The organism is Niabella sp., assembly GCF_030150205.1.
GTDB lineage: Bacteria > Bacteroidota > Bacteroidia > Chitinophagales > Chitinophagaceae > Niabella.
On the sequence record NZ_JASLGT010000001.1, the window covers coordinates 1 to 57671 of the forward strand.

Annotated in this window: 41 protein-coding genes, 1 tRNA gene and 2 riboswitches (1 of these 44 running past the window's edge); of the genes, 11 read left to right on the forward strand and 31 right to left on the reverse strand. The window is 47.9% G+C overall.

What is annotated here, in order from left to right:
• Nucleotides 1-762 precede the first annotated feature (762 nt).
• Entirely contained in the window at nt 763-1605 is an 843-nt protein-coding gene (locus Q1V85_RS00005) for a glycoside hydrolase family 16 protein (protein ID WP_300596130.1), read from the reverse strand.
• Between the two features lie 119 nt (nt 1606-1724).
• On the reverse strand, nt 1725-1934 hold the full coding sequence (locus Q1V85_RS00010) for a DUF2945 domain-containing protein (protein WP_300596132.1): 210 nt from the start codon (nt 1932-1934) through the stop codon (nt 1725-1727).
• 246 nt (nt 1935-2180) lie between these two features.
• Between Q1V85_RS00010 and Q1V85_RS00015 the strand changes: the two genes are divergently transcribed.
• Entirely contained in the window at nt 2181-3137 is a 957-nt protein-coding gene (locus Q1V85_RS00015) for a Dyp-type peroxidase (RefSeq protein WP_300596134.1), read from the forward strand.
• A 195-nt stretch (nt 3138-3332) separates the two neighbouring features.
• Here Q1V85_RS00015 and Q1V85_RS00020 read toward each other — a convergent pair whose 3' ends face one another.
• The 19 genes from Q1V85_RS00020 to Q1V85_RS00110 form a co-directional block, all read right to left on the reverse strand.
• Complete coding sequence (locus tag Q1V85_RS00020; RefSeq protein ID WP_300596136.1) at nt 3333-4916, reverse strand: sulfatase-like hydrolase/transferase; 1584 nt, start codon at nt 4914-4916, stop codon at nt 3333-3335.
• Nucleotides 4916-6742, reverse strand: a complete 1827-nt coding sequence (locus Q1V85_RS00025) for a RagB/SusD family nutrient uptake outer membrane protein (protein ID WP_300596138.1) — start codon at nt 6740-6742, stop codon at nt 4916-4918. Before Q1V85_RS00025 ends, Q1V85_RS00020 begins: the two co-directional genes overlap by 1 nt.
• Nucleotides 6743-6753: 11 nt before the next feature.
• Nucleotides 6754-10155 (reverse strand): TonB-dependent receptor, encoded by a 3402-nt coding sequence (locus tag Q1V85_RS00030; RefSeq protein ID WP_300596140.1) that lies wholly within the window; start codon nt 10153-10155, stop codon nt 6754-6756.
• A 172-nt stretch (nt 10156-10327) separates the two neighbouring features.
• Nucleotides 10328-11356 (reverse strand): FecR domain-containing protein, encoded by a 1029-nt coding sequence (locus tag Q1V85_RS00035; RefSeq protein WP_300596142.1) that lies wholly within the window; start codon nt 11354-11356, stop codon nt 10328-10330.
• 163 nt (nt 11357-11519) lie between these two features.
• The gene (locus Q1V85_RS00040; RefSeq protein ID WP_300596144.1) at nt 11520-12113 is read right to left on the reverse strand and encodes a sigma-70 family RNA polymerase sigma factor; all 594 of its coding nucleotides are present in this window, start codon (nt 12111-12113) and stop codon (nt 11520-11522) included.
• Between the two features lie 69 nt (nt 12114-12182).
• Nucleotides 12183-12785 carry a GNAT family N-acetyltransferase gene (locus tag Q1V85_RS00045; protein ID WP_300596146.1) on the reverse strand — a complete coding sequence of 201 codons (603 nt, stop codon included), beginning with the start codon at nt 12783-12785 and terminating at the stop codon, nt 12183-12185.
• 42 nt (nt 12786-12827) lie between these two features.
• Complete coding sequence (locus Q1V85_RS00050; RefSeq protein ID WP_300596148.1) at nt 12828-14084, reverse strand: MFS transporter; 1257 nt, start codon at nt 14082-14084, stop codon at nt 12828-12830.
• A 131-nt stretch (nt 14085-14215) separates the two neighbouring features.
• Nucleotides 14216-15307 carry a zinc-binding dehydrogenase gene (locus Q1V85_RS00055; protein ID WP_300596150.1) on the reverse strand — a complete coding sequence of 364 codons (1092 nt, stop codon included), beginning with the start codon at nt 15305-15307 and terminating at the stop codon, nt 14216-14218.
• Between the two features lie 42 nt (nt 15308-15349).
• The gene (locus tag Q1V85_RS00060) at nt 15350-16432 is read right to left on the reverse strand and encodes a hypothetical protein (RefSeq protein ID WP_300596152.1); all 1083 of its coding nucleotides are present in this window, start codon (nt 16430-16432) and stop codon (nt 15350-15352) included.
• Nucleotides 16433-16456: 24 nt separating this feature from the next.
• Nucleotides 16457-16858 carry a hypothetical protein gene (locus tag Q1V85_RS00065; RefSeq protein WP_300596154.1) on the reverse strand — a complete coding sequence of 134 codons (402 nt, stop codon included), beginning with the start codon at nt 16856-16858 and terminating at the stop codon, nt 16457-16459.
• A 97-nt stretch (nt 16859-16955) separates the two neighbouring features.
• Nucleotides 16956-18641: a LamG-like jellyroll fold domain-containing protein gene (locus tag Q1V85_RS00070; RefSeq protein ID WP_300596156.1), complete on the reverse strand. Its 1686-nt coding sequence runs from the start codon at nt 18639-18641 to the stop codon at nt 16956-16958.
• A 25-nt stretch (nt 18642-18666) separates the two neighbouring features.
• Nucleotides 18667-20256: a DUF5008 domain-containing protein gene (locus Q1V85_RS00075; RefSeq protein WP_300596158.1), complete on the reverse strand. Its 1590-nt coding sequence runs from the start codon at nt 20254-20256 to the stop codon at nt 18667-18669.
• 48 nt (nt 20257-20304) lie between these two features.
• Nucleotides 20305-20991, reverse strand: coding sequence for a hypothetical protein (locus Q1V85_RS00080; RefSeq protein WP_300596160.1), 687 nt, complete (start codon nt 20989-20991; stop codon nt 20305-20307).
• Nucleotides 20992-21040: 49 nt separating this feature from the next.
• A complete protein-coding gene (locus Q1V85_RS00085) occupies nt 21041-22531 on the reverse strand; it encodes a RagB/SusD family nutrient uptake outer membrane protein (RefSeq protein WP_300596162.1) in 1491 nt (496 codons plus the stop codon).
• A gap of 32 nt (nt 22532-22563) precedes the next feature.
• Nucleotides 22564-25737 carry a SusC/RagA family TonB-linked outer membrane protein gene (locus Q1V85_RS00090; protein WP_300596164.1) on the reverse strand — a complete coding sequence of 1058 codons (3174 nt, stop codon included), beginning with the start codon at nt 25735-25737 and terminating at the stop codon, nt 22564-22566.
• 21 nt (nt 25738-25758) lie between these two features.
• Nucleotides 25759-26817, reverse strand: coding sequence for a DUF5007 domain-containing protein (locus Q1V85_RS00095; protein ID WP_300596165.1), 1059 nt, complete (start codon nt 26815-26817; stop codon nt 25759-25761).
• 5 nt (nt 26818-26822) lie between these two features.
• A complete protein-coding gene (locus tag Q1V85_RS00100; RefSeq protein WP_300596167.1) occupies nt 26823-27866 on the reverse strand; it encodes a fasciclin domain-containing protein in 1044 nt (347 codons plus the stop codon).
• Between the two features lie 18 nt (nt 27867-27884).
• Entirely contained in the window at nt 27885-29387 is a 1503-nt protein-coding gene (locus Q1V85_RS00105; RefSeq protein WP_300596169.1) for a RagB/SusD family nutrient uptake outer membrane protein, read from the reverse strand.
• 15 nt (nt 29388-29402) lie between these two features.
• On the reverse strand, nt 29403-32174 hold the full coding sequence (locus Q1V85_RS00110) for a SusC/RagA family TonB-linked outer membrane protein (RefSeq protein WP_300596171.1): 2772 nt from the start codon (nt 32172-32174) through the stop codon (nt 29403-29405).
• Between the two features lie 417 nt (nt 32175-32591).
• Between Q1V85_RS00110 and Q1V85_RS00115 the strand changes: the two genes are divergently transcribed.
• Together Q1V85_RS00115 and Q1V85_RS00120 are read left to right on the forward strand one after the other, a co-directional pair.
• Nucleotides 32592-33212 carry an XRE family transcriptional regulator gene (locus tag Q1V85_RS00115; protein WP_300596173.1) on the forward strand — a complete coding sequence of 207 codons (621 nt, stop codon included), beginning with the start codon at nt 32592-32594 and terminating at the stop codon, nt 33210-33212.
• Nucleotides 33213-33415: 203 nt separating this feature from the next.
• Nucleotides 33416-34543 carry a TIGR03364 family FAD-dependent oxidoreductase gene (locus Q1V85_RS00120; RefSeq protein WP_300596175.1) on the forward strand — a complete coding sequence of 376 codons (1128 nt, stop codon included), beginning with the start codon at nt 33416-33418 and terminating at the stop codon, nt 34541-34543.
• Nucleotides 34544-34789: 246 nt separating this feature from the next.
• Here the strand turns inward: Q1V85_RS00120 and Q1V85_RS00125 are convergent, their stop codons facing one another.
• Entirely contained in the window at nt 34790-35275 is a 486-nt protein-coding gene (locus tag Q1V85_RS00125; RefSeq protein ID WP_300596177.1) for a YkgJ family cysteine cluster protein, read from the reverse strand.
• A 357-nt stretch (nt 35276-35632) separates the two neighbouring features.
• On the opposite strand from Q1V85_RS00125, the gene gcvP reads away from it, so the two are divergent.
• The gene (gene gcvP, locus Q1V85_RS00130) at nt 35633-38557 is read left to right on the forward strand and encodes an aminomethyl-transferring glycine dehydrogenase (RefSeq protein WP_300596179.1); all 2925 of its coding nucleotides are present in this window, start codon (nt 35633-35635) and stop codon (nt 38555-38557) included.
• A 599-nt stretch (nt 38558-39156) separates the two neighbouring features.
• Here gcvP and infC read toward each other — a convergent pair.
• Both infC and era read right to left on the reverse strand, forming a co-directional pair.
• Nucleotides 39157-39786 carry a translation initiation factor IF-3 gene (gene infC, locus Q1V85_RS00135; protein ID WP_300596181.1) on the reverse strand — a complete coding sequence of 210 codons (630 nt, stop codon included), beginning with the start codon at nt 39784-39786 and terminating at the stop codon, nt 39157-39159.
• Between the two features lie 164 nt (nt 39787-39950).
• Nucleotides 39951-40823, reverse strand: a complete 873-nt coding sequence (gene era / locus Q1V85_RS00140; RefSeq protein ID WP_300596183.1) for a GTPase Era — start codon at nt 40821-40823, stop codon at nt 39951-39953.
• Nucleotides 40824-40995: 172 nt separating this feature from the next.
• On the opposite strand from era, the gene Q1V85_RS00145 reads away from it, so the two are divergent.
• The 5 genes from Q1V85_RS00145 (at nt 40996) to Q1V85_RS00165 (ending at nt 45287) form a co-directional block, all read left to right on the forward strand.
• Entirely contained in the window at nt 40996-41598 is a 603-nt protein-coding gene (locus tag Q1V85_RS00145) for a hypothetical protein (protein WP_300596185.1), read from the forward strand.
• A 96-nt stretch (nt 41599-41694) separates the two neighbouring features.
• A complete protein-coding gene (locus Q1V85_RS00150; protein WP_300596187.1) occupies nt 41695-42564 on the forward strand; it encodes a chromate resistance protein ChrB domain-containing protein in 870 nt (289 codons plus the stop codon).
• A gap of 58 nt (nt 42565-42622) precedes the next feature.
• Entirely contained in the window at nt 42623-43123 is a 501-nt protein-coding gene (locus Q1V85_RS00155; protein WP_300596190.1) for a hypothetical protein, read from the forward strand.
• A gap of 11 nt (nt 43124-43134) precedes the next feature.
• The gene (locus Q1V85_RS00160; protein ID WP_300596192.1) at nt 43135-44283 is read left to right on the forward strand and encodes a chromate transporter; all 1149 of its coding nucleotides are present in this window, start codon (nt 43135-43137) and stop codon (nt 44281-44283) included.
• Nucleotides 44284-44336: 53 nt separating this feature from the next.
• Nucleotides 44337-45287, forward strand: coding sequence for a DUF1259 domain-containing protein (locus tag Q1V85_RS00165; RefSeq protein WP_300596194.1), 951 nt, complete (start codon nt 44337-44339; stop codon nt 45285-45287).
• A gap of 25 nt (nt 45288-45312) precedes the next feature.
• Here the strand turns inward: Q1V85_RS00165 and Q1V85_RS00170 are convergent, their stop codons facing one another.
• From Q1V85_RS00170 to Q1V85_RS00185, 4 genes are all read right to left on the reverse strand, one after another.
• Nucleotides 45313-46221 (reverse strand): glycoside hydrolase family 5 protein, encoded by a 909-nt coding sequence (locus Q1V85_RS00170; protein WP_300596196.1) that lies wholly within the window; start codon nt 46219-46221, stop codon nt 45313-45315.
• A 351-nt stretch (nt 46222-46572) separates the two neighbouring features.
• A complete protein-coding gene (locus Q1V85_RS00175; protein ID WP_300596198.1) occupies nt 46573-47679 on the reverse strand; it encodes an acyltransferase in 1107 nt (368 codons plus the stop codon).
• Nucleotides 47680-48470: 791 nt separating this feature from the next.
• A tRNA-Met gene (locus Q1V85_RS00180) sits at nt 48471-48542 on the reverse strand.
• A gap of 208 nt (nt 48543-48750) precedes the next feature.
• A complete protein-coding gene (locus Q1V85_RS00185; protein WP_300596200.1) occupies nt 48751-49032 on the reverse strand; it encodes an RNA-binding protein in 282 nt (93 codons plus the stop codon).
• A gap of 530 nt (nt 49033-49562) precedes the next feature.
• Nucleotides 49563-49673, forward strand: a riboswitch (TPP riboswitch).
• Between the two features lie 77 nt (nt 49674-49750).
• Between Q1V85_RS00185 and Q1V85_RS00190 the strand changes: the two genes are divergently transcribed.
• Nucleotides 49751-52000 carry a TonB-dependent receptor plug domain-containing protein gene (locus tag Q1V85_RS00190; protein WP_300596202.1) on the forward strand — a complete coding sequence of 750 codons (2250 nt, stop codon included), beginning with the start codon at nt 49751-49753 and terminating at the stop codon, nt 51998-52000.
• A 144-nt stretch (nt 52001-52144) separates the two neighbouring features.
• On the opposite strand, the gene Q1V85_RS00195 is transcribed toward Q1V85_RS00190, so the two are convergent.
• The 3 genes from Q1V85_RS00195 to Q1V85_RS00205 all read right to left on the reverse strand — a co-directional run bounded on the left by Q1V85_RS00195 (nt 52145) and on the right by Q1V85_RS00205 (nt 55977).
• Nucleotides 52145-53518, reverse strand: a complete 1374-nt coding sequence (locus Q1V85_RS00195) for an efflux RND transporter periplasmic adaptor subunit (RefSeq protein ID WP_300596204.1) — start codon at nt 53516-53518, stop codon at nt 52145-52147.
• Nucleotides 53519-53543: 25 nt separating this feature from the next.
• Nucleotides 53544-54977, reverse strand: coding sequence for a TolC family protein (locus Q1V85_RS00200; protein ID WP_300596206.1), 1434 nt, complete (start codon nt 54975-54977; stop codon nt 53544-53546).
• Nucleotides 54978-55452: 475 nt separating this feature from the next.
• Complete coding sequence (locus Q1V85_RS00205) at nt 55453-55977, reverse strand: hypothetical protein (protein WP_300596208.1); 525 nt, start codon at nt 55975-55977, stop codon at nt 55453-55455.
• 97 nt (nt 55978-56074) lie between these two features.
• A riboswitch (cobalamin riboswitch) is annotated at nt 56075-56285 on the forward strand.
• 140 nt (nt 56286-56425) lie between these two features.
• On the opposite strand from Q1V85_RS00205, the gene Q1V85_RS00210 reads away from it, so the two are divergent.
• Nucleotides 56426-57671, forward strand: the 5' portion of a protein-coding gene (locus Q1V85_RS00210) for a TonB-dependent receptor (RefSeq protein ID WP_300596210.1). 623 nt of this gene lie beyond the right edge of the window; only the first 1246 of its 1869 coding nucleotides appear in the window; the start codon lies at nt 56426-56428; its stop codon lies beyond the right edge, outside the window.

Below are 57671 nucleotides of genomic sequence, written 5' to 3' on the forward strand. Positions count from 1 at the left end.
GATTCCGCTGATTCCGGTACAGCAACAGGCAACAGGTCTTAAAGCTGTACAAAAGCCCCAACCGGTTGCCCGGCTTTTTCACAAACAAAAGGGCAGGCGGTGGGCGAAAGCAAAGCAGGTGATGAAGCGGGCGGTGTAGAGGAGGTGGTGCTAAAGTGACTGGAGCAACTTGTGGGACATAGCGCGATATTCAAGCTTAGTGCAGCTTAGTGGCGAACATCCGACCCGCTGCGTCCCAGCCCCTTTGCGTCGTTGCGTGAAACAGGAACCACTAAGACTGGAAGACACAAAGACACACAAAGAAGGACTTGACCTTCGTGGCGAAAACCAGACCCGTTGCGCTCTTGCCCCTTTGCGTGAAACAGGAACCGCTAAGACCGGAAGACACAAAGAAACACAAAGAAGGATTTAACCTTCTTGGCGAAAACCAGACCCGCTGCGCCCTTGCCCCTTTGTGTGAAACAGGAACCACTAACACCGGAAGACACAAAGAAACACAAAGAAGGATTTAACCTTCGTGGCGAAAACCAGACCCGTTGCGCTCTTGCCCCTTTGCGTGAAACAGGAACCACTAAGACCGGAAGACACAAAGAAACACAAAGAAGGATTTAACCTTCTTGGCGAAAACCAGACGCGCTGCGCCCTTGCCCCTTTGCGTGAAACAGGAACCACTAACACCGGAAGACACAAACACAAAGAGGCACTTAACCTTTGTGGATCTTGGTGCCTTGGTGCTTTGTAGCCAAACTTCCGGACCTTGCTTTATTTTTTTTGATAAACCCGCACATAATCGACCAGGTACCTGCTGGGGAACCTGGTCCCCGCCGGATCACCGCCATTATCGCCACCGATGGCCAGATCCAGGAGAATATAATGCGGTTGCCGGAACGGATTGAATCCATCCGGGTTTGTAAGCTGATCAAGTGGTACCTGGTTCAGCAACAGGTCATCTACATACAACTTTATTTCCTTTTCATCCCAGTCCATCCGCCAGGTATGAAATTTATCCGCCCAGTTTTTACCGAATTCGGTAACGGGTTTCTTTACAGTAAACCATTTAGCCTTGTGCCGCTCATTGGTACCGGAGGCAATATTGGCCAGCAGGGTTCCCCGGTAATATTCCATAATATCAATTTCACCATTTGAAGGCCATTCCCGTTTTACTCCCAGGGTCCAGAATGCCGGCCAAAGCCCATTATCGGTTTTAATCTTTGCCCGCATCACAAAACGTCCGTATTGCCAGGTTTTACGCCCCCGGGTATTGATACTGGCAGAAGTATACTGTATATACTTCCGTTGTTGCCTCCATTCCACAGCACGGTCATTGTAACGCGGGTTGGGTTTTGTTTCCCGCCGGGCTTCAATAACCAGGTAGCCGTTTGCACACCAGGCATTTTCGGGCTGGTACCATTGTAATTCATGGTTCCGCTCAAACCCTTTTTCAAAATTCCAGACAGCCGTATCCACCATCCCCGGACGGTTAAACTCATCGGCCCAAACCAACCGGTATCCCTCCTCCTTTAATTGTCGCACGGAGCTGCAAGCCCCCAGCAACACCAGGCATCCCATCAGTAAGGCATACCGGCCACTGCAAAATTGTTTCATGATCTGTATTTGAATATGTATAGCTTCGTTAGTACCTGCTGCAATATAGTAAACTCAGGGCAAAGCCCGTAACGGTTTGCTTCAATAGCTACTACAACATTGAACCAGCAGCCCCGTTCCTAGTCTTTGGTAAGCGCGGTTCCTTTATGCGCAGCAATATGATCCGTCTTGCTGCTTTTGATCTCGTACTGGGGGTCTGCATCGGTGGCATGATGGGTATATCCCTTGTACTGAAAATCGGTTGTATGCACTTTAATGATAGTACCCGAAACCCTGCCGGCCTCTGAGTTCCAGCTTACCTTGTCGCCTACCTTAAATGTTGTTTTCATAACTGTTTTTTTTGCGGGACCTGTTATGGCTTTGAAGGTGGTCTTCAACCGGATGCTGCTGATCCCGGATAAAAGAAACAGCTCCGTTGCAGTTTTTGACCCCTGATAGCCTATTACAAAAATAATACCGCCGGCCGGCATATGTGCAAACCCTGTTACCCAACGCGGACCTGCCGCCGATCCGTTTCATGAAATTTTGTAAAATCGGTAAAAGATTCTTTATATTTCAGGCACAAAAACATTCAGATGAAGGGAGCTACATATCCATGCCAAAACGTAACCGATTATCCCAATAACAATACCATATTCGCTGTGTGGAAATTTAAGAAGGTACCGGGTATCCCCGCCGCTTTTGAACGGCTTTGCGCACTGGTGGATAACCTCAATCACTCGTTTACCATACGGGTTCCTTCCGGGCGTGCCAGCTGCGTAATGGGTATTGGACATGATGCCTGGTTACAACTTGGTTTGCCCACCCCCCTGCCCAAAGAGCTGAAACCCTTTGATGCCATTACCGGCGCTAAGCATACGGCAGTGAGCACGCCGGCAGATCTGCATTTTCATTTGCGCGGACCGGATATGGCCGTTTGTTTTGATATGCAGATTGCGATTACCGAGGTATTGGCCCCTGTGGCCGATTGCCTGGAAGAGATACATGGTTTCCGCTATTGGGATGGGCGCTCCATTCTTGGATTTGTAGATGGTACAGAAAACCCTGTTGGAGCCGAACGGCAGCAGTTTGCCATCGTTGGCGATGAAGACCCCGCCTACAAGGGAGGCAGTTATCTTTTTGTACAAAAATACCTGCACCAGATGGAGGCCTGGACCCGGCTGCCGGTGGAGGAACAGGAAAAAGTGATCGGCCGTTATAAAGGCAGTGATATTGAAATGCCGGATGCGGTGAAACCGGATAATTCGCACAGTGCCCTGGCCAGCCTTGAAGATGAACAGGGCAACGACCTGAAGATCGTAAGAGATAATATGCCTTTTGGCAATCCTTCAAAAAAAGAAATCGGCACCTATTTTATTGCCTACGCCAATACCTTTAGCACCACCCGGAAAATGCTGGAGCGGATGTTTATCGGCGTGCCGGTGGGCAATTATGACCGGATCCTGGATTTTAGCACCGCCACTACCGGAAGTCTTTTCTTTGTGCCTACGATGGACCTGCTGGATCAGTATTCCGCGGGAGATGCTTCGTAGTGGATCAGGGTAATAGGTCCAGTCTCGAAAGAAAGATCGCCGTCACCCCGACCATGACGGAGGGGTCTCTACGGAATTTTCCATATCTGATTTTTTAAACCTGTCCACGAAGTATGATTACGTAAAGATTTCTCCGCTACGGTCGAATTGACGGTGGGTTTGCTACGCAAAAGGCCGAAAGGATGAAGGTTTGGATTAGCGAACGGGCACAATATTTTTCTCATCACTAAACCATCCATTATTCAAGTCGCCGTCGCATTTTTTTAACAGCTCCTGCTGCAGCCATTTTAATTTTTCAGGATACGTTGCTGAAAGTTCCTTTTCCTCCCTTTGGTCATCCGGTAAATGGTACAACTGGAAGATCTTCTTTGGTGCATAATAACGCAGCTTCCATCCATCGTTCGTTACCAGGGCCGGCCCCATAAAGGATGCAAATGCAATGGATGCATGCTGCGGCTTATTGCGGGAGGCTTGTTGCTGTAACACGGGCAGATACGAGATCCCATCTTTTTGGTCTGCCACAGGAACCTGCAAAAGATCTGCGATGGTAGACAGAAAATCATAATTGGTCACCAGCCCCGTTACTTTTCCTTTTTGAAACCGGGAAGGCCAGTATACAAACAGCGGCACTTTTACGCCGCCATTCCAGTTGCTGCGCTTTAAACCGGCCATGCCGTGGTTGCCGTCAAAAACATCCCCTCCTATACCGCTGTAAAATTTATCGGTAACATCATTATACAGTTTCCCGGTTTCCATATTCCGGTAGGGTTTTTCCACCCGGCCTTTGTACGCATAGTACAGCTCATGACCGTTATCGGAAGAAAAAACGATCATGGTTTTTTCAAATATCCCCAGCCGCTTCAGCTCGCTTATAATTACTGCAATATCATCATCCAGCCGTTTCACCATGGAAGCATACACTTTTTCGATACTGGTCAGTGAATCATTAAATGCCAGTTCGGGATGAATGGCTGGTATGGCCGCCGGCCCATGCGGCAGCTGGGTAGGATGATACAAAAAAAAAGGTTTGTCTTTATTCGCTTTTATAAAGGCCAGCATTTTTTGAAGAAACAGGTCCTGTGAATAAACCTGTTTCCCGTTCATATTCCAACGCTCCTGCTCCTGTAAGCTATCCGAACCCCACTCACCTGTTTTGGCTGCGTCCGGATGCGTATTACCGGGAATGGCAATGCGCCGGCCATTCTCATGCAGGAACATCGGGTAAAAACCATGGCACTGAATGTGATCATAATACCCGTAGTAATAATCCCAGCCATGATTTTTTAACTGCCGGTCTGTGGTGGTAAATCCCCAATCCAGCTTCCCTACCTCGCCGGTTACATAGCCTGCTTTTTTAAACACCTGGGGCAGGAACAACACTTCCGGTTCTTTTCCAATGGCGGCATTCACTTTTTCCTGCACCTGCGCATCCGTCAGCAGACCGGTAGCTGTCTTTGTATAAATACCTCCCCCTGTAAGCACATATTTCCCCCTGCGGCAATCACTGTACCCGGTAAGAAAGGTAGCACGGGATGGCGCACAATAGGCACTGGAATACGCATTTTCAAATACCACTCCATCACGGGCCAGCCGGTCGATATTGGGGGTTGAAAAAAAACGCTGCCCGTAATAGGATAGCATCCCGGCGCCCATATCATCTGCCAGAATATAGATCACATTGGGTTTTTCTGCAACAGGTGCTTTCTTTTGCGCCGGTGCAACAAAACCGGAAAAGAGGGTCACCGCTAAAAGTGCCCGTTTTAAAAAATCAGTTTTCATTACCATCCGGGATTTTGTTCAATATTCGGGTTCAGGGAGATCTGTGTAGTGGGAATGGGGTACAAATAATATTTATCCAGCCATCCCTTTCCCGCAGCTACCGGGTCATCCCAGGCATAACAGCGGCCCGCATCTTTACCGGTAGCGATTAATTTCAGCGAAGACGGCAACCCATTTTGCCAGTTGGCAGGCAGCCTTGCCCCCAGCGGTTGCTGGTTTACAAAATAAGCAGCCTTCTTCCAGCGCCGTACATCATGAAAGCTGAAACCTTCTCCCATGAGCTCTACCATCCGCTCCCGGCGGATCTCCCACAACAGCGGTGCCACCGAAGGATCACGGGACGGATCAAATGCCGCATCGATCGTTGCCACCTGCATAGGAGCCACTTTCGCCCGCGCCCGCAGCTTGTTGATGGTAAGATCAGCAACCTGCTGATCAAATTGTCCCAGCTCATACATAGCTTCCGCATAGTTTAACATCGTTTCTTCTATATGAAACAATGGCACGTCGGTCGTAGAAAAATTGGCACCGCCGGTTACATTGGTGCCGGTATTGTAAAACATATAAAAATAATACCCGGTGTTACAGGATACCGGTGCCTGGTTAATCGTAGCACCCTGTATATTGGGCGAATTCAGGATCACGAAGGGCTGCCAGCTCAATACCGGAAAATTACGCAGTCCCGATTTATCCAGGTTATTCATAGTGTCGATATATTCCCGGTCCCTGGGATCCGCCGTATAGGACCAGGTAGTGCCATTGAGCGGTCCACTCACTTTATAAGGAGGAATCACACGGTAGTACAGCCGGAGGTCGCGGTTGCGGAACTCATCGTTCATATTGGCATCGCCCTGGTACTGCGGACTGTTATAGATCGTTTTCCCATCGCGGCAGAGATAACGCTCCAATGTGCGTGCATGCATTTCCGTTTTCTGACTGCCGCCCCGCTCAAAGCGCGAAAACGGCTGCATCAGTATATTGGCCACATACTCCTTATACAAAAAAACACCCGGCACCGATTTCAATTCTTCTGAAGACCATAGTGCCTGGTAGGCCGGTGCGATGGTGGTGTTTGCATCGATCAGTAATTTTGATACCCTTTTACATTCCTGCAGATAGGTATCGGAGCCGGCAAGACCATGATACTTCCGCCAGGTACCTTCAAACAATGCGAACCTCGATAACAGCGCTCTTACCACGGTTTGGTTGATGGTATTGGTACCGGCGCCTTCACCCACCGTCTTGATATTATTTTCTGCAAACTGCAGGTCTCTTAAAATATTGGCAGCTACGGTGTCCCTTGCCGTACGGCCGCCATAGATCACGTTTACATCCGATTCGGTTACCACATGCTCCAGCCAGGGCACATCCCCAAAGCGGGCCAGCAGCTCCATATAGTGGTAGGATCTAAAAAACAATCCTACTGAACGCCAGTGCCGTTTATCCGCATCAGACATGGATGTTTGATCAATTTTATCCAGCATGATATTTGTTTTCCGGATAAAAGAAAAGTCCCATCCCCCGGCGGTTTCCGGTGTAATCAGCTGCCACGCCCAGGGGTTGCGTGTTTTTGATTTATTTTGCAATAGGCCGCTTAGGAAATCGCCGTTGTACAAACATCCTTCCGCGTCACCGGTACTGATGTATTGCACATGGGTATTGCTTTCAAAAATATCATAGAGCGACCAGGCGTAGGTTTTAAAATTATCATAGGTAATAAAAGCTGTCTGTTCCGTTAACTGGTCCTTCGGGTATTGGTCCAGGAAATTTTTTTGACAGGAAAAAAGCAAGGTTACTATAAAGATCGATATTGTAATTTTTTTCATTGCTGCAGATTTTATAAGTTCACATTCACGCCAAAGGAGTAGATCTTCGATTGCGGGTATTGCCAGGAAAGCAACTCCGGATCCACTCCCGGTATCAGCCTGGAGAAGGTAAAGATATTTTCCCCGCTGATGAACAGCTTTGCCCCACGGATCGCTGCTCTTGACACCAGTGCCTGCGGCAGCGTATAGCTGAGGGTAATATTCTTTACACGCAGGTAGGCAGCGTTTTGCAGGAACTTTGTCTGGATCCGCTGGTTTGACCCCGTAGCCTCTCCGGCATCCGTATACAGGCGGGCGTAATACGCATCTTTATTGGAGGGCGTCCAATAATTGAGCTGGTAAGTGTAGAAGGTAGAGAATTTACCGGCATGTGGAAACATCAGGTCGCCACCAATCCACACATCTCTTTTACCCACGCCCTGTAATATAAACGAAAGGTCGATATTCTTCCAACCCAGGAAGCCGTTCACCCCATAATTATATCGTGCCGTGTTATTACCGATGATCTTTCGATCTCCGGGATTTGCCAGGGTATTGGTGCCAACATTGATCTGGTTGGTACTGCTGGCATCGTCCATCAGGTTTTTATATTTCATATCGCCTTCTCGGGATAATACGCCCTGGATCGATACCACTCCATCTTTTAATGTGCCATTGGCATTAAAATCATCCGCCGTGTAAAAACCGTCGGACACATATCCCCATATATCGCCGATCTCCATTCCCTCGTAATAGTTACTATGCCCGTCTGCATAGTTACCCAGCACTTTATTATCATTCCGGAACCGGGTGATGAAACTCCGGGCATCAAACAGGTTTAATCCCAGGCCGTATTTCCATTCACCGATCCGGTCGTTCCATTGCAGGTTGAATTCCCATCCTTCGGTTTTCAGATCGGCAGCGTTCTGTTGTGGCGCGGCGGCGCCCACCACCGCGGGAAAATCGAGCCCCGGTGCCAGCATGCCGATGGTATTGCGGCGGTACCAGTCGAAGGCGCCGGCCAACCGGTTATTCAACAATGCATAGTCTACACCAATATCCAATGTATTTACTTTTTCCCAGGTAAAATCCTTCCGGATCAACCCGGGACTATTGAGTGATACGGGCTGCGCACCATTGTAAATCCAGTTAGGTTTATAAGGGCTCATTACCGGGTAAAACTGGTAGTTGTCGATCGACTGGTTTCCCAGGGCTCCGTAGGATGCGCGCAATTTCAATGAGGTAATCACCGGCAGGAGCGGTTGCATAAATGCTTCCTTTGCGATATTCCATCCGGCAGACACAGAGGGAAAGAAGCCAAACCGGTGGCCGGGCGGAAACTTGGAACTGCCATCATAACGGCCATTGGCTTCAAACAGGTATTTATCCTTGTAGCTATAGTTCAACCGGTAAAACCCACCCTGCAGGGTATAATCCGAGAAACGGTCCTTTGCCTGTATCACCCCTGTACCACCGGAAATCGACGGCAGTTCATTGCTGATCATGAAAAAATTCTTAGCCCACAGCCCATCCGCATTATTCTGTTCCTGGTTGTATCCCCCTGTAAATTTGAAAGTATGTACCCCCATCGTCCGTTCATAGTTAAAATAGGCATTAATGGCCTTGTAAGACATATTATATTTATCCATGTAGTAGGTCGTAGATTGATCAGAAGGATCAATGGCATTTTCAACACCCCGTTGCATCCAGTAGAGGGTATTGTAATAATTGTCTTGCTGGAAACCAGACTCGTAGGTATATTCAAAAATGGCGTTGAATCCCTTGAAAGGTGAAAGCTGGGTGTGTGAAAAGATACGGGTATTGCGATCGATCCAGGTTTCCGGAGCACTGTTTCGAATAATGGTAGCACCTGTATTTACAGGGTATGGCGCGCCGTTAAAGGGCAGTGAATCGGCAGGGTAATACGAAGGCCGCTGTGTGTTCCACAATCCCTGCTCTCCGGCTTGTTTGGGCATGGTGCGTACTCCGTTGGCAAACTTAAAATCCAGTGAACTGGACAGCCACTTGGTAATATTGGCATTTACATAAGACGATACGGTAGTGCGCTTATAATGGTCCTTATCGGTGATCAGGATCCCGTTTTCACCCGTACTTCCCAGGGACACCCGGTAACTGATATTTTCTCCGCCGCCCAGTGCTGAAACATTATGAATTTGCTTAAACCCATAAGGCGCTAGCATACGCTCAAACTCATGATTGTCTTTCAAAAAATAGCGGTAGCCGCCGTCTTCTGTCCAGCCGGAGGCCGGGTACGTTGACGGATCTTTGTTATAATCCACGATCAGGTCATACCATTTCGCAACATTCTGTCCGGACCAGTACGTAGTATAGCCCATATCTTTATACCCTTGTAGCGTTTGAAGGGGCGAAGCTTTTTCCGGAAGATTGGTCACCTTCTCAAAAGCAAAATTATTGCTATAACTGAGCTGTATTTTCTGGTTCTTTTTTCCCCGTTTGGTGGTAATAATGATCACACCAAAAGCCCCTCTTGCTCCGTAGATGGCAGCAGAGGATGCATCTTTTAATACAGATACCGTTTCAATATCTTCAGGATTGATAAGATCCAGATTATTGGTCACTACGTTATCTACCAGGATCAGCGGACCACCCCCGTTTATGGAGGTCATGCCCCGGATATTGATCTTCTTCGAAGCGCCAGGGTTGGCACCGCCACTGATGGTAAGCCCCGGAATAGCTCCCTGCAAGGCCAGGGCCATATTGGTAACCGGCCGGTCGCCCAGTACTTTATCCATTTGTACGGAGGCCACTGCACCGGTCATATTCAGGCGCTTTTGTGAACCATAGCCCACCACCACTACTTCATCCATACGTCCCTCCAGGGCGGTAAGCGTTACCTCGATCATTGTTTGACTTCCCACAACAACCTCCCTGGGCATATAGCCGATCCGTGAAAAAACAAGCAGATCGCCCGTATGTACTTCCAAAGTAAAAAGACCATCCCTTGTTGTGACGGTTCCTGCCTGTGTACCTTTTACAGATACGGATACACCTTCCAGCGGATCATTACTTTCATTACGCACCACGCCACTAAGGGTATGTGCCGCTTTTTCTACCGGTGTTACCGGTTTCTGTGTATTCTCCAGCACCACGATGGTATTGCCTTTTAGACGGTAATCCAGTTTTGTTTGCGCAAGCAGGTTGTTGAGCAGCTCCGGAAGCAGCCGCCGGCCACCCGGTACTACAAGCTTTGTATAAGCTCCTACCTGGGCTTCAATATAGGCAAAGCGAAAAGGGGTTTGCCGTTCAATTTGTGCAAACACCTGCTTTAATGATGTTGGTTCCTGGTTTATGGCTACCACCGTCCGTTCTATATTCTGCGCTGTTGATGGCCGCGCATGCAATACATTCAACGTTAGTAAAATCAATGACAAGATTACAAAACTCAGTTTCATCGCGTACGTAATTTTCCGGCGAACAGTCTTACTCCCGGCCCCGTCAAAAAAAGGCCTCCCAAAGGCATATTTTTTCATACCTTTAAATTGATTTAAATGTTAACGAATAGCTATTTAGATCCTGGCTGCACTAACTCGTACTTAGTGTAGCCTTTTTCATATATCCCTTATTTTATTTGCAACCCGGACCATCTATTTCTATCGTATGACTTCCTTTCCGATGCCATCCGGAATGGGTGAGCATACAAATAATGTCCAGACAATCGTTTAATGATTTTTCGCTAAAGTCGCCGGTAAACCGGCAGGCGGCCAATGCGGGTTCCAGGAATACCACATCCACCCCAAACCGCTCCCGGATGAGGGTTGCAGCCGTTTGCCAGGTATCGTCGTTAAAGGTCAGATCCTGCCGCGTCCATCGTGTAACCGCCGCCGAATCGATTTGTGTGGCTATTTCGGCGGCTTTAGCAGTACCCTGTATGGTAAGCTGATTGCCTGGTAGCAGCACCGTTACAGGCTTTTGGGTAGCGGCCTCATCCACCCGCACTTTTCCCCTGGTAACGGTTATCTGGAATTTTCCGTTATTGGTCCGTATATCAAACGCGGTACCCAGCACTTTAATATCATAACTACCGGTACTTACCACAAAAGGGCGTTGCGCATCATGCATCACATCAAAATAGGCATCCCCCGTAATCTTTACACGGCGAACGGCACTACTTGTAAATGAAGCATCATAGTACAACTCACTTTGCTGACCTAATGTAACAACGGTTCCGTCCGGAAGCGTCAATACCCGTACCGGTGGCTGTGCCGGGGATTTTCCATCGGCTACCGCTGACCGGCCGGTTTCCTTCCCTGGCCGGGATGTTCCAAAAAACCAATAACTGCCGGCCAGCAATAACAGGATCGCCGCAGCAGCCACCCAGCGGCGGTAGTGCCGCAGTGCAGCCACCCGGCTTGTTTTTGGCATCTGCTGGCTAATAGCGTTATGCAGCCGCGCATATGCCTTATCCCACTGGGCATCGGGGAGTATAGCCCTGGTTTCCCGCTGATACCATACATCATGCAGTCCGATAGCCAGCCGCTCATTATCGGTAAGCTCGGATAACAATTGCCAGAACTCCTCCAGTTCAGACGGAGTGCAGGAGCTGTCAATGTATTTTTTAAAAAGCAGATCAAGTCTTGCCGGGTTGGATGACATAGTCAATAGTTTGTTCATTCCTAATGACGACAAAACAGATCCGACAGGACTATTGCTGCAGTTTTTTTTTAAAAAGATTGTCAGACTTCTTTTCGGGAGCCGGGGCAACAAGAAAACCACGAGGACTGTTAAAAAAACGACGACCGGAACCGGGAGCCGCTCTTTATCGCTGCCAGAACCGTTCGGCCAGGAACAGCAACCAGCAGGTTTCCACTCCCAGGGTGCGCCGCAGTTGTTCCAGGGTTTTGAGTGTGTGGGAAATAGTATTTTTCACGGTACTCCGGGAGATATTCAGGCGCCGGGCAATTTCGTCATGTGTTAGTCCTTCTACCCTGCTTAGGGTTAAGATCACCCTTCGTTGGGGCGACAGTTCATTTAAAACCAGGGTCAATAATTCTTTATGCTCCAGTTGCTGGGCGGCATTCGCCGTGGCTATGCCCTGTTGAACCGTGCGGATCTGTTCTGCGATCCACTGCTGCACCTGTGCATGCCTGGATGCCGTCTTTAAAAAATCGAGCGCTTTGTTTTTGGAAATGGTAAAAAGATAGGCCTGCGGCTCATGCACCACCTGCAAGGTTTCCTTTTTCTGCCATATTTTAAAAAACACATCCAGTGTCAGCTCCTCCGCAATTTCGTGTAGTTTTACAAAAGATAACAGGTATCCATAAACCTTATCTCTGTGCAAATTGAAAAACCGGCTGAAAGCAGTTTCATTTCCCAACGATATTTCATATAACAACGTATCGTCGTTCATCATGTCGTAAATATAGAACAATTCAGGAAATAATTAAACGGCCCGTACAAAGCCGGCCGGTGTTATCACCGGTTATAAATACGCCGATGCCGCTTCTTCCGTATTTGCTTCCGCTTTCATAAAATACAGGGGATATCCAAGATCCAGTTCATTATAGATCCGGAACCCGTTCTTTTCATACCAGGGAATATTTTGTAACGCAGAGGTTTCCAGGCAAAAGATCCGTCCGGTGCTGCGGGCCCGCTGTTTCAGTTCCTGCAGCAGTCCGGTTCCCGTACCCCTGCCCTGCGCATCCCGGCGTACACCAATAAACCAAAGGTAATATAAGGGACCGGACGGCTGGCGTTCCCGGAGCGCCGCCTCCCGTTTCATCGCCCTTATTGCATGGCGGATACCGGTTGCGCCCAGAATCAGTTTCAGATCCAGCATCATTGCTTGCAGGCTGGTCTTTTTCTTATCGGGGAATACTACCAGGGCACAGCCCCGGCCGTCTTCGCTCAGGAACACTTCCCCGTATAACATGCATAGATCGAACGAATAGTTCATCAGGAGCGCTATACGCTGCAGACGTTTTGCATCCTGCGGAATGATGTAGTGAACACTTTTATTATCCTGAAAGGCTTCTGTAAGGATCTCTACAACGGCAGACCGGTCCTTTTCCTGGGCTTTTACCATAACACAAAGGTATTGGCATTTTGGGAGTCAGATACGGCAGCTTCAAATGCCGGCCACCGGGTAGCGTTTTTGATCTTTATAACGGATGCGGGAGATCGTGGCGGCACAAAGCAGGCAAATGATGATTACAGCCCCAAACACACTGGATGTTCTTCCCGTTTTGTCGATCAGGTATCCCCAAAGCGGGTCACCGATGGCGGCAAATACATAGGCCGACATGTTCATGATTCCCACGCCGGTTCCGATGTATTTTTCTGTAAGGAGATCAGGACTCATCAGCCAAAATGCCGATTGCGGCCCATACACAAAAAAACCGGCGGTAAACATCAGCACACCACCCGCTATAAGGTTGATGGTTGGGCTGAAACAAATCATCAGTGTGACCACTGCACTCGCCAGCATCCCTATACGGATGGCTGCCGGCCGGTTATAATTCAGCAACTGGTCCGAAATCGTTCCAAAAAAAAGCGCCCCGATGGCCATTCCTACCGGCAATAAGAGGATGGCCCAAAGGTTCTGCGGATTTTGCTGCCAGTTGCTGCCCAGGTAGTGCACGGGCACCCAGGTGATGAGCCCATAGCGTGCCATGTTTTCAAAACCCATGGCCAGCGAGGCCATCATAAATTCGCGGTTCCGGAATACATGCCGATAGGTCTCTTTCCAGTTGGCTTTTGTAGCCTTTTCCATTTCCCGTATAAGATTGGGTAACCCTATATCGGAGGGCTGATCCCTTACGACGAGGTAAAATACAATTACGGCCACCAGCAAAAACAAAACCGGCAGGCGAAACAGCAACTGCCAGGAAGCATGCTGATGTACCATCATAATGGAGCATAAAAAGGTAAGGACGGTTGAAAAACCGGCGGCCATGGTATACAATCCAAAGGCCCGTCCTCTTTCATCTTCGGACCACCAGTTGGAAATGATCCGGCTTCCGGGTGCCCAGGCCAGCGATTGAAAATAACCATTGAGAGTCCACAATAGCATGATCATGCTATATGAATGTGAAAAGCTGATGGCAAAATTAGCTGCTACCGAAGCCAGTCCGCCCCATAGCACCATCTTTCGCGGACTGTAATGATCGGCCAGGTTGCCGTTAATCAATTGACCGATGGCATATCCCATCAGCATGGAGAAATTGATCCATCCCACCTGCGAATAAGAAATATGCAGGTCTTCCGTAATTTCTTTTGCGGCCCATCCAAAGTTATGCCGGCCCATATAAAAGAACAGGTAACAGAACATGGTTCCCAACAACATGCGCCATTGCTGTGCCCGGTATGTTTTTGTTCTTTTCATATAACTTTCTGATTGGGTGCCACAGAAGCACAGAGGCTCAGGATAAAAATATCGCATGCATCATTCCTTATAGCCCAAACCAATTTCATTCAGTGTTTCTGTAACTCAGTGGCCATCATCGAATCCCCTTTCTACGGCAGCCGGATCCCTACGCGAAGCGGCTTTTCCCGAAGGGCATACGCAAACGCTTCATTGACCTCCGCCAATTGAAACTGCCGTTCCACTACATTTTCAAATGCGTAACGATTCCAGTGCCGGGTAACAAAATCCAGTGCTGTTACCAGGTCATCGGTATTGTAATTATGTAATCCTTTAATGGTAATAAGCCGCCGTACCAGTTGCTCCGCATCTACCTGCACCGGCCTGTTCTTAAAAACGGCACCGGCCCAAACGGCAATACCTCCAATGGCCAGCAGGTTCAGCCCCTGCTCCATGGCTTCCGGCGCGCCGCTCATATCAAAAACCAAATCCACACCTTTCCATTGAAATTGTTCCTGCATGGTTGTCCATACTGAAGACGCGGAGGCCGCTGCAAAGGCCACATCCGCTCCAAAGCCAGCCGCCTGTTTTAAACGACGAGATCTGGTGCCAGCTACGCCCACCCAAACAGCACCCGCCGTTTTACACATAGCTGCGCAACTCAGTCCCAGCAGCCCGTCTCCAAATATCATAACCCGCTTGCCGGTAACCGTACCTGCCAGCCGCAATGCCCCGGCAGCCGTGGCCAGCGCACAATTTACGGTGGCCGCAACAGGTAACGGAAGCGTTGGTGGTATCTTCAGCAGGACCGTACCTGGTTTTAATATACAGTATTCAGATAATCCGCCATGAAAAGTATCGGTTGCCGTTACCTGCGCATGGCCGTATTTAAAAAGCCCTTCACCTTTCTGAGGCATCCCTATGCGGGCATAATAAGACTCCGGATCACTTGCAAAAACCGACCAGGTAACCAGGTCGCCCGCCGAAAGTAAACGGCCCTGCTGATCCATTCCTGAGTGGCCAGCACCTATCCGTTCCACTGCGCCCACTACTTCATGTCCCAATACGGTCGGGCAGGCTTCGGTTCGTTTACCGCTATAGGTATGCAGGTCGCTGCCGCAAAGGGTTACAAACCGGTTCCGGATCAGTACCTCCCCCACCTTTAATTCCGGGAGCGGGGCCGTATGCGCCTGCAGCGGATTGCCCGGTCCAAGAAATAACATTAAATCACCAGAGGTTATCATTCCAACAAAAACATTTTTTTGCAGCTACTATCTGCCGTTGCTTTACCGGCCTGTTACGGAAGGTATGGGCATGCCCACCGGGTGCTCTGCCTTAAAATCGAGCCCCAGCAGCTTGGCCATTGTTTGGGCAAACTGATCCTGGTAAAGCTGCATTTTTGTTTTAACAGCACCGGTGGCCGGCGTGTCGGGTCCTATTACTGCCAGCCAGGTATTGTTCGATCCGGCGGCGGATGTACCATGGCTTACCCAGTCTTTACCGCTTCCGCGGCCGTGATCCGGACAAATCACAAAAGTGGTTTTGTTCCGGTAAAAGGGATCCCGCTGCATCGCATTCCACAAACTGCCAATCATCTGGTCGATATAATGCGCAGCGTCCAGGTAAAAATCATAACGGCCGGAATGAGCCAGCACATCCGGATCACCGAAATCGATATATACCACACGTGGGTGGCGGGCCAGGATATAACTCTTCGCAATGGCATAGGTATTCATATCCCACCGTTCTTCATCGCCATAATATTTGGGCAGGTAGTCCTGCAGCTCGTTGGCCAGTTCCTGCGCTTCCGTAAGCTTGCCGCTCTCCACTTTTTCGTATGGGTTGATCAGTGGCAGATGATTCCGGTGGCGGTTCACAATACGATCCACCGCATCCCAGCTGGCAAACACCGCTACCTTTCCCTCGAAGCCTTTTTGTTTTTCTATAAACTCAAACAGGTTCGTATTCGGATTATCGGGATACCCGTTTGAATTGATCTTTGAATCATAGTACCCCGTGATCGTTTCTGCCCTTCCGGGATAGGAGAACCAGTATGCATTGCGCACGTTTACATAATTGCCCCAATCCCTGTTTCCATAAAGCTGTCCTTTGGAAGCAATGGTGTTCCAGAAAAACGGCATCAGCTTTGCGCGGCGCTCTTCGGCTGTACTGGCCCAGTATTTCGCCATAAGCGCCGCACTGTCTGTTTTACGGTATTGGCGCTTATTGGCCAGCGAACTATCCATGCCGTTAAACAATTCCTGCCAGCGGTAACCATCCACCGAAATGAATACGATGTGCTGGGTTTCGTTTTTTTGTGCTCCTGCGTTTAAAGAGGCTAGCAGGAACAGCCAGAAAATGTATCGCATAGTTGTTGTTCTTGTTACAGTAAATTATTCAGGAGGGTTACCGGTTATGTATACTGTTTCTGAAGCAAGTAATGTACTATCTGCCCTGTATGCAGCAACAGTGCCGGTGCCAGGGTTATCCCATACAACCCATATTTTCCATTCATGGGAATCGAAAACAATATGACCACCAGTAATCTCCCAAAAATCCGGTGGGTCCACATTGGGGTAATCGTCACTGGATGCTTCATAAACATGCTGGAGACTTCCGGTAGTTACATTTTCGGTTCCGATAATTGTCCAACCTTCCGTAGATACTTTTAGAATTTTATTACTTCTTGTTTTTTGAGAAGGAATAGGCGTGTGTATCCAACCTGCTCCTATAATTGTGATACAGATCAGAAAAAAGCCAGGCATTACTTGGTTACGCCAGCATTTTAAATTCATAATGGTATATTTTATTGAAGAATAACTGTGTGCCAAACTTCTGAAAGGAGTAACCAGGCTTCTGTTTATACCGGAGCCCGGTACGCTATATTCCGCTCTAATTACCACTCCACACTTTTCCATCCAGTGCCCAGGCCTGGTAATCGACCCGCATGCCCATCCAGGTCATGATGCGGAAGGAATGATCGATCAAACCGGGTGTCAATATGCGGGTATCCACTGTGGAGGGGTTTAAAATATCCGCAACAAAAGGACGGGTAGCATTACCCGTAAGCACCATATCGGCACCGGTTTTACTATAGTCTTTAATAAGTGTGCCGCTGGCATCGTCCATTTTCCAATACCCGATGAGGTTATTATAAAAAGGATGACTGGAAGTAATATCGAGGTATTGCCAATCCTTTATTACATCCGCCGGCAGCACCGTATTCCAGATGCGCACATTTGTAATATAACTGTTAATACTACCGGTACCACTACCATTATAAACCCGGGTACCATCGTCGCCCACTACCAGTGGATAAGGACCATCCACACTACTGGATGAAATAGAGGAGATATCTGCTGTTTTTGACAACACACCATCCTGGTAAGCAGATAAAAGCCCCGTGCGGTTAAAGGAAGCCGAAAGCATATGCCATTTATTATCTCCGATAATCCCGATAACGGTAAGGTCTTTTCGGGATCGCGCCTGGTTGGCCAGGTTAATGCCCCAGGTATTGGAATTATTGGTTCTGAAAATTGCCCAACCGGGGTTGGCACCACTATTCCAGTCCTTATTGCTGATAAAGGCAGGATCGCTCGTTCCCCCTGCACTTTTCACCCGGAATTCAACGGTAAAATTCTGACTGCCCAGTTTATAGGCCGGGTTGCTGGTTTGCGTATACCGGTTACCAGGATTAGAGAAATACATAAAATTCCCTTCATAGGGAAGGTTGATCAACGGACGCGGGATGGCCGTTTTTTTCAGATTGGGACTGTAATAAATACTGAATACATTCCGGTCCTGACTGGCATTGCCGCCATAGCTTCCATCCGGTTTGCCTCCGTGGGTAGAGGTAACCACAACCAACCAGTCTTCTTTTTCATAGGTATCCCGGTGTTGAAGGGTATAAATCATCTCATCAATATAGCTATCCAGGGTTTGCAATGCCGTGCGGTATTGCGTTATACCGGTACCGAAACCGTAGGTTTTCCCGACACGCTCTGCCAATGAAAAATCCACAAGCAGGAGGTCCGCATCATTGGACTTTAACCGGTTAACCGTTGAATCTTTAGCGGCAAGATCATTATCCGGCAGGTGCTGATGCTTTTCCATTTCTGCACCAAACAACCCCGTAGCCAGCAGGGGCAGCGTCGTAAACGCCACCGCCCGGAATTGTTTATCATTATCCTTTAGCCGCTTCAGAAAACTAGGATATTGTACAAAGTTGGCCGAAGCAAAGCTTTCTGTTTTTACATTGTGTTTGTTCAAACGGGTGCCCGTTACCAAGTCGGCCCAGGTAGTGCCATCATTACTGATCGTATCAATGAGCCCATAGAAACTATACACACTGTTATCCAGCATTTTTTTGATCGTTGGAAGATTGGCTTCTTCAACAGCAGCACCTACGGCGCCATCCAATACAATCAACAGGGTCTTTTTCTTTTTCAGACTGATTTGCGGAGCCCCTCCTATCCCTGTTTGATCTGCCAGCACCGGTTTATTACAGCCCTGCAACAGCGTTGCCATTATCATCAGCCCCATGCCTGCTGCCTTTATACCGAACTTTAGTTTGTTCATATGCTCAAGAATTTATATAATCCGATCAATATTTCAATTTAACGATACCCGACAGTGACTTGAGATCAAAGGCGGTAAATGCCCCTACCAGCACAAGGGAATTACGCCCGGCAAGGGGTGCCGATGCTGTTACAAACCCATTCTTAAAGCCACCGAAATTATTATACGTGGCGCTTAATTTTCCGTCGGGTTCAAGGATCGCTACCCCATCCCGCTTATACCCCTGGAACATATCAAAGAAACCGCTAACCAGTATCTTTCCATTATCCAATACCCGGGTATGCATCAGTGAGCCCACTGTGCTTTCGCCGGGGTCAAAACTGTTGTCCAGGGCTCCGGTAGCTGTAAACAACGCCACCTTTTTAGCGGGTTTACCTGCTACATTTACAAAATAGCCGGCGGCTACTACCCTGCCATCTGGCAACTGATTGATGGAAGAAACGGTATTATCCGGCCCGGTACTTACGTTAAAGGAGGGATCCAATGCGCCCAGTGTATCCAGCCGCGCCAGACGCACCGCGGCAGCACCATTGAAGGTAGTAAAAGATCCTGCAATCATCAGCTGGTCGGCACTATTGAGATACGAATCGAGAATGCTTCCGTTTACCGCAGGTTTTCCTGCAGGAAGCAGGCGGTCGTAGTTATAAGTGGTATCGATGGTAAGATCGGCATTCAGCCGGGCCAGGTAATTAATATGCAGGGTGTCTACACGTACCGAATCCCGCTTACCATCGGAAGAAAGACCTCCATAGTTTTTCCGGAACACCTGACGGAAAGAGCCGGTGAGTACAATTTTACCATCGGTTTGCCGGTGCAGGGCCGATACCGGAGCATCAAATCCGAGGGCAAACACCGGAACGGTATCCACCCGCTCAAGACCGTTGTATCGTACCAGTGCCGTATCCGGAGAACCATCCGCGTTCAGGGTAATCATATTTTGTACCCGGCCCAGAAAGCGGTTGCGATAGCTGCTAAAACTGCCGGCAACCAGGTAGCGCCCGTCCGGCAATGGCAAGGCGTCGCGCACATATCCTCCCAAAAATCCCCGGCGCGTTTTGAAACTTCGGTCTATGGAACCATCGGAGTTCAGCCGCGCCATCCCGTTCATCCCGTCGGCCTCGCCGGAATTATCATAGTCGCTGAAATTACCCACGATCACATATTTACCGTCATCCTGAAAACGGATGCCAGCCACACTTCCGCCACTGGCACCGGGGAAGGATTTAAAAGTGGCATCGATCGATACCGGGCCGCTGATCTGTTGCTGCGGACCGGGCAATACCTGCTTATTGATCGTAAGCGTGATCATGCCACTGCTGGCCCTTACCGGTACTTTTACCTCTAAGCGCGTATCGGATACCGTAAGCACTTCTGAAGGTTCCCCGTTAAACCGCACCAGCAGCTCTTCCTTTTTATATTTGGAGAAACCCGATCCATAAAGCGTTACGGTACTGCCCGGGGCACTTACAGAAGGCCGCAGGGTTTCTGTGCTCAGCTTTACATTCAGCGGTTCTTTGTCCGATCCGTAGGGATAGGTTCCCAGCGCTGTTTCTTTACGGCAGGCCCATAGCAGACAGCAGCTCAGGAAAAACAGGATATAATTCGTTTTATACATAATTGTACTTTAAATCATTTTTAAACATCACACCATTTCGGTCTGCCGCTACGGCACATTATCATTCACCACCGATTCGAAGTCGGAACCATAGGCAAAAAAGGCAGTGCCGGCCAATGCGTGCATCACGCCGTTCTTAGGTTGCAGGTTGGATGTAGCTACCGGCTCCGTAAGTGCTTTTGCCAGATCCGTAAGATTATCTCCTATAGCTGAAAGCCAGATGGTACGGGGGCCCACATCCTGTGTACCCGAATAGGCACCGTATACCACACCCATATTCATAATATAGCCGTCGTAAGATTCGATATTCTGACCGGGGTACAGTGCTGCCCTTGCAAAATCGACACGGCTGATGTCGTTCATCATGTAGCGGCCTTTAAAAATATAACGGGCTAAATACTTCCGCCAGATATCACCCGGTATATCGGAAATGCGAAGGCTGTCTTTTCCCTGCGCGTAACGATTGCCGTTCACTGCATTCATCAATAACATCAGGGAGCGGTCGGGTGGCGCAAAAAAAGTCACCGATTCATTCTGAAGCACCGACTTCATACCAGCCCGGTCAATGACCTGTACCAGTGAGTCGAACAGGAAGGGCCGCTGCTGGAGGAATTCGTATATATCTTCCTTGAAAACACCAGACTGCAAACCGGTATCTTTAAAATACTCCTTCTTGTTACATGCAGCCAGGGCCAACAGCACACATAGATAAACGATCAGTGGATTTTTTTTCATCGAACTATTATTTTTACACGATCACGATTTATAGTTTACTACAGGTTCGTTACCGTACCCAATACAGGTTGAGCACGATCTCCGGGTTATTTTGCCGGGCCTTTGCATCAATGGGCCAGGTCCAGGCTCCGCGGTCAAACTGATCCTGGGTCAAATAGGTAATGATCTGGTTGGGATCCGTTACCCGCCCGGTGCGTACAAAATCGTACCAGCGGTGGCCTTCCCCTATGAGCTCTTTTTGGCGTTCCCAGAAAACCGCATCCTTCAGATCTTCGGCCCCGGCAACAAACAGCGGCGTACCGGCCCGGGTGCGCACCGTATTTAACATACTGATGGCTTCCGTATTGTTGGTACCCAGGTTTGCCAGGGCTTCTGCCCCCAGCAACAGTACATCAGCATAACGGAAGACCATCAGGTTATCCTCAAAACTCCAGTAGCCCGTAGGATCAGCCACATTGATCTGTTTTAAGAACATAAAGGTTTGGTTATTGCTATAAGGCAGGTAGAACCAGGTATCTCTTCTTTTATCGGGCAGGCTTGGCGGATAAATACGTTCCATTAATGGCCGTACAAAATATAAGTCACTGTTTGCTCCATAGTCCACAATCGGTGAATGCGTCATCCATTGTCCCAGGTTTACGTACAGGGATGTATTGCCATAATTGCGGTTGAGCTCAAACTCAAAAATACTTTCCTTGGTCTTTCCTTTAAAAATGCGCTTGGTTTCCTCAATGGGTAATAATTCAAAGGCTCCGCTGTTTTTTACAGCCTGGCACTTTTCTGCCGCATCCTTCCAGTATTTTGCCTGGTTGGCCTTATCAAAACCCGCCAGCCACATATTCATATGTGCAATTAAGGTGTATACCGATCCCCTGCAGGCGCGCACGCCCAGGTCGGATGGGTTGGTGGCCGTCCAGTTAAGGTCATCCTTCACCGCATCCAGCTCTGCAATCAATGTATTAAAAATGGTAATAAAAGAAGTACGGGGTCTGGGCGTTTTATCGTAGGGCAGGGTATAAAAAGGTACATCGCCATACAACCGGCAGATATAAAAATAGGTAAAGGCCCGTACAAATTTTACTTCTGCAACATACCGTTTTTTTTCCGCTTCGGTAAGCGTTTTCATTTTCTCAATTTCCGAAAGCGTGATGTTGCAATTGGCAATGGATTCGAAATAAGGCCCCCAATCATCAATATCGTTCAGATGATATCGTTCCGGTACACCCAGGTTGGTGGTATTGGAGAGATCGTTTTGCGACAGGGTATAAAAACCCTGGCCCAGCTGACCCGAAGCAATACTGCCCGCGATACCGCCGCAACGCATATCGCCTACGGCGGGAATCACCGGCGAGTTAAAATCATTGAACTTCTGGAACAGGAATCCGTAACAATTGATCACCGCTGCTTCTACATCTTCCCGGGTTTTCCAGAAAGAGTTCGATCCGGTACGGTCTGCCGGCTCCACATTCAAAAACTTCTTGCAGGATGCAGCGGCCGATACCAGTAACAGCAGGAATAATAATTGATGCAACCTCTTCATGTATCTATCATTTATTTTTTTACAATTCAGTTTTAGAACTCCACATTCATCCCGATGGTATAAGCCCGGGTATTGGGATAATTACCCAGGTAATCACGCCCCAGGCTGTTTACCGTTTCTGGATTGGGGCCCGAGTAGCGGGATATCAGGAAGGGATTTTTTATGGTCACATACAGCCTTGCATTCCGAAGTTTCAGCATGTTGGTAAGCCAGGTTTTATTGAAATTATAACCAAGGGTGGCACTGTTGAATTTTACATAGGAGCCATCCTCTTCAAACAGGCTTTGTCCGTCTCTTAAAGATTCCGTACCGGTGTTCACCAGGAAAGGATTGGGATACCGGGCATTGGTATGTCCCAGCCGGTAATAATCCACGTCGCTGATATCTACAAACGTAGCCGGTGCATCTACAACACCATCCCCGTTTTCATCCTTCAATTCAAGCGGATCCTGGTAATTGCGCAACCGTTGAGAAAGTGCGTTATTGCGCAGGGTACGTTTCATCAGCAGCGATCCGCTTACGGTAAGGTTAAAGTTTTTATACATCAGCATACCGCCAAAGCCCCCGGTAAACACCGGTTCAAAGCTGCCGCCTACCTGCAGATCGTTTCCATCAATTACATAGTTACCATCCACATCTTTAAAGTGGATATCGCCTGCCTGAAAATAGGAACTGCTATACCCATTGCGCAATCCCAGACCGGTTACGGGGTCTACCGGCACCTCTTTGTTGGCCGCAAACACCCCCTGCGATATCAGCAGGTAGTTGTTTTGTCCCGCGCCTACACGGGCAATAACCGAATTATTATCGCTGTACCAAACCAGGGCATTCCCCGGCAAACGGCGTACGATCTGCTTGATGGCCGATCCGTTTACATATACGTTCCAGTTAAAATCTTTTCCGGGACGGGCGGGCCGAAAGGTGAGCGAAACCTCAAGTCCTCTGTTTGTAAGGGCTGCATCATTGGAAAATGTTTTTTGAAAACCCGTTGCATCGGCCAGCGGGGTTTCATAAATCAGGTCATCAATATTCTTTTCGTACAGGTTAAAAGAAAGGCCGATCCTGTTGGCAAACAAATAGAAATCGCCCCCCAGGTTCTTGGTTTCCACGCGCTCCGGCCGCAGATCGGGGTTGGGCAGGTATCCCAATATTGGTCCGATGCGCACTACATTGTTATAGGCGCCTCTTACGCCAAACTGTCCCTGAGAAGCATAAATATTTGATGTGGGGCGCAGATTGATCCCATAGGTAAAACGCAGATCGGCTGCAGTTACCCATTTTACGTTTTCCATAAACCGCTCCTTCTCGATATTCCAGCGCAAGCCCATGGAGGGATTCCGTGCCCAGCGGTTATTAGCTCCTGCGTAAGAGCTTCCGTCCTGCCGGTAGCTAAAATCGATCACATATTTTTTCATGAAGTTGTATTGCAGGTTTGCGGCTGCCGCAATGGTATGCGTGGTTTTGTATTCATTGGTACCCGGGCCGCTGTTGTATTGTACTCCGGCGTAGTTAGAGTACCAGGAGTTGTAGCCAAAAGGTCCCCAGTAAGAATCGTTGGGACCATTGCGGTTTTCGATCACATAACCAGTACTGTTATCTACTGTTAACTCACTGAATACAGAGGCATAAATGGTATGCTTATCATGATACGTTTCGGTGTAGTTGATCTGGCTGCGATTATACAAACTGGAACGGCGTGCCGAAAAACCATAGAGACGGGTGCGATTGGCATCTGCAGCAGCCGGTTTAAAAAAGTCTTCACTGTCCATAGTATAATCGTAACTGGTATTGGAACTCAGCCGCACATTCTTTATGACCTCATAGGACGCGTCTACAAAAGAGCGGAAATTATGTGTTTTTGCATCATTGGTACTATAGATGGCACCGGAAAACTGGGACACATCGAGGAAAAAGGAAGGCCCGGGCAGCAATGAGGATGCCACATTGGATCCGGCCCCTACTTCAGTAAGCCCGTTGCCGCTGCCCTTGAGTTTGTTACCAATGGCCGCAAAAACCTGTGCATTGATCCTGAACTTTTCGTTGGGATTGAAACCTAAGCTCATGGTAGCGGCATAGCGATCAAAGCCGGTATTCCGGATCACGCCCCTTTCAGAATAATAGTTCACATTGGCTTTATAATTCAGTGCCTGATCCCCGCCGGCAACGGAAACGTTGTGCGAATGATTGTAGGTAGGTGTGTAATAAATCCCCTGCCAGTTGGTTGCGTTGTTATAAAAAGGATTGAGACTATCTGAAATAAAGGGCTGTTTGTTGATCTGGTAGATATATCCGTAATCACCATTATTATACACCGTATTCACCCGCAGCAACCGTTCTTCCTGGCCCCCGATGGTATTCCGCAGCGGCGGCACGGTATTCATAAAGTAATTGCCTACATAAGTGATGATGGGTATTTTTGATTTTCCCTTTTTGGTGGTGATTACAATTACCCCGTTAGCTCCGCGTGAGCCATAGAGTGATGCAGCCTGGGCATCGAGCATTACATCCACGGTTTCGATATCTTCTACAGGAATGAGGGAAAGCGGGCTGGTACCGGGGCCAATGGATTGAAAACCATATTCAAAACCGGCATCGGCATCAATGGGCACCCCGTCTACAATGTACAGGGGTGAGTTGGCATTTACGTAGGCATTATCGCCGCTGCCGGTAGCTCCGATACTGGAAAGCCCCCGTATGGTAGCCGCGCCCCTGAAGCCCGGGGCTCCGGTATTCATCTGCACATTCAGCCCTGCCACCCGGCCCTGCATCAGCTCCTCCAGGTTGGCCGAAGGAATGTCTTTGATATCATCTGCCGTAATACGCGTAATGGCGCCGGTAATCGTTTCCTTTTGCTTGCGCTGATACCCCACTACCACCACCTGGTTCATATCACTGGAGGATCGTTCCAACTCAAACAAAAGGGTATCTGAAGCTGCCTTCCGGGCTGTAAGAAACCCGGCATAAGACACTTCGATTTCTTCTCCCGGTTTAAGCTGTACACTAAAATTACCCAGCTGATCGGTGGTAATGAGCGCTTTCAGTGGCCGACCCTTCCAGGCGGTAATAGTGGCGCCACTTAAGGGTTCTTTGTTGTCTGCAGCGATTACCCTGCCCGAGGCTTTTATGGTTTGACCATGTAACCGGCCAAGCCCTAAAATGCCAAGCAGGAACAAGCAGGCCATGGATCTGTGTATCGTTCCGTTCATATCTTTTGTTGTTCGCAGTTATTAATCGTTCTCAAACTTCAGGTTCTTTTTGAAATGAAAGACAATCTCCCAGTCTCCCGGTTCGTATATGGAAAAATTAAGACCAAACACGCCATTGCGCAGGGTATTGCCAAAACCCCTGCGGGGATACTCAAATAATATTTTGGCCAGTCCGCCCGAAGCATACTTGGTGGTAATGGGCGTAAGCGGTATAGGATAGGCAGCATCATACTTCACATAGCTGCTTGTCATTTGCATATTGAACCCGTGCACCAGTTCCGTCCACCTGGTATTGCTGAATTTGGCGGGGTTAATCGGCAGCGAATCCTGATTTAAGAAACGGAATGTAAGCGAACTGCCGTTTCCTGTTTTCCTGAAATACACCGCAGCCATATAGGGTTGCAGGATGCTATCGGTGGTATAATAGAGATTGGTGGCAGTGGTTAACCGTACCTGTTTGGGAACCGTAATTGAAGTCGTATTCCCCGGCGGATAGGTTTGAAAATTTTCGGTAAGCGGTTTACGCGTTTCTTTATTGTACTCAAAAGGTTCGTAGGGTATTTCCTTATACGGAATCAGTTTCTGGTTAGCAAACAATTTACTGGCGCCGGTATTATTAGACACATTAATATCAAAAAGATAGAGGGAATCTGTATCCGGTTTTCCATGAATCACTGCAGAAGAAGCCGCTGCAAAAACCAGGTCGCCGGAGCCGGGACGGATGGTAAAATAAGGCTTTTGCACCTGCTGCCGCTTGGCCTCAATTTCAGCCAGGGAAGTTTCCAGGCCGGTATAGCGTTCTATCCAGTCCTTTACCGTAACAAGGGCTGTAAGCTCCGGAGCAGGTGCACCGTTGGCCCGCCGCAGGTTCTGCAACTCAAAGTTGAGGAGATAGCTGGATTTATCCGCGTTGAACTGCGTTAGCACAAGAAGGTTTCTACCTAAAACGGGGGTATAAGTATCGGTAGCAAAACTAACCCTGGGGCTGAGATACGCTGTTACAGGCGGTGTCTTTTTACACCCGGCAACCATTGCCAGTACCAGTACAGCACTTAAAAGATAATTGCGTTTTTTGTTCATGCCCATTAGTTTTTATTGAGTTTTACTTCTTCTATAATGATGCGGGAACCGGCCGGCGAACTGGTTCGGTCGTACTGATAATCGAGGTATAATGTAAATTTGTTGCGGTCAAAATAGCTGGGACCATGTTTTTTAAGTGTAGGGTCTGCCTGGGCCGTTGCAGGTACGATGGCCGTTACACTGTCCCGGCTGTCGAGGGTGATCTTTATTTTATACAGGGGATCGCCAATATAATCGGCCCCGTCCATGATCACTTCATTGGCCGAAACGGCCGTTACCCGTTTCCCGTTCCTTAAGGCTGCTGTAGCCAGCGGTCCCCAGGCGCGATTGGTTTCATTGGGAAAATACAGGGTACCGGAAGAATAGTAATAATAGTCGCTCCAGTAATTCTGGCGTTCTGCGGCACGGATATGAAAGGTTCCAAAACCAAAAATATGGCCCGGTTCCAGCACATGTGCCACGCCATTGGAAAGCCGGATATCGGTAGTGCTGGTGCGGCTGCTGGACCAGTCTTCCTCCCATTTAGAGCTATAGGTGAAGCTGTACTTCAACACCTGGCTGCCACCATAGGCCACGCCTTCTGCATTGGTGGTTCGCTGCGCTACGTTGATGCTGCGGTCGCCCACGGTACGCAGGTATAAGCCATCCCTGTTTTCAGCAATGGCGCCGGCCGTCCAGCTCCCTCTTACCATATAATATTCCAGCAACTGACGCAATGAAGAGCTATCAATGTCTTTAAGCCCCACCGGCGCAAGCCCCTGTCCGCTGCGGCGGTTGTTGTAATTTACCAGGGCACTCCTGATGCTGGCATCTGAAGGAATAAAGAAGGTCACATTCTGGGAAGCAAGGGTATCTTTTAAGCCCGACCGGTTAATAATAAAAAGCAGTGAATCGAAACCCTGTCCCTGCCGCTGCAGGTACTCATATACATTATATGGAAGTTTACTGCCCCCGGGCTCATCATTCCTGTAGGCATTATCCTTTTTGCAGGACAGGCTCATCACAACCGACAGCAGGCAGAGGATGTAATAATATTTTGCCGTATTCATTGTTATTAAGATTGAATATTATTTCCAGTAACTGTTTTGTTGAACGGCCGTATTATTGGCCAGTGTATTTTTAGAAAGGGGCCACAACGCTGCTCCCTGCGCTATTTGATCCTTCGACAAACCAGCATACAGGTGGGCCTGACGGTTACGAACCAGGTCAAACCAACGCTGCCCCTCTCCCAGCAATTCCCGCTGCCGCTCTTTTAAAATAGCATTGAGCAGACTGCCGCCTGTCTGCAGGTTGAATTCGGCAAGTCCGCGCCGGGTACGTACGGCATTCAGGTACACCACTGCATTGTTCAGATCATTGAGATAATACAGGGCTTCGGCTCTTAACAATACAATATCTTCATAGCGGGTAACAACAATGGCCGACTGAAAATTATTAAACAAGGGCTGCTGGGTAAATGTGCGGGCTTTTATTTTACTGAACATGGGCACAGGGTTGGTAAAGTTCTGAAAATACCCACCGCTTACCACTCCCGCCGGGCTGATGGCAAAACGCTGGTCATTGGGCTCATTAAAGATCTGCAATACAGAATCGGCCGGTACATATACATCCGGAACGGTTTTATCAATCAGCGGCGCGCTCAGCGTCCAGTCTTCGAGGTGCCCCTTTGCCGAAGATTCCTGGTAGCGCGCATCTGCGGTAAGGGAAAAAATAACGCCGTTGCCCAATGCGCTGAATACGCCTCCGGTTTCGGCAGTAAGCGTGGATGCGGATGTAAATGAATACTTCCCAAGGCTTGTATTTTCATATACCAATCTTGCATTGGACTCACAGGAAGCATAGTCGCCCCTCCAGGCATATAGGTGTGCCAGCATGGCATAACAGGCCGCCTTGGAGGCAATGCAGGAAAGCCAGAAGCTACCCGCCTGGTCGTAATAGATGCCGATCTGCTCCGGCTGGCTGCCGTCATAATTCCACGGAAGGTTTGCTGATGCTGCGATGAATTCCTGCTCTACAAAATCCAGTATTTTTGATTGCGGATCCCTGGCGCGACCTGAGAAATTGCCATCCACCACATCTGCAATCAACGGTGCATCGCCCCAGATACGTACAATGTAGAAGTAAGCCAGGGCCCGTAGAAAGCGCACCGAAGCCATATCCACCTTCATATTTTGTTCGTTGTAACGGAAATCTTTTTCAAGCACCTGTGGCAGTTTTTGCAGGCAAAGATTGGCCTGTGCGATAACGGCATAAAAGCGGCGCCAATCCTTCCACTCTTCCAGGGTGGCGAAATTAGCATTAAGCTGCTGTGTGGTTACGGCACTGATGTCGGCGCGACTGGAGGCTCTGAAATTGCCGGCCCTTAGTTCTCCATAAGCAAAAAATGCATTTTCATTCGCCAGGGCGGCACGCATTAATCCATAGGTGGCAAAAACCCCCGAGCGGGCATCATTGCGTTGCTGCCACATATTATTTTCAGGCACCTGATGGCGCGAAGGCAGATCCAGTTCCTTTCCGCAGCGCACGAAAAGAACGGTCAAAAAAAGCCATAGAATATTGTACGGTCTCATAAAAGTCTTATTTTATTAAAGGTCTAACTGCAGGCCAAGGGAAAAGCTCCGGGGAAAGGGGATGCCATAGCCGTCATCATACCCCATATAGTTAGAAAGCTCGGGGTCCCGGCCGGTATAAGGCGTCACCGTAAACAGGTTATTGGCCGTGATATAGGCCTTCATGGATGTAATTTTTGCTTTCTTTACCCAGGCCAGGTCTTTCATACTATAGGAAAGCATGACCGATTTCAGTTTCAGGAAATCGGCTTTTTCCAAAAACAGCGTCTGGTCCCGCTGGTAAGGCTGCACCAGGCTCCAGGGATTGTACAGCGGATATTTTTCGCGATCGGGTATTTGGGTCCAGAAGGTAACTTCTTTTACGCCGCTCATGCTCCCCGATACTTCCCGGTTCGCAAAATCAAACCGGTTGGCCACCGCTTCGTTTACCAGGTATTTGCCCAGGGCAAATGCCGTAAGCAGGTTCAGTTCCCAGTTCTTGTAATTAAAAGACTGGTTAAAAGCACCGCTGATCTTAGGATACATATTACCCCGGAATATGCGGTCGTTATCATCCACAACAAAATCACCGTTCATATCCTTCCAGCGGGGGTCTCCTCTTTTTACAGTAACACCATAATAGGTTAAGCGCTGATTGGTAGAAGGATTTACAGGTACGGCTGCATCGGTTTCATAAATGCCTTCGTTTTCAAGTAACCAGAATGCATCTACCCGCTGCCCCTTTTGCAGGCGGCGGCCATCGGATTGAATGCTGTTTAATCCATCCGGCAGGGCGGTAATGCGGTTATTGTTCCAATGCAGTAACAGCTCCGGGCTCCATTTAAAACTGCCCGTTCCAAAATAACTTCCGATGCTGGCTTCCACACCGGTGTTCTTTACTGCCAATCCATTTTTATATTCCTTTGTAAAGCCATACTCCGTAGGTACCGGCACCGGAGCTACCATATTTTTATCGTTCCGTAAATAATAGGTAGCTGCAACATTCCATTTTTCAGCCAGGCCTAATTCAAATCCAACCGTGGCCTGATCTGCGTAGGCCCATCCGATGCCCCAGCCGGTATATCCCCGGCTAAACGGAAGCGTAAGTGTAGGCATCGATCCGTAAGAAGGAATGAATGGCGCTCCGTTGTAACCATTATCTACCGTGTATACCGGTCCATATCCATAACTGTCGTTATCAAACACGCGGCCGGTACGACCAATGCCTGCTTTAATTTTTAACAGGGAAAATGCCGGAGCCAGGTGCAGTTCGTTTTTAAGATCCCAGGCAAGGGCCAATGAAGGAGAAGTAAACCACCAGTAACCATTTTGAAAATAGGAAGATCCTTCCCTGCTTACCGCAGCGGTAAGTTCATACCGGTTCTTTAGCATAAAGTTGGCACGTCCTGAAAAGGAAACCAGGTTATGATTCAGATAATCCTTAAAGGCAAATACCGTTCCGTTCTGGAAAGAAGGTGTGGAACCGCCGGCAATGATCTTTACAAAATCGGACCCGCCACGGTATCCTTTAATATAATCATACTTACGGCGGTCCCATTGTGCCCCGGCGCCACCGGTAAGTTGCAATACCATATCTGCACCCAAATCGGGTTTATAGCTGATTTCGTTTTTCCAGGCCGACCGTTTATCAAGCCCTATAAAATAGGACGCAAAATTATTACCATCATTCACTGTTGTTGGAAAATACAGGTCCCGGTTGTTATCATGATAGTTCATCAGGAACGAGCTGCTGAGATTCCAGTTTTTCAGCTGGTAGGCTGCTTTGATCATCCCTGCAAGGAAATGATCCTGGTTTTTATCGAAGGACCAGCGGTCGAGTAAGGAATAATAACCGGACAAATAATCTTTATTGGGTGAAAGCGGAGCAGCGAGCGTAGGAAGATATTCCTGTTCGGCAAAGCGCTCGCGCAGGAAGGTATTGCGGCTCCGGTCGGTAAGTCCCAGCTGTATTTGTGTCGTAATCGTAAGATCATCAAAGGGCATCATACCGATGGCCGTTGAAACATTATACCGGTCTACACCTGTATTACGCATCACGCCGTTCTCCCGTACATTCCCCAATCCCAACCTGAAATAAGCCCGCTCCGTGCCTCCGGAAATAGCCGCATTAACGGAATGTTGCCAGGCATTCTGATAATAAAGATCATCCCAGTTGGCAGCACCATAATATACCGTGTTGGAGGAGTCAGCTAAATAAGCAGGAAAGGCTGCCAGCTGCTGCTGCGTGGCATAGGCGTCGTAAAAAGGTTTTCTGAAATCGCGCTCGTAACGACCGTTTGCCGTTTTAATATCATAGGGCTTTAATGAAACGCCGCCGTACAGGTTTACGTTAATGCGATATTTCCCGGGGATGGGTTTCCGGCTGCGGATCAACACAACCCCATCAATACCCTGCACACCATAAGCTGCAATCGCTGCCGGATCCTTCAGCACTTCTATCGATTCAATATCATTGATGTTCAGCATCGTGGTAATATCTGTTTCGGATCCGATCCGCTCGTAATCATACTGCTTGATCCCAAACGGAAATGCATGATTTTGTATCAGCGGTATACCGTCTACCACATATAAGGGCGTTAAGGAATAAAGCGCGCTTTGTTTGGTAACCGGGCCGTGCAACCCTCTTACCAGCAGCCACGCAGGAATACCGGGCTCAGACGATTTGCGCAGTGTTGTAACACCCGCCACTTTTGCATCCATTAATACCGGCAACGTACTTGCGGGCAGGTAATGCAGCAGGTCTACAGGCGGACTGTTCAGGCCACGAAATACAGTGTCCCTTATCACTGCCTGCGGTTTCGCTATGCTGCTATCCTGTGCTGCAAGGCGGCAGGTTACGGATATAAGGAGCACAGCAAAAAATAGTCTGATGATTTTTTTTTCACACATATCAGTTCGGGTTAAGTCTGGTTCTCGTCCTGGCTTTTTTTTGGCAATCGTTATTCAACCACAGGGTTAAATTCAAATGCTAATTTAATAACATTTTCCAAATAAGACATTTTTTTTTCTTAATAGGAAAAATTTATTTTTATTTTTACCTCCATTATGTGGCGATACGCTCCCAAAACTTAAAAGAAACAGATCAAATAAAATGCCCGGAGATTTCAGGCTTTTTCCACTAACTTGCCGCCCGCGAGCCAGGGTCATCCGGAAATCCACTCCGATCAGGGGGCATTATTACCTACCTCTAATTATTAACGAAAAATGGAAACAGCTGAAAACAAAACCAACCGGCCCAGGAATACATTGAATTATCACCGGATCGGTCAAATCATCCGGAAACATCGTAATCAGCAGCGATTGAAACTGATTGATCTTGCAGCCCGGACGGGTATGGGATCTGCGTTGTTATCAAAGATTGAAAACGGCCGGATGATTCCTACCATTCCTACCCTGTTCTCCATTATTCACCAATTGAATATTCCGCTGGATTCTTTTTTTTCCGAACTGGTAAAAGAAGATGATTTTCCGGGCTATCTGCATATTCCGCGTGAAAATTATCATCCTTATGTAAAAGAGGAAAAGGCAGTGGGCTTCAACTATCTTTCCATCCTGGAAGAAACGATCACGGCCGGCTCCTTCCAGATTTCATTGCTGGAGTTACTGCCCGGGGCGCGGCGCAAACCAGTAAGTACCGACGCCTACGAGTACCTGTATATTCTTAACGGACCGGTCCGGTTTCAGCTGGGCACAGCAAAGCTGCAACTCAATACCGGCGACTCGCTTTACTTTGATGGAAGGTTACCACACGTTCCGGTGAATGAAACCAAAGAGCGGCTGTGGCTCCTGGTGATCTACTTTTTTCAGTCACCCGCGGGGTCCTGATTTTCCAGGGCGCGTGCTTTAACCGCCAAAGCACAGGGAATGCAAAGACTCTGCTTAGGGCAGTTAATTAACTAGTCAGCCTTTGCAATTGATTAAATTATAAGACCTCGGCGTACGCTCAGCGTCCTCCCTTTCTCTGCGTTTTACTTTAACGCAACAGCAACCGGAAAACCCGGATCTTTACAATAAATCCAAACAGCGGTATGAGCAGAAAAAAAGCGATTGTTATCGGTGCCGGTATTGCAGGACTGGCTACGGCCCGTGCATTAGCCACCCGGAACTATGCGGTAACCATTATAGAACGTTCCGGGAAGGCCGTAGGTGCATCGGTACGTAATTTTGGTATGATCTGGCCCATTGGGCAACCTGATGGGATCCTGTATGAACGCGCCTTACACTCAAAATCGATCTGGAAAGAATGCTGCCAGGAAGCCGGCATCTGGTATGAAGAAGCGGGATCCCTGCATATGGCCTATCATGAAGATGAGTGGGCCGTATTACAGGAGCTGGCCGATATCTACAGGCACCGGGGTTATCAGTTGCTTTCACCTGCTCAAACCCTTAGCCGGTCGCCGGCCGTTGTACCTGCAGGACTAAAAGGCAGCCTTTATAGCCCGGTAGAAATGATCGTGGAAGCAAGAGACGCCATTGCCGCTGTTGCCGGCTGGCTGAGCCGGAAATGGAATGTTGATTTTATCTGGGGAAAGGTGGTCACCGCCATTACGTATCCGGTCGTACACATGGGCACGGAAACCTGTGAAGCGGATGAGATCTATATCTGCAGCGGTACCGATTTTGAGACCCTGTACCCGCAACGGTTTGCAGCAGCTCCACTCACCAGGTGCAAATTACAGATGCTACGAATGCAGGAGCAACCGCAACAATGGCGCATTGGCCCCTCGCTTTGCGGAGGATTATCCCTGATGCATTACACTTCCTTCAAAGCAGCCACCACCCTGGCGTCCCTGGGTTTGCGTTACTCTCATGAATATGCCGAACACCTGAAATGGGGTATTCATGTAATGGTGTCGCAAAATGCTACAGGAGCACTTACGATCGGCGACTCTCATGAATATGGACATACCCATGATCCGTTTGACCGTCAGTTTATCAACCACCTCATTTTGGATTACCTGGCCGGTTTTGCCCGTTTTAAAGATGAAACCATTATTCAAACCTGGAGCGGCATCTATCCTAAGTTAACCAACGGCCAAACGGAATTAATACTGGAGCCGGAGCCCGGGGTTTGGATCATTAATGGCCTGGGAGGCGCGGGCATGACCCTGAGCTTCGGGCTTTGCGAGGAACTGTTCCGCCGCCGGGGAATGTAGCTGGTGAGGGCAATGGTGAATGGGCAATAGTCAATGGCCAATAGATCACAAAACGAATCTGACCTGGATCCTGAAACCAGCTTTCAGCTATCAGCAATCAGTTATCAGTTGATTAAGTCCGGGATCACAGGTCCCCCCAGTCTATATGTCCCCAAAAAACAAGGGCAATGGGCAATAGTTAATGGGCAATAGATCATCAAACATAAAACGGATCTAACCTGGAACTTTAAACGTCAAACCTGGAACCTATTTTGCCCCGGCGATTAACTGTTCCAGCACATGATATGTAATCGGGCAAAACTCACTGTTCTTCAGGGTTAGCGCCGGACGCTTGATCAATACATCTTCATCGGTATAGGGAAAGCGGGCACAGTCGGAGGGGCGCACATCATAAATCGAACAGGTATTGTCGGCATTCAGAAACGGACAGGGCGATTGTTTTACCACAAAATCGCCCTCCTCATCTACCTTCAGGTAGGTATCGATGAACACACTTTCTTTCAAACCCAAACTCCGGGCAATGCGTTTTACATCAGGAGTTTTAAAGCGGGGCGAATAGCCTTTACAGCAGTTTGCGCAGCTAAGACAATCCACCGCTTTAAAAGCCGCCTCGTTTAAGGCCGGCAATTGCTTCAGCACCTGGTTCTTATTAGCTCGCTTTAAAAACTGCTGATAGTTCTTCCGGTGCTCCTTTGCTTTTTTTTCCCAGTTCTGTAAAATATCCGCTGCCATGCTGAAACGCTGAATTTAATGATGCAAAATTAACAGATTGGTTCGGATTACCCGCGCCGTTTAACCGGGTACGGGCCAGACCGGACCGTGGGTATTTCAATGTGCAATCGTTTGAATTGTTTTCATCTGCAACATTTTGTTTTTGAAAATTTGCAATAAAACATCGGGTTTAATAAATAGATGAACGTAAACAGATTAAATAATTAAATGGTCCATAAAAAAAGCATGAACCAAAGACCATGAACGTTATTTACGCCGGAACCGGACAGACGTTGCGCAACCACTGCAAACCGTATTTTATCAGGAAATGCATGTACCTTTGCACACCTCAATGATACTTAATACCGCATAAGTTATATGAATATTTTAGACATTCAATCAACAGAATTTTTAAGACGCCATATTGGCCCGGATGAAAAAGAAACTGCAAAAATGCTGGCACAAACCGGCCTTGGCAGTCTGGATGCACTGATGGCGCAAACGGTTCCCTCGGGAATCCGGATGCAGGAGGAGCTGAACATTCCCAAACCCATGAGTGAGAATGAATACCTGCGCCATATTAAAAACGTGTCGCTGAAAAATAAAATCTTTCATAACTATATCGGACAGGGTTATTACGGCACCATTACACCGTCGGTGATCCTGCGCAATGTTTTTGAGAACCCGGGATGGTATACCCAATACACCCCTTACCAGGCAGAGATCTCGCAGGGACGGCTGGAAAGCTTGCTGAACTACCAGACCGTAGTTAGCGATCTTACCGCACTTCCCCTGGCCAATGCTTCCCTCCTGGATGAAGCAACAGCAGCAGCCGAAGCAATGGGTATGTTCTTTCATCTGAAAAACCGTTCAGAGAACATTGAGAAACCGAAATTCTTTATCGATACCGAAATCTTTCCGCAAACGAAGGATGTATTGTACACCCGTGCAGAACCATTTGGTATCGAAATCGTAGAGGGCGACTATAAAACTACCGCCATCACCGAAGCTTTTTTTGGTGCCCTGGTACAATATCCCAATAATAAAGGCAGCATTGAAGATTACCGTTCTTTTATTGAAACCGTACATGCTGCAGGCGGCTATGTAGCGATGGCTACAGACCTGCTGGCATTAACGCTCTTAACGCCTCCCGGGGAACTGGGTGCAGATGTAGCAGTAGGCTCCGCTCAGCGCTTTGGGGTGCCCCTGGGTTATGGAGGTCCGCACGCGGCTTTTATGACAGCCACCGACGAGTTCAAACGCACTATTCCCGGACGCATTATCGGTATCAGTGAAGACGCCCAGGGCAACCGTGCCTTGCGGATGGCCCTGCAAACCCGGGAGCAGCATATCAAACGCGAAAAAGCTACTTCCAATATCTGTACCGCCCAGGCCCTGCTGGCCAATATGGCGGCGATGTATGCGGTATACCACGGCCCGGAAGGCCTGAAACGCATTGCGGAACGCGTGGCGATCTATACCCAGATCGTAGGAGAAGCCATTGAAGCGCGTGGCTTTAAACTGGTAAGCAACCAGTACTTTGATACCCTGGTAGTAGCAGTGAACAATATCGCTGCCATTGTAGAAAAAGCAGCGCAGCAAAAAATAAACCTGCGGCATATCGATCACCAGCATATCGGCATATCGCTGGATGAAACGGTTATCATCGAAGACCTTTACGACCTTATCAATTGTTTTGAAAATGATGCCGATCCGGTTTCCTTCTCGTTAAGCACTGATGAAGAATTACGTCATATACCGGAATCGCTTTCCCGTACCTCCGCCTACCTCACACACCCGGTATTTAATACCTATCACAGCGAAAGCAAGATGATGCGGTATATCAAGTACCTGGAGAACAAAGACCTTTCATTAAACACTTCTATGATCTCCCTGGGCAGCTGCACTATGAAGCTGAATGCGGCCACGGAAATGATCCCGCTGAGCTGGGCGCACTGGGCCAATATTCACCCCTTTGCTCCTGCCAGTCAGACTGGTGGTTACAAACAGATCGTGGATGAGCTGGGCCAGTATCTCTGTGAGATCACTGCTTTTGATGCCTGCAGCCTGCAGCCCAACAGCGGTGCACAGGGCGAGTATGCGGGTTTGTTAACTATAAAAGCATATCATGAAGCCCAGGGTAATCCCCGGCGGAATGTAATGCTGATCCCAATTTCGGCGCACGGTACCAATCCCGCATCAGCGGTAATGGCCGGCATGAAAGTGGTAGTGGTAAAAGCCCTGGAGAACGGCTATATTGATGTGGAAGACCTGAAAGCTAAGGCGGAACAATACCGCGATACCCTGTCTGGCATCATGATCACTTACCCCAGCACCTATGGTGTGTACGAAGAAACAGTAAAAGAGATCACCCGGATCATACACGAAAACGGTGGCCAGGTATATATGGACGGGGCCAATATGAATGCCCAGGTAGGACTTACAGCGCCCGGCCTCATTGGGGCAGACGTATGTCACCTTAACCTGCATAAAACCTTTGCCATTCCGCATGGCGGCGGCGGTCCCGGCATGGGCCCTATTTGTGTAAAGGAACACCTGGCGCAACATCTGCCCGGTCATGTTTCCATACACAAAGCAAAAACCATTGCGTTGAACGGCAACGGGCAAACGCCTGCAGCAGAGCCCACCGGCACACACGCAGGCGCCGTATCAGCCGCACCTTATGGGTCGGCCTCTATCCTGCTGATCTCCTATGCCTATATCCGCATGCTGGGTGCAGGCGGATTAAAAGCAGCAACGGAATACGCCATTTTAAATGCGAATTATATGCGTGCCCGGCTGGCGGAAGACTTTGATATTTTGTATACCAATGCCAATAACCTGTGCGCACACGAATTTATTGTAGACCTGCGCCCGTTTAAGAAAACGGCACAGGTAGAGGCCGAAGATGTAGCGAAAAGGCTGATGGATTACGGTTTTCATGCCCCAACGATGAGTTTCCCTGTTCCGGGTACTATTATGATTGAGCCTACGGAAAGTGAGGATAAAGCTGAACTTGACCGCTTTTGTGATGCGTTGCAGCAGATCCGGAAGGAGATTCAGAAAATAGAAACCGGCGAATGGGATGTAAAAGACAACCCGTTAAAGAATGCCCCGCATACCCAGCAAACCGTTATCAGCAGCAACTGGGCGCATAGCTATTCGAGGGAAGAAGCAGCTTATCCGCTGCCCTATGTAGCGCATAATAAGTTCTGGCCTTCCGTTGCCCGTGTAAACAATACTTTAGGCGACCGGAACCTGATCTGCACCTGCGAGCCGGTTGAGGCTTATATGGAAGCTTAAGACAGTTAACATCCGATATATAAGGGCTGTTTCAAAAATATTTGAGACAGCCCTTTTTTGTTGCGTGTTTGGTGTTCGCCACAAAGGTCCTAAGACACAAAGATGCACCAGGGTCAGGTACCTCTTAGTGTTGCTTTGGGGCTTCCCGTATTCTTTGCGTTTAAATGTTTACCGCAGACAGCAGAGATAACAGAGCGTCCAATATAACCCAACCTCTCCGCGAATCACTGCGTCCCCGCGTCTCCGCGGTTTTTATTTCACGCAACGGCGCAATGGAGCAACGACGCGGCGTTTGAAATCTTCGCCACAAATCCACTAAAGCTCGAAGATGCACTAAGGTTAAGTTCCTCTTTGTGTTTCTTTGTGTCTTTCGGTCTTTGTGGTTCTTATTTCACGCGGCGCGATGGAGCAACGGCGCGGAGGAATGCTGTATTACCTATAAAACCGGCCTTCTGCGAAAATCTGCGGAAACAATCCGCGTAAATCTGCGGGAGCAACCTACCCAAATCTGCGGGAAACAACTCCTACAGAACAAAAAGAAATCGCAAAAGCCCCATTTCAGGAACAGGGCTTCTACGATAAAAACAATTAAAAAATTCCTATTTCTTTTTTGCCGGCTTGGGGGCAATCATTGCCAACATACGGCGCCCTTCCAGCTTGGGCAGGTTCTCCAGGGTTCCGAAATCAGCCAGTCGCTCAGCAAATTTCAGCAGCAATAACTGACCGCGGTCCTGAAACTGGATGGCCCTTCCTTTAAACTGCACATATGCCTTTACCTTATTGCCATCCTTCAAAAATCCTTCGGCATGTTTTGCCTTAAAATCAAAGTCATGCTCGTCCGTATTAGGGGTAAAGCGGATCTCCTTGATTTCGGTAGCCTTGCTCTTGGCTTTCAGTTCTTTATCCTTCTTCTTCTTATCGTATAAAAACTTGTTATAGTCAATGATACGGCAAACAGGAGGATCAACCTTGGGAGAGATCTCCACCAGGTCCAGTTCCTGATCCTGGGCCATTTTCAGGGCTTCCTGGGTTGTATAAATTCCCTGCTCTACATTGTCTCCAACGAGTCTTACCTGTGGAACGCGAATAAATTGATTGATGCGGTGTTCAGCTTCCTTCTGCGGTTGAAACCGTCCTTTAAAGAAGCCTTTAGGCCTGTTGCTGTTATTGCCCCCCGGCCGGAATCCCGTGCCAGGCGGTCTGTAGGCTGGTTTTTGTGGTACTGCCATTTAACTTTTTAAATTCTCCCCGCTGCTCCGCCCGTGAAGCAACGCAAATTTTATGTTTCAAATGAGCCTTACGGGCAAGGCGAAAAAATATTTAATAACAAATATGATGAAATATTGTCAGTCCTGCAATTTTATTTTTTTGTTTTTTTTAACCTTTGACCGGATCATGAGCCATACCCATACTCTTTCAGGTACAGTTCATTGTCGCGCCATTTGGGTTTTACCTTTATAAATAACTCCAGGAACACTTTTTGGTTCAAAAATGCTTCAATATCCTTGCGGGCGGCGGTGCCGATCTTCTTTACCATCCCTCCTTTTTCGCCGATCAGGATCGCTTTTTGAGTTTCCCGGTGTACGATAATATCCGCAACAATCTTTACCAGGGTCTGCTTTTCCTTAAATTCCCTGATCAAAACGGCCGTGTGGTAGGGAATTTCATCCTGGGCTACCTCGTAGATCTTTTCGCGGATCAGCTCGCTCACAAAAAACTTTGTGGGCAGGTCGCTGATATCGTCCGAATCGTAAAACGGCTCCCCTTCCGGCAACAATTCCACGATGGGTTGAATAAACTGGTCGATGCCCGCCCCCTTAAGTGCAGAGATGGCCACCACCTTTTTACAATAAGGTTTTGCCTTAAAATAATCTATGCAGGCCGCTGTTTTTTCAGCAGGCGCACGATCTATTTTATTGACTACCAGCACACAAGGAACCCTAAGTTTGAGTTTGGAAAAGATCTGGTCACTTTCCTCCCAGTTATCGTTTACATCTACGATCAGCAAGGCCACATCCGCGTCTTCCAGGGCACTTTTAACCGATTGCATCATTTTTTCATGCAATTTGTACTTCGGTTCAATAATGCCGGGAGTATCGGAGAAAATGATCTGGTAATCCGGTTCTGTCAGGATCGCTTTAATGCGATGCCGGGTGGTTTGCACTTTAGATGAAACAATCGCCAGTTTTTCTCCCATCAATGCATTCAGCAAGGTACTTTTTCCCGCATTGGGCTTTCCAAATATGTTTACAAAACCGGATTTCATGCCTGCAAAAATAACTTAAAAGCAGCCACAGAGATACGAAGGCGCCGAATAAAGTTTGCATGCATAAGCCTCCAACCGTCCGCCTGGCCAACGAACTGTTAATTATCATTTTAATAAGCATATATTGGCCGATCGGTTTTTACCTTTAACAGGATCTAAATCTGCTGCATTTATGAAAAGGCAACTATTATTGCTGTTTCTGACTACCGGTACTACAGCCCTGTTAACAGCGCAGACCACCATTTCAAACTCCGATGGCAGCTATTCCCTGTTTTATTACAGCCCTTATGGCTCTACAATCATTTATCCGGATGGTAGTCACGCACGTTGGATTGACTATGATTCCACCAGTTCGATCCTTGTGTATGCCGATTTTTCTTTTAGCCGTTTTTTTTACAGTGGTTCCACCACAACCATTGTGCATTCCGATTGGTCCTATTCCATCCTCCATAATGATGAGCCGGTGCCGGCGCCGGACACGCTTCCTCCCTATGACACGGCGTTTTCGGACAAAAGCGCCGGTTCTGTAAAAAATACCACCGGCGATAGCTACATACTATTGAGCGATGATTCGATCGTAAAACCCGATCCCCGGGAAGCGCAGTACATTCTTCTGAATAACCTCATAGACAGCACCACCATGCGTAGCCGGCCTTTAGTTCCGGAAGAGCAATCCCCGGTTCCGGCGGAAAACCAGGCACCCCCCAATAAACCGGCGCCCTTGCCGGCCGGTAATAAACAGGAGGAACCGGCAATAAAGCACGGTCATTTGTAACAGGGCACACAGGATCTTTATTTGGCGTATTTTCTTAAACATATCCCGGGCAATGCCCGGATATACGTTACTTTACATAATTATTCGCCTTAATTCATGAAATGGATCACAAGAGAACGGCCTAAAATAGACAGGATCGCCTGCCCCTGGCTGATCAGACGATTTATTGATAAAGACGCTGAATTTTTCTACGCCCCATTTGGTGAAGTGGAGCAGCAGGCCGCTGCTTTGGGAGCCATCCCCTATGATATACCCGGAGTGGAGTTTACGCATTATGCAGATGAATGCACCTTCGACTACTTCATCAAAAAGTATGCGATCAGGGATCCCGCCGTGCAGATCATTGCGGGTATCGTACGCGGCGCAGACACAGACCGGCACGACATTGCAAAAGAAGCAGCGGGATTATGGGCCATCTCGGCCGGCCTGGCCTATAATATTAAAGAAGACCTCCGGTTGCTGGAAGCCGGGATGGTCCTTTATGACGCATTATATAGCTGGGCGGCTAATCTTTATAAACAAAAGCACCTGCAAAACAGTCCCTTTGAGAACCTGTTACACGCTGTTTATTTAAAATTTCTAAAAGAAAAAAAACCTGGGAAGGCCCAGACCCCGGCATGGGTAGAAGAACTTAAACATATGATCCAGGATCAGGTAGACATGCAGTTCAGCCTTGATCTGAAGAAAATAGCTGCCGAACTGGAGCTGAACCCCTCCTATGTGTCCAGAACGTTTTCAAAACATTTTGACGACCTGAATTTTGGTGAGTACGTTCGCAAAGTGCGGATTGAAAAAGCGATCCATCTTATTCAAACCACCAGCTATTCCCTCACAGAAATAGCCTACCTCACCGGTTTTTCCGATCAAAGCCATTTTACCCGGATCTTTAAAAAAAGTACCGGGAAAAATCCCTCATCTTACAGAAAAAAGATCGCTGAAGGTAAGCAGCGTTCAAAAGGTAATTAATGTTCTATTTCTCTCAAACCCTGCCTTCTAAATTCGCAGTTCAACAATGCGATGAAGTATGCAATTTAGAATATGGGCCATAATAGCCTTTACGCTTATTTCCGGCACACCGTTATTTTCACAGGACACCTATCCTAAAATAACCGCCTATACCAGTGTGCTACACCCCCTGATTACCATCAATCATAAAGAAGCAGTTCCCAACTTCAGGGATTACTATCTCGTTATTTTTCCCTCCGGTATCAATATCTGGAAAAATTCAAAAATGGCCTTTTCGGTTGAATTTGCGCCCTCCATAAAAGTTGAAAAAGGCATGAGTAAAATGAGCAACTTTTTATTTCATCCGGGTATACTGATAGCCCTGGGAAAAGGATTCACATTTGCCGGCAGGGCCGCCTTTGAAACATCGGGAAGATATGGGTTTACGCCCGTGTTTGGCAAAACGGTCATTAAGAAAAAGAAGCATGGCTTTTACGTGGCTACACCCTTTCCTGTACGATTCGGAAATGATCAGCCGGCCTCCTTTACCGCTGGTCTGCAATTGGGCATATCATTTTAAAACTGGGATATATGAATCAACAGGCACCTTATAAATTAAAAGATCTTGTACTTTATTTTTTAAAATTAGGCACCGCCGGGTTTGGCGGTCCGGTTGCATTGGCAGGTTATATGCATCGCGATCTTGTTGAAGAAAAACGCTGGGTTTCGGAAGCCGATTATAAAGAAGGTCTTGCCCTTGCCCAGCTGGCTCCCGGGCCGCTGGCAGCACAATTGGGTATTTACATGGGTTATGTTCATTACCGGGTATTGGGCGCCACGCTGGTTGGGATCGCATTTGTACTGCCCTCTTTTTTGATGGTGCTGCTATTGGGATATTTTTATGTTCAGAATGGCGGGCTTCCCTGGATGCAGGCGGCCTTTTACGGTATTGGAGCAGCCGTTATCGGTATCATAACCATGAGCTCCTATAAACTGATCTCCAAAACCATTAAAAGGGATCTCTTGTTATGGAGCATTTTCGGCATATCTGCTGTCATAACCGTATTAAGAGAAGAAGAAAATCTTTGGCTGATGTTAGCCGCAGGTGTGCTTGTATGGTTTACAAAAGCCCCGCCCGGGTCTGTTAAAAGGATAAAGAAGGCCATGCTACCTGCAGCAGTATTACAGGTTACCGGCAATGTGGCAGCCAACAGCAAACTCACTTCCATGGCCTGGTTTTTTCTCAAAGCCGGGGCATTTGTATTTGGAAGCGGCCTGGCAATTGTTCCTTTTTTATATGGCGGCGTTGTAAAAGAGTATCAGTGGCTCACCAACAACCAGTTTATGGATGCAGTAGCCGTAGCAATGATTACACCGGGCCCTGTGGTGATCACCGTGGGTTTTATAGGGTATCTTACAGCGGGCATCAACGGGGCCTGCGTGGCGGCTTTGGCCACCTTTCTTCCCTGTTATTTTTTTACCATATTACCAGCGCCTTACTTTAAAAAGTATGGAAAGCGCCCGGGTATCCAGGCATTTGTAGAGGGTGTAACGGTGGCAGCTATCGGAGCTATTGCAGGAGCCGTAATTGTTCTGGCGAAACGGCAATTGACAGATCTCACATCCGTTCTTATAGCAATTGTTGTAATTTTGCTATTGATCCGGTTTAAAAAATTACCAGAACCACTGATCATATTGGGAGCCGCAGTGGCAGGATTGATGATCAGGTATTGGAGCTGACAAGTTACTCCCACATAGTACTAAATTGCATCTCGTTTTAAAATCCTATACGCATGAAACATTCTTTGATCCCATCGCTCTTGTTTGCTGTAACAGGAACGGTTACCATCGCCGGCTGCAGCAGCTGGGCACAATCCGGCCACCAGGAAGAAACCGCGCAGGTGATCCGGTGCGCGCCCGGAAGTAAGCTGGATATTGCCAAAATAGAAACACTTACCGGAATGAAAGGTGTTGAAAAGAATGGAGAATATAAGATAACGGTACCTCAAAACGATCTGAACGTAATGGTTGATGGTTTTAAGATCATTCCGCCAATGGGCCTGGGCAGCTGGGCGGCCTTTACGCCCTGCGGAGATAGCGCCATGGTTATGGGTGATATTATCTTAAGCGAAACAGATGTAAAACCGGTTCAGCAGGAAGTGATCCGCCAGGGGTTTGCGATTACGGCCATTCATAATCATTTTGCCCGCAACCGGCCCAATATATTGTATATGCATATTGACCGTACAGCTGATATCGAAACGCTTTCAAAAGGCGTAAAAGCTATTTTTGGAAAAGTGGCAGCGGTGCGTGGTAAAGATCCCAAATCGGCAAAAGCAGACAGCGTGGTGAACACCCTTGATACCCCGGCGCTGGATGCCATCACCGGTCATAAAGGTGAGATGAGTAAAGGCGTATATAAATACACCATCGGGCGCCCTGATATTCAGCTAATGGAGCACGGGATACCGGTAAGCAGCTTTATGGGTTTCAACACCTGGGCCGCCTGGCAGGGCAGCCCGGAAAATGCCGCCGTTGCAGGCGATTTTACCATGCTGGAAAACGAAGTAGCCCCCGTTATCAAGGCCCTGGTAGAAAATGGCATCGAGGTGGTAGCTGTACATAATCATATGGTGCACGAAACCCCAAAAGTATTCTTTCTCCATTACTGGGGCACCGGCAATGCCGCGCAATTAGCAAAAGGGCTTAAAGCGGCCCTGGATCAAACCGGGCGGAAATCATAAATTAATGTACAAGATGGCAGAGCAACTACTGTTGTTTCACAACGGACTTACGTAAGTATTGCCGCACGATCCGCCCCCATTCTTTGATATCGGCCTCCCGCCATCCGCCGTCCGATGCTGCGGAAGGCTGCAATACCGAACAGGTTTCTTTCTTATCGGCAACAGACCAGGCTACCCAGCTGATCTTCCAGCTGCTAAGCAACTGCATCCATTGCTCCCACTCGCCGGCATCAATCGGACCATCGCCCGTAGCTTCCATACCGGCACATTCTGAAACAAAAACCGGCAGACCCGCTTTCAGCGCGTCCGCTGCCCGGTTCCGGAGTGCCTGCTTATGCGTGGCTGCATAAAAATGCAGGCTGTACATCAGGTTCGAAAAGGATTTTATCGGATCGGCTGCCACCAGGTGCAGGTCCTGATCCCAATGAGGCGATCCTACCAGGATGATATTATCCGGATCGTATTTGCGGATGCCCCGGATCACCGCTTCTGAATACGCTTTTACCTCCGGCCAGGTTTCTTTATCCGGCTCATTAAAAATTTCATAGATCACATTGGGCAAATGCCCATATATTTTAGCCACCTGTTCAAAAAAAGCAACCGCCTCTTTCTCCTGGATATTATGGCTGTGCCAATCGATAATTACATAAATCCCTTCCTGCACACAGGCATCTATTACAGTACGCACCAACCGCACCGATTCTCCGGGATCTTTTAAATACCCCTTTTCCGGTTCAACCCCCATTGCTGCACGCAGTACCGTAACGCCCCAGTTGTGCACCAGTTCCGTTACAGCTCCAGCATTATAAAACCGGGACCACCAGTTATGCCATCCAAAGCTCATACCTTTTAACACTACCGGTTTTCCGTGCTGATCAACCAGCTGGTGCCCTTTTACCTGCAGACTTCCATGTGTAACAACCGGCGTTGCCAAATGTGTTATCCCCTGCTGCCCCCAAGACAACGAAGACCAAAAAATACAGTACAGAAAAACAGCGACCCCTTGTACAGGCATCCCCAAAAATTTGCATAATGGACGTATCATCGTTAAATACATGCGATCATAAAATATCAACTACCTGCCGTAAAGTTAAATGAGTCCGGTCAAAATCCGGTTCTTTCCCTGAACTGCAATATTCCCGTGCCGGAATGCACGTGAAGCACGCTGCATTCCTCCCTGTTTAATAAACCGCTTTATGTCTTATCCGGTTTATAACAGACAACCGTTTCCTTCTTGCTTTCCCTTCAATATGGCAGATAGACGCTAAACTTTATCCGGCCCATCCTATCCCATCTTTTTCCGCAGCCATTTACGCACCGGCTCATCATACCATTTTAAACTGGCATAGGCCAGCAAAATACTACCGGCCAGGATTAACAATGCATAGGGCCATGCCTCTGCAATGGTAACGCCTTTATGGTTGCTGATCCAGGCAACATAAAAATATACCAGCGGATAATGCACCAGGTAAAGCGGATAAGAAATAGCTCCCAGGAATTTACAGATCCTGCGTTCCGTTTGCGTATGCACCAGGCCGCTGGCGCCCAGGTAAACAATAAGCGGGAAAACGATGATGATACATACCGATTCATAAATACCATTCATCCAAAGATGCTCAGCACCGCCAATGCGTGGCATATATAAGACAAGGGCCACCAGGAGACTGCACCATAAGAAGGCATGCTTAATACGGGCCGGTTTTGCGATCCGCGAAAGCAGCAGCCCGGCAAAGAAAGGATACATCGTGCGGGTAATACCCACGCGAACCTGCTCCGTGTTTAACGTCCAGCCACCGCTGACATCTCCATTGGTTATGGCCAGATGTGCGAGCGCAATAGCCGCAATAAATACCAAAACACCCAACGCTTTATTTGAAAACTTCCGGATACCGATGGCGTACAGGATATTGGCCATGTATTCAAAGAACAATGACCAGCCCACGCTGTTGAGCGGGTGCATTTCCTCCCAACCCCGTATGTCCAGCGATAAGGGCACCGGCAGGATGGAATAACCGATGAGCATTACCAGCAGCATTTTCCACAGGGGGATGGTATGAATGAGCGGCCAGATCGCTGAATCGGTAAAATAGAACCCGATCGCCCCCAGGGTCATCCCCAATACTACCATCGGCTGAAGCCGTTCGATCCGGCGTTTAAAGAAAGTGCCGGTGGTCATCTTATGCCAGCGGTCATCATATGCATAGCCGATGACAAAGCCAGACAACAGAAAGAAAAAATCAACGGCCAGGTAACCGTGGTTCACCAGGATATCCAGGTGCCCGGTTCCCAATGGTTCGGCCAGGTGAAAGGTTACCACGATAATGGCTGCTACACCACGCAATCCATCCAGTATTGGGTAATGTGGTTTTGAAGGAAGACTGTTATTATTCATTCGTTGCAGGATATAACAGTTAAAGTTTAATCATAAAATGGTTCAAATTGATGCGGCGCTGTTCAAAAGCCGCCGTAGCAGTCCCGGTATATACAGAATAAACCCAGTCGTCTTTAATTTTCATATGTGCATTCAATTGTCGTTAATAAATGGACGATTTCGTGAACCTATAAAATTAAGTAAGGGATCGATCCGGCTGCGCTAAATTCGTATCAAAATCCTGACGATTCGTCTCATTTTTAGATAGAACAAAGACCACCCGGAAGCGGAGCACTTCCACACCGCTCAGTTCTTAACCGAAAGTAATTTAATTTAATTACCGGAACGGCTTCGGCATACGCAATAAAAGTATTGAGCGTTCCCTTTCATCCGGAAGATGGAACAAAATATACTCCTGAAATAAAAGCCATTTATTTTTTAACAGATCCACACTTCCCGCACAAACAAAGCCTACCATAGTATTTCGGATCAAGTGAAAAAGTTGTGGAATTCGTAGAAAAGTGAGTTTTCATTTCATGTTATACGAAAGTGGATTGCCTGTAACTTTTATAAAGGGAACACAATAATATGTTACATATACCGTGTTACATAATAGTAACAGCACTAATTTTTCAGAAAAAATTGTTACGAAGGAGGTACCCGTCTTTCTGTTTTCTTTAAGGAGCGTATTTTTTATTCTATAGACTTTCCCCCTTAATTATTCAACCTGATCCGTATTTCACCTGCGCCTTACCCAGGACTACAAACAACTCCAAATAAAAAATCCCACTAAAAAGTGGGATTTGATTTAGTTGCGAAGCCAGGGATCGAACCTGGGACCTTCGGGTTATGAGCCCGACGAGCTACCGCTGCTCTACCTCGCATTGCAAATATAGGACAAAAATCTGAATGCACAAAACAATTACAAAGAATCTTCACATTTTTATTGTTTTAATATTCAGGACCTGATAACGCTTATAAAAAAAAAGAATGTCATATCCGCGTGCCTGCGGCTCTGACATTCTTCCCTATTTGTGCAGCCACATCCCAACGGATGCTTCCTGCAATTAATGCTTTATTAAAAAAGCCTGCTTACCATTTATTGGCATAAGAGCGGTTGTTGCTCTTTTCTTCTCTCGGCCGGGCTTCTGTTACCTTAATTGCGCGTCCGTCTACGGTACCACCGTCCAGTTCTTTAATAGCCTTCCGTGCTGCCTCATCATCCGGCATTTCCACAAATCCAAAACCCCGGCTACGACCTGTAGCTTTATCCATAATAACCCGCGCTGAGCTTACTTCTCCATACTCAACAAAAAACTCTCTGAGATCTTCATCACGAACGATGAAGCTTAAATTTGAAACATAAATGTTCATAAAAAATGAAAAAATTTAAAATAAAAAATCTTTGAAAAAAAACAGTGTGAGAGGCCTGTAAACCAGATGCAGCGATTGCGTAGCAGATCAGGTAGCAAACATTACAAAATGTATTCCCTTCAAACGAACCGCGCAAAGGTAAGCAGTTACGCTTACAAACAGCATATTTTGTAGCGCTCCGTTTCAAATTTTCGCTGAAACCCCTGCCTTTTTCCACCTGCACCCGCATTAACAGGGCGCTGCAGATAAGGCCGTTCCGTCGCCTGTACCCCCGTACCAGCCTCCGGAAGGCCTGTTTTCTTTTTAACAAATTGTTTTATCATTAAATTTCAATAGTTTTGCGCCGTTCTTTCAAACAAGAACGGATCGGCATACCTGCCGGTTCAATGAGATTTTCATAGAGGCTGCATTTATAATGCTTATTAATAATGCGGACCAGCCCAAAGCGACCCCGGTCGCCGTAAGGAAAAGCCTTCATTTTCCGGGCTTTCCTGGTTTGTTCCGCACTATCTGATAACCGTTGATCGCAGCCTTGGTTCCCGGGGTGCTGGATGCTTCGCGCAAGCGGTGCAGATGGCTGAGATGATACCCGTAAACCTGATCAGGGTAATGCCTGCGCAGGGAAGGATGGCTCCTTTCTTTTCAGCATTTCCCTCTCATTATTTTTTTTTAAACCCGCTCCGCAAATAATGCGGAGTAAAAAAAATGAAAAAAACAAATGAAGAGGCTATTCATTTCAGGCTGCCTGCTATGGGCGGCGCAGATCGCTTTTGCTCAAACCGATTCAACAGCTGCAAAAGCAGACAGTTTTTATTTGATGTCGCCGGTTGAGGTACGGTCGCTGCGATTAAGCAGCAAAGCACCGTTTGCCACTTCCAATGTAACATCAAAGGATCTTGAAAAACAAAATCTGGGACAAAACATGCCCTATTTATTGAACCAGATACCTTCGCTGGTAGTGAACTCCGACGATGGTGCCGGCGTGGGTTATTCCTCCTTAAGGATCCGGGGTACGGATATGACGCGTATCAATGTAACTATGAACGGCATACCCGTAAACGACGCGGAATCGCAGGCGGCCATTTTCGTAGACCTCCCCGACCTGGCTTCTTCCACCACCACCGTTCAGATCCAGCGCGGAGCAGGCTCCTCCACCAACGGTTCCGGGGCTTTTGGCGGGTCTATAAATATTGCCAATCTTGAGCAAAGTAAAATACCCGGCGTATCCCTCAGTAACTCCTATGGTTCCTTCAATACCTGGAAACATACGCTGCAGGCGGGCACCGGTTTGTTAAAAGGCGGTTTTCAGTTTGATGTACGGTTATCGAAACTCAGCTCCAGTGGTTTTATCGACCGGGCATTCTCCGACCTGCTGGCGGCCCATGTAATTGGTTCCTGGACCTCGAAGAATGAGGCCACCAATATTAAATTCAATTACCTTACAGGTAAAGAACGGACCGGGCAGGCATGGAACGGGCTCGGTGTTGTTTTTACAGACCAGGATCAGCCGGCAGATTACCAGAAAGAACTGGAAAAACAGGGCCGCACGACCAACACACTGGGCGAGATGAGCAAGGGTGTGTATTATAAGGACCAAACAGACAACTACTGGCAGGATTATTACCAGTTGTTTCTGAACCAAAAACTACACCCCAACTGGGACCTGAATATCGGAACGTTCTTAACAAGAGGCAAGGGATACTATAATGAGTACAAAAAAAATGAACCGTTCTCCGATTACGGGCTCCCCGGTTATGTAAAAGCACCGGGCGACACCCTGCGCAAGGTACCGCTGACACGGCAGCTGTGGCTGGACAATTACTATTACGGAACCGTTTTTTCAACCACCTATCATACGGCGCTCACCCAGTTTGTTTTTGGAGGGGCCTATACCCGGTATGATGGCACCCATTATGGGTTTGTAAAATGGGCTGCTTACGGCGTTCCCTTGGATTACCGGTGGTACCACCTGACCGCTTTTAAAAACGACTTTAACGTCTATGCAAAATTGCAGCAGCAACTCCTTCCCAACCTGTATGCCTATGCAGACTTACAGTACCGGAACGTAGTATATACCATTAATGGATTCCGGAAAACACCCTCCCTCCCAACGATCGGAAATACCTATCGCTTTTTGAATCCCAAGGCCGGTTTGAGTTATTTTATCTCGCACAGCAATGAGGCCTCCAGTAAGGTATATGCATCTTACGCCATCGCCAATAAAGAACCGAACCGGGATGATTTTGAAGCTTCGGAAACAGAAACGCCACGCCCTGAGCAATTGCAGGACCTGGAAGCCGGCTATCAATACAATACCCCTGTTTTCCAGGCTGGTGTTAACGGTTATTATATGCATTATAAGGATCAGCTGATCCTAACCGGGAAGATCAATGATGTAGGTGCCTATGCGCGCACCAATGTGCCGGACAGCTACCGGGCCGGCCTTGAGTTTTCCGCAGGATTAAAGCCGCTGCAATGGCTGCAACTAAATGCAAACGCTACATTCAGCAAAAATAAGATCAAGGCAATTACACAGTATGGCGACGATTATGATAACGGCGGACAGGTAGCTATGGCATACCGGAATACAGATATTTCTTTTTCGCCCAATACGATTGCCGGAGCAAGTCTTACCCTGGAACCCCTGTACCAGTTCACGGGCAACCATCATTTCTTTATCGATCTCCTGGAAAAATATGTAAGCCGGCAATACCTGGATAATGCATCCGATAAACAGAAAAGCATCAATCCTTATGCATTGACCGATCTCCGGTTGCGTTACCAGGCCAGCTCGCAAACATTTAAAAACATTGGAATTATCCTGATGGTAAATAACCTGCTGGATAAAAAATATGAGAATAACGGCTACACATTCGGTTACCGGGCCGGCGGTGCCTATACTACCGAAAATTATTATTTCCCCCAGGCCGGAATCAACTGGAATATTGGTTTGAGTTTCGGGTTTTAGCATTTAGTGATCAGTTTTCAGTTATCAGTTTTCAGTCATTAGTCTTCAGTTATTAGTTATCAGTTTTTAGTCCACTAACAACTGATAACTCGTCGCTGATAGCTGATAGCTGAAAACTGATAACTGATTGCTGATCACTCCCCCTTACTTCGCTTTAAACAACTCCTCCTTTGGCACCACTTTTACCTTTGTATCATCTTTAAGGGTTTGGCTAACGGCGCTGTATGGACCTGTGATGATCTCATCTCCTGCCTTCAGTCCGCTGGTAATTTCAATATAGTTAATATCCTGGATCCCGGTTTTTACAATCCTTTTTTTCACAATGCCGTCCTTCATCAGCAGGTATACCACTTCTTCCATTTCGCCGGCACTGCGTTCTGCTTCCGGGTTATTGTTTCCATTTCCTTTTTGCTCCTGCTGTTCCTTCCGGGTATCGCTCAGGCTTTTATCGCTGCCTTTTACGCGGGCGTTTACTGATGAAATCGGGACGGTAACAATATTCTCTTTACGCTTCGTCTTGATCTCAGCACTGGCATTCATCCCCGGCCGGAAGGGAAACCGTCGTGGTTTGTCGGGATCGATCAGGTCCTGATATGAATTTTTATCGATCCGGATCCGTACTTCGTAGTTGGTTACGTCGTTACTGGTAGCCGCACCCGCGGTTAAAGCGCTTTTCACACTGCTTGCGATCTTTGTAACAATTCCCGCAAACTTTCGCCCGCTGTATGCATCTACTTCGATATCGGCAGCATCGCCGATGCTTACCTTTACAATATCATTTTCGCCTACGTTCACACGTACTTCCATGGTGTTCATATCGGCCACCGTCATCATTTCGGTACCAGCCATTTGTGCAGTACCTACTACCCGCTCTCCTTTTTCAACCTTCAACGAAGAAATGATACCGCTGATAGGAGAAAAGATGGTGGCCCTGCCCAATACTTTATTCGCTGCTACCAATCCCGTTTGCGAAGAACGTACGCCGGCCTGCAGGCTGCGGATATTCTGCAGGCTGGCATTATAATTGGCCTTTGCTGAAGCCAGGTCGGTTTCGTATTGTTCAAACTCGGCCTTTGAGATCACCCGGTCATCATAAAGCCGCTTATTGCGGTTATAGGCCTGCTGCGCCCGCTCAAGGGTAGCTTTCTGAACGCCGAGTGCCGCCTGGCTGTTTGCCACATTAGCCTGCGATTGCCCTACACGGGCCGAAGCCTCATCCCGGTCCAGGGCATAGTTATCGGCATATACCCTTGCCAGCACCTGTCCCTTCCGCACACTGTCACCTTCCTGCACATTGAGCTCGGTGATTTCACCGCTTACATCGGGACTGATCTTCACCTCATATTCCGGGTAGATCTGTCCGCTGGCGGTTACGGTTTCGGTAATGGAGCGGATCGCCGCTTTTTCCGCAGTAACTTTTACCAGGTTTTTATCTTTATTGGAAAAAACCGAATACAGCACCAGCAATACGATCAAACCGGCTATGATCCATAAAATGCGTTTCCATTTCTTTTTCATGATCAAAATTTAAATGGCACCTCTGTTAATGATGTAGTTTAATACCATGCCCTTTATAAAATTCCAGGAGTTTCAGCTTGAATACATAATCATATTGCGCTGAAAGCATATTTATTTTCGCCTTGAATAAGTTATTCTGATTCGTGATCAGGTCAATCGGCTTCAGCAACCCCACATCAAAACGCTTGCGGGCAAAATCATAGGCTTTTTGTGCAGAAGCTACCGCGATCCGGGAAGCATTATATTTTTCAATGGCCGCAACCGCATTGGTATGCGCCTGGTAAATATCCTGCTTCAATGTTTGAGCGTCCTGCTCCTGGAACAGCTGCTGCGATTCTACATTTAGTTTTGCCTTTTTCCAGTTGGTGCGGGCCTGGTTTCCGTTAAAGATCGGGATACTCAGACCGATACCCAGGTTCTGACTGAAGTTGTTGCTCAGCTGCCGGAAATAGGAATTTTTATTAAACCCCGTGGGAATATTCTGCAGGCTATTCACGACATAATTGGTTCCATTCACATCTACAAACCCAATGGGCACCACACCACTCTGGTAATGCGCCGGCAGCAGCTTCTGTGCATTGGAATACCGGGTATCCAATCCGCCAAACAATCCGAAGGAGGGATACATTCCCGCCTTTGCCACCAGTACATTTTTTTCAGCGGCTTTTACGTTGAGTTCATTGATCTTTTGCTGGGGCAGGTTTACCAATGCCGAATTAAATACCAGTGCCGGATCCAGCTCAGCCAGGGGTTCTACAGGAATACTATCCACGGGTGGCGACTGTACTTCAAAAGCTGTTGCCGCATCCAGGTTTAGCAGGGCCTGCAATTGCAGCAACCGCAAGCGGTAATCGGCCCGCGCGCCAATCAGGGTAGCGCTGTCGTTGGCCAGCTGTGTTTCCATCTCCGCAAGGTTCAGCTCCGGCAATGCCCCGGCCAGCACCTGTTTATTTACATTATCGCGTTGCTCCTTGCTTTGCTGCTGTTGTACCAATGCCACATTGATCTGCTCATGCGATAATAAGGCTGCCAGGTACGCGTTGGCCACGTTCAGCGCCACATCGTTCCGGGCCTTATCAAATTTTGCCATGCTTGCCTCATAAGAAAAGCCATTTGCCGCTACCGTATTCCGCTTCCGGAACCAGTTGAACAAATCAGCATTTACATTCAGCGAGTGATTGGCAAAAAGGATCTCGTTGGTGGTAAACTGGTTGGAAGTAGGATCGATGGAGCGCCCGAACTGGTACCCCGCACTGTGCTGCGAATTGGCAGTGGGATACAATGCAGCCTTACTCTGATCCAGCGTCAGCCGGTCCATACGGGCCTGCACATCGGCCTGTTTTACCGATATATTGTTTTCAACGGCATATTCCACACACTGTTCCAGGCTCCATTTTTGCTGGGCGCCGGCGGTGATGGTTATTCCCAAAGCGGTTAATGACAGAAATGTATTCTTCATTTCACAAAAATAGACGAAAAAGGCTGATGGCTTAAATTCTGATGGCCCAAATCAGAAAAATCAAAAGACAAAGAAACAAAGAGCAAATTCCAAGAGCCAACGACAAAACGCCTCCCTAAAGCAAGACATTCATCGCCGATAGCTAACGGCTGATAGCTAACGCTTAAATTCCAAATATTAAATACTAAATTCTAATAGGTCAAATCTCAAAATCAAAAGACAAAGAAACAAAGAGCAAATTCCAAGAGCCAACGACAAAATGCCTCCCTAAAGCAAGACATTCACCGCTGATAGCTAACGGCTGATAGCTAACGCCTAAATTCCAAATATTAAATACTAAATTCTAATAGGTCAAATCTCAAAATCAAAAGACAAAGAAACAAAGGGCTAATTTCAAAACCAACGACAAAACGCCTCCCTAAAACAAGACATTCGCCGCTGATTGCTGATTACTGAAAACTGATAACTAGAAAGGCTACGCATCCTCATCCGGCCCGGGTAAAAAATCGCGGGGATCAAAATCGGTTTCCGTATCGTCCGGCGGAAAGTCTTCCGGGTTATTAAACAAATGCCAGTCATCCGGGTAATCGCTGTGCTTATCAAAGGTTTTTACCCATTGTATAAAGAGCAGCCGAAAGGCTTCCACTTCGTCTTTGATCACATCCAGGTATTCCTTATCGCCTTTGTAAAATTCCCGGGCGGCAAACAATTGCGCCTTTAGCTCCGTCATGTTCACTTTCACCAGTACAGCGTTCTCCATCAAAGCATGATATACATCGTACAATACTTTAGCTCCGCCCAGTTTGGCACTGGCAACTGAAATATGTTCCATCATCCGGTATACAGGATGATGCCGCTCCGGCTCCTCAATTTCAAAACTGGCTTCAAGGCTCATGACCAGGTTAAGGAGCTCCCGGGCCTTCTTAGCCAGCTGTTGCTGCAGCCGGTAAAAAGGCTTTCTCGCTTCGCTTGCTTCTTCAAAAAAATCATCGTCATTCATATGGTGTATTCTTACAAGATTTCTGAAACCAGGCCCCGGGGCCAGCTCCGTATCACCAAATTACTAAAAAAAATAATGCACATCAAACCGGTAACCTTACTTTTGCACCGGATCTGGTTTCCCGAACGCGGGAATGAAAAGGGAAGTCCGGTGCAATTCCGGCGCTATCCCCGTAGCTGTAAGGGTTTCTTTATACCCGGAAGGATTGTAAAGAACGCTTTAAAAGGTACCACTGCGGCGCTTTGCGCTGTGGGAAGGTTTTAAAGTATACCCAAGCCAGAAGACCTGCCAGGCCCCTGTTCCGCTGCAAGGCGGAAAATAACAATATTCAGCTTTCGGGAGAAAAGTATAATATGAGCGGTGTTTCGCGGGCAATCTGTATGTCCCCGTTTGAACAATCCTCTGCTATTTTATTTCCACCGGAAGCGGTCATTTAAGATCATTAAAGATGAAACAAACGATTTTAATGATGGCTGCTGTGCTTTGCAGCCATTGGTTAGCAGCACAGGAAGATTCCACGTCCTTAGACAATGTAACCGTTACCGCAACCCGGTTTCCCAAAAAGATCAGCGAAACGGGGAAAGTAGTTATCATTATTACTAAAGAAGACCTCGAAAAAGCGGGGGGCAAAGATCTTCCGCAATTACTGAACGAACAGGCCGGCATCGTTATCAACGGCGCCGGCAGTAACCCCGGCAAGGATAAAAGTGTCTATATCCGCGGGGCGAATTACAATTATACGGCCATTCTTATCAACGGCGTTCCGGTAGTAGATCCTACAGGAGTGGGAGGCGCATTTGACCTGAGGATGTTACCGGTTGATCAGATCGAACGTATCGAGATACTGAAAGGTGCTCAAAGCACCTTATACGGATCGGATGCCGTTGCTGGGGTTATCAATATCATCACCCGGAAAGGTGGTGACACTCCCGCCCGTTTATACGGAGGTTTTTCATATGGAACGCAGCACACCCTAAGAGCCCATGCGGGGCTGAATGGAAGTTTCGGAGGCTCCTCTTATAACATCTCTTTTGTACACAATGAAACCCGTGGTATTTCAGAAGCAAAAGACACCCTGGGCACACAACATTTTCCCAGTAACGGGATGCTGCAAAACGCCATCAGCGCCGACCTTGACGGAGCCGTGACCAATACCATACATATAAAGCCTTTTTTCCGGTATGCCTTTTTTACCGGCAGCTATTCTCCGGAAGCTTTCAAACCCGGGGAAGACCGGTTCCGCGCCAGCCTGATGACGGCAGGAAGCCAGGCCAGCTACAACTTCAGCAAAGGAAGCCTTACAGGATTGTTCTCCTACGACGAAGTGAGCCGGAGCTACCCTGATGGGTTTATAAAAGCATTCAATGGCAGCAAAAAGACGGCGGAAGTATTTGCCCGGTATGACCTTCATCCCTATTTCCAGACCCTGATGGGGCTACGGTTCGATGAAGTTTCTATGAAACAACCTAATGCAACCACACCAGATACTTCCAGTAAGATCATCAGCCCTTACCTTTCGTTATTCCTGCGGAACCTGGGCGGCTTTAATTTTGAAGCAGGCGGAAGACTGACCAATCATTCCAAATACGGCAATAATTTTACGTACACGCTGAACCCCTCCTACCTTATTAACGATCAGTTAAAACTATTTGTCAATTTCGGAACCGCATTCCGGGCACCGGCGCTGTCGGAAT

Excerpts from the sequence above, each read along its gene's own strand:
- Q1V85_RS00005 (WP_300596130.1), bottom strand. The coding sequence starts at position 1,605 with ATGAAACAATTTTGCAGTGGCCGGTATGCCTTACTGATGGGATGCCTG.
- Q1V85_RS00010 (WP_300596132.1), bottom strand. The coding sequence starts at position 1,934 with ATGAAAACAACATTTAAGGTAGGCGACAAGGTAAGCTGGAACTCAGAG.
- Q1V85_RS00015 (WP_300596134.1), top strand. The coding sequence starts at position 2,181 with ATGAAGGGAGCTACATATCCATGCCAAAACGTAACCGATTATCCCAAT.
- Q1V85_RS00020 (WP_300596136.1), bottom strand. The coding sequence starts at position 4,916 with ATGAAAACTGATTTTTTAAAACGGGCACTTTTAGCGGTGACCCTCTTT.
- Q1V85_RS00025 (WP_300596138.1), bottom strand. The coding sequence starts at position 6,742 with ATGAAAAAAATTACAATATCGATCTTTATAGTAACCTTGCTTTTTTCC.
- Q1V85_RS00030 (WP_300596140.1), bottom strand. The coding sequence starts at position 10,155 with ATGAAACTGAGTTTTGTAATCTTGTCATTGATTTTACTAACGTTGAAT.
- Q1V85_RS00035 (WP_300596142.1), bottom strand. The coding sequence starts at position 11,356 with ATGTCATCCAACCCGGCAAGACTTGATCTGCTTTTTAAAAAATACATT.
- Q1V85_RS00040 (WP_300596144.1), bottom strand. The coding sequence starts at position 12,113 with ATGATGAACGACGATACGTTGTTATATGAAATATCGTTGGGAAATGAA.
- Q1V85_RS00045 (WP_300596146.1), bottom strand. The coding sequence starts at position 12,785 with ATGGTAAAAGCCCAGGAAAAGGACCGGTCTGCCGTTGTAGAGATCCTT.
- Q1V85_RS00050 (WP_300596148.1), bottom strand. The coding sequence starts at position 14,084 with ATGAAAAGAACAAAAACATACCGGGCACAGCAATGGCGCATGTTGTTG.
- Q1V85_RS00055 (WP_300596150.1), bottom strand. The coding sequence starts at position 15,307 with ATGATAACCTCTGGTGATTTAATGTTATTTCTTGGACCGGGCAATCCG.
- Q1V85_RS00060 (WP_300596152.1), bottom strand. The coding sequence starts at position 16,432 with ATGCGATACATTTTCTGGCTGTTCCTGCTAGCCTCTTTAAACGCAGGA.
- Q1V85_RS00065 (WP_300596154.1), bottom strand. The coding sequence starts at position 16,858 with ATGAATTTAAAATGCTGGCGTAACCAAGTAATGCCTGGCTTTTTTCTG.
- Q1V85_RS00070 (WP_300596156.1), bottom strand. The coding sequence starts at position 18,641 with ATGAACAAACTAAAGTTCGGTATAAAGGCAGCAGGCATGGGGCTGATG.
- Q1V85_RS00075 (WP_300596158.1), bottom strand. The coding sequence starts at position 20,256 with ATGTATAAAACGAATTATATCCTGTTTTTCCTGAGCTGCTGTCTGCTA.
- Q1V85_RS00080 (WP_300596160.1), bottom strand. The coding sequence starts at position 20,991 with ATGAAAAAAAATCCACTGATCGTTTATCTATGTGTGCTGTTGGCCCTG.
- Q1V85_RS00085 (WP_300596162.1), bottom strand. The coding sequence starts at position 22,531 with ATGAAGAGGTTGCATCAATTATTATTCCTGCTGTTACTGGTATCGGCC.
- Q1V85_RS00090 (WP_300596164.1), bottom strand. The coding sequence starts at position 25,737 with ATGAACGGAACGATACACAGATCCATGGCCTGCTTGTTCCTGCTTGGC.
- Q1V85_RS00095 (WP_300596165.1), bottom strand. The coding sequence starts at position 26,817 with ATGAACAAAAAACGCAATTATCTTTTAAGTGCTGTACTGGTACTGGCA.
- Q1V85_RS00100 (WP_300596167.1), bottom strand. The coding sequence starts at position 27,866 with ATGAATACGGCAAAATATTATTACATCCTCTGCCTGCTGTCGGTTGTG.
- Q1V85_RS00105 (WP_300596169.1), bottom strand. The coding sequence starts at position 29,387 with ATGAGACCGTACAATATTCTATGGCTTTTTTTGACCGTTCTTTTCGTG.
- Q1V85_RS00115 (WP_300596173.1), top strand. The coding sequence starts at position 32,592 with ATGGAAACAGCTGAAAACAAAACCAACCGGCCCAGGAATACATTGAAT.
- Q1V85_RS00120 (WP_300596175.1), top strand. The coding sequence starts at position 33,416 with ATGAGCAGAAAAAAAGCGATTGTTATCGGTGCCGGTATTGCAGGACTG.
- Q1V85_RS00125 (WP_300596177.1), bottom strand. The coding sequence starts at position 35,275 with ATGGCAGCGGATATTTTACAGAACTGGGAAAAAAAAGCAAAGGAGCAC.
- gcvP (WP_300596179.1), top strand. The coding sequence starts at position 35,633 with ATGAATATTTTAGACATTCAATCAACAGAATTTTTAAGACGCCATATT.
- infC (WP_300596181.1), bottom strand. The coding sequence starts at position 39,786 with ATGGCAGTACCACAAAAACCAGCCTACAGACCGCCTGGCACGGGATTC.
- era (WP_300596183.1), bottom strand. The coding sequence starts at position 40,823 with ATGAAATCCGGTTTTGTAAACATATTTGGAAAGCCCAATGCGGGAAAA.
- Q1V85_RS00145 (WP_300596185.1), top strand. The coding sequence starts at position 40,996 with ATGAAAAGGCAACTATTATTGCTGTTTCTGACTACCGGTACTACAGCC.
- Q1V85_RS00150 (WP_300596187.1), top strand. The coding sequence starts at position 41,695 with ATGAAATGGATCACAAGAGAACGGCCTAAAATAGACAGGATCGCCTGC.
- Q1V85_RS00155 (WP_300596190.1), top strand. The coding sequence starts at position 42,623 with ATGCAATTTAGAATATGGGCCATAATAGCCTTTACGCTTATTTCCGGC.
- Q1V85_RS00160 (WP_300596192.1), top strand. The coding sequence starts at position 43,135 with ATGAATCAACAGGCACCTTATAAATTAAAAGATCTTGTACTTTATTTT.
- Q1V85_RS00165 (WP_300596194.1), top strand. The coding sequence starts at position 44,337 with ATGAAACATTCTTTGATCCCATCGCTCTTGTTTGCTGTAACAGGAACG.
- Q1V85_RS00175 (WP_300596198.1), bottom strand. The coding sequence starts at position 47,679 with ATGAATAATAACAGTCTTCCTTCAAAACCACATTACCCAATACTGGAT.
- Q1V85_RS00185 (WP_300596200.1), bottom strand. The coding sequence starts at position 49,032 with ATGAACATTTATGTTTCAAATTTAAGCTTCATCGTTCGTGATGAAGAT.
- Q1V85_RS00190 (WP_300596202.1), top strand. The coding sequence starts at position 49,751 with ATGAAGAGGCTATTCATTTCAGGCTGCCTGCTATGGGCGGCGCAGATC.
- Q1V85_RS00195 (WP_300596204.1), bottom strand. The coding sequence starts at position 53,518 with ATGAAAAAGAAATGGAAACGCATTTTATGGATCATAGCCGGTTTGATC.
- Q1V85_RS00200 (WP_300596206.1), bottom strand. The coding sequence starts at position 54,977 with ATGAAGAATACATTTCTGTCATTAACCGCTTTGGGAATAACCATCACC.
- Q1V85_RS00205 (WP_300596208.1), bottom strand. The coding sequence starts at position 55,977 with ATGAATGACGATGATTTTTTTGAAGAAGCAAGCGAAGCGAGAAAGCCT.